The sequence below is a fragment of the Thalassospira lucentensis genome (genome assembly GCF_001613805.1).
Classification (GTDB): Bacteria; Pseudomonadota; Alphaproteobacteria; order Rhodospirillales; family Thalassospiraceae; genus Thalassospira; species Thalassospira lucentensis_A.
In genome coordinates, this window is record NZ_LPVY01000020.1 from 168,543 (window position 1) to 211,485 (window position 42,943).

The following is a 42,943-nucleotide window of genomic DNA, read 5'->3' on the forward strand; positions in this document are numbered from 1 at the left end:
TCCGACAAGGATGCGACCCTGAATGACCGATGATGATGCACACCTGATCTGGGTTCTGGCCGATGATCGCGCCGGAAACGTCAATCAGGCCGTCGGCGTGGCAGAAGCACTGGCACAGCCCTTCAAGCGGATCGATATCGGTTATACCAATCTGGCGCGCCTGCCCAATGTTATCCGCCGCGCCAGCCTTTTGGGGGTGGATATCGCGTCGCGTGCGCGCCTTGTCGCGCCCTGGCCCGATCTGGTGATTGCCGCAGGGCGGCGGACCGCACCGATTGCGCGCTGGATCAAAAAGCAAAGCAACGGCCATACACGGATTTGCCAGATCATGCGTCCGGACGGAGGCGAGGGGGCGTTTGACCTGATTGCCGTTCCTGCCCATGACCGGATGGCGGCACGTGACAATGTTCTGGAAATTCCCGGCGCCCCGCACCGCGTGACCGAAACGCGCCTTCTGATCGAAGCCGATACCTGGCGCCCGCATTTCAAGGGACTGCCAAAGCCACATATCGCCCTGATCATTGGCGGCAGCACCAAGGCCACGGTTTTCACAGCCAGCATGGCGCGTGAACTGGCCGGGCGGGCGATTGAGGCCACAAAGGCGATAGATGGCAGCCTGCTTGTCACGACGAGCCGCCGCACCGGGCAGGAAAACGAGGCAATCATTGCAGAAATGCTGAGCGCATCTGGCGTGCCCTATCACCTGCATGACTGGAACGCGAAGGCGGAAAATCCGTATTTCGGCTATCTGGCGTTGGCAGATATCCTGATTGTTACGGGTGACTCGGTTTCAATGTGTTGCGAGGCCGCCGCCGCACCGGGCGGGGTTTATATCTATGCCCCTGACGGTATCGCAAACCCGCGCCATCAGCTTTTGCATCAGGCATTGTATGACGGTGATTATGCCAGGCCGTTGTTGCCAAATACCGAAATCGTACCGTTCAAACATCCGTCCCTGCAACCGGCCCGCATGGTGGCACAGCGCTGCCTTGAATTGCTGAGCGCGCCGGTTTCTTAAGCCGCTTTAATTGTTACGGAATTCGGATGCCGTTTCCGTACGGGTCGATATGATTAACCAGAAAATCGATGAAGGCCCGGATGCGCGCGGCAAGATGTTCATGCCCGGCAAAGATCGCATGGATCAGCTGTTCTTCATTCGGGTTCCAGTCCGGCAGGATTTCAACCAGCGTTCCGGCCTTGAGGTCGCCCTGGACATGGAACCGGCCAAGCCGCGCCATGCCCAGCCCCGAAAGACAAAGGCGGCGCATGGCCGAGCCACTGTCGCACTGGAAATTTCCGGTGATCGTCCGGCCAATCCGTTCTCCGGTTTCGGGGTTGATGAATGGCCATTCACTCATCGGGATCGGAAAGTTAAATCGCAGGCAGTTATGATCCACGAGATCATCCGGGTGGCGGGGCAGGCCGCGTTTGGCAATATATTCCGGTGATGCCACGATGGTGCGGCTGCTTTCGACTAGTTTGCGGGCCTTTAGTGATGAGTCGGGCAATGATCCGGACCGGATGGCGATATCGGCCCGTTCTTCAAGCAAATCAATGATCCCGTCGGTCAGGGAAAAATCCAGTTCGACCTCGGGATAGCGTTCGAGAAAGGCCGGGATCAGCGGCTGAACATACATCACGCCAAACGCGATGGAGGCATTGACGCGCAACCGGCCACGCGGGGCGGCCTTGCCGCCGCTTGCGACCGCACGTTCGGCATCGTCAATTTCATCAAGGACACGCTGGGCGCGGACCAGATACATTTCGCCTTCGGGAGTTAACTGCAATCCGCGTGTGGATCGCACCAGAAGTCGGGTCGCCAGCCGGTCTTCGATCCGTGTCACCAGCTTGCTGACAGCCGATGGTGACAGATGCAGTTTTCGCCCGGCTTCGGAAAAGCTTCTGAGTTCCGCAACCCGGATGAAGACTTCCATTTCCCCTGCGCGATTATCCAACTGAGCCTCCGGCTTTGAATTCAATTCAAAAGCATTTGTCGCGCAATCCGGATTATCGTGCAAGCATTCCATCGGCATAGTGGGCGGCAATGAAGGGGGCTGGATGCCCCACCAACCATTTGTGCCCGCAGTCGCATGGCGCGCGGGACGGAGAATTGAAATGCCGCTTGCTTTATTTGCGTTGACGATCGCGGCCTATGCGATCGGCACGACGGAGTTTGTCGTCGTCGGCCTTTTGCCGACCGTGGCAAACGATCTTTCGGTGACCCTGCCGATGGCCGGGTTGATTGTCAGTGTTTATGCCCTTGGCGTCACATTCGGTGCGCCGGTTTTAACCGCCCTGACCGGGCGGATGCATCGCAAGACCCTGATGCTGGGTTTGATGGCTTTGTTTGTGGTTGGCAACAGTGCCGCCGCCCTTAGCCCCACCTATGAAATGCTTCTGGTTGCGCGGGTGATTTCGGCCTTTGCGCATGGTGTGTTTTTCTCGATCGGGGCGACGATTGCCGCCGATCTGGTGCCGGAAAACCGCCGGGCATCGGCGATTGCAATGATGTTCATGGGGCTGACGGTTGCGATTGTAACCGGCGTGCCGCTGGGAACTTTCATCGGTCAGATGCTGGGATGGCGTGCGACTTTTTGGGGTGTTTCGCTTCTTGGCGTGATTGCCTTTGCCGGGATTGCGGCTTTGCTGCCCTCGAACCTCAGCCGGGCGGAGCCCGCACGCCTGGTTGATCAGGTCCGCGTGCTCGGCAGTGGGCGGTTGTTGATCGTGTTTGGCATGACCGCGTTTGGTTATGGCGGCACGTTCGTCACCTTTACCTATCTGTCTGCCGTGCTGCAGGACATTACGGGTTTCAGTGAATCCAGTGTCAGTCTGATCCTTGTGTTCTATGGGCTTGCGATTGCGGTTGGCAACCTTGCCGGTGGGCGTGTTGCGGATCGGAACCCGGTCCGTGCACTGACCATCCTGTTTGCCTTGCAGGCCGTCACACTTGTGATCTTTACCTTTACCGCCGTGTCGCCGGTCCTTGCGGTTATCACGCTGGCGGCCCTTGGTTTCCTGCAGTTTGCCAATGTGCCGGGGCTTCAGCTTTATGTCGTGCAACTGGCAAAGCTGCACCGTCCGGGCGGGGTGGATGTCGCATCCGCGCTGAATATCGCGGCCTTTAACCTTGGTATTGCGATCGGGGCGTGGGTTGGCGGGATTGTTGTTTCCTCGTCGCTTGGTCTGTCGGCAACGCCGTGGGTTGCGGCCCTTCTGGTCGCGTTTGCGGTTGGTCTGACCATGATCAGCGGTGTGCTTGATCGCCGGTCCGATAACGTCCTTCAGACCGCATAACCGATATCGGGGTTGCCACGTCCCGTGCACCGGATGTGGCACCCTTTGCCGGAAAGGCTTGTTTTAATGGTCTTTCTGGCGTTTTCTGATTGTTCGCCCCACAAAACCGGTTTTGATATGTCCATTTCGACTGCGCTGCCTGCTGCCGTTCCTGAACATTTCCCCCGCCAGATTGCGGTTCTGATCCTTGTTGTTGTTGCCTGTTCCTTTGCCGGGAACCATGTAGCGGCAAGGCTGGCGTTTGAAAACGGTACTGGGTTGCTTCTGGCGATCCTGTGCCGGTCGGGTGTGGCATTGGCGATCCTGATTACACTTGTGATCTGGCAACGCCAGACGATCCGGCTGCCGGCCGGGACGCGCAAATGGCAATTGCTGCTGGGGCTTCTGGTCACGATCCAAAGCCTGTGCCTGTATTCGGCGGTGGCGCGCATTCCGGTCGCACTTGCGCTTCTGACGGCCAACAGTTTCCCGATCATTCTGGCGTTGCTGACCTGGGCATTGGGCGGCGAACGGCCGACCCTGAAATCGGCAGCCCTGATGCTGTTCATCCTGTCGGGGCTTGTTTTAGCACTTGATGTGCCAGGTGTTCTGGCGATGGATGGTGATGTTGGTGCGAACTGGTGGCAGGGGATTGGTTTTGCGCTGGGGGCGGCAACGTCCTTTGCTGTCGCCCTTTGGGTGACCGATCACAAATTATCGGCATTGCGCGGATCGGTGCGCAGCATGTTCACCATGGTGATCGTGTTTGCATCGATGATCATTGCCGGTTTTGCCGAACTGGTGCCGGGCGGAATGGCATTGCCATCCGCAACACCGGGCTGGTTCGGGCTTGGTGCATTGGTACTGCTGTATGGTGGTGCCTTTTCCGTCCTGTTCATTTCGGTGCCGCGGCTGAATATGGCGCGCAATGCGCCGGTGATGAATATGGAACCGATTGCCACCCTGCTGTTTGGCTGGGTGGTGCTGGAACAGATGATCAGCCCGGCCCAGATGCTGGGCGGGTTGGTCGTGATTACCGGGATTGTCATCCTGACGGTGCGCAAATCGGCCTGAGTGCCGGAATTATCGGAACCTTCGGGTTTGGCAGCCGTTGCGAAGACAGTCGCGACATTTCCAATGAGGAATTCAGATGTTTGATGTATCTGCAAATGGTGCGGTGATTCCCGCCCTTGGCTTTGGCACGTTTCGCATGCCCGAAGCCGAAGTTCTGCGTATCGTTCCGAAGGCCATCAAAACCGGCTTTCGCCATATCGATACCGCCCAGATTTACGACAACGAAGCCGCCGTCGGGCAGGCGATCCTTGATAGCGGCGTTCCGCGCAAGGACATCTTCCTGACCACCAAGGTCTGGGTCAGCAATTACGGGCATGATGCCTTTAGCAAGTCGGTCGATGAAAGCCTTGAAAAGCTTAAAACCGATTATGTCGATCTGCTGCTTTTGCATTGGCCAAACAAGGATGTGTCGCTTGCCGATCAGATCGGTGCGCTTAACGAGGTGCACAAGGCAGGCAAGGTGCGCCATATCGGGGTTAGCAATTTCAACATTGCCCTGATGGACGAGGCCGCCGCCCTGTCGGATGCGCCGCTTGTGACCAATCAGGTCGAATATCATCCGTTCATCGATCAGACCAAGGTCATGGATGGCGCGCGCAAGCATGGCATGGCGCTGACCGCCTATTATGCGATGGCCGATGGCAAGGTGCTGGAGAATGAGCAGCTTGGCGAGATCGCCAAGTCGCATGACAGGTCAGTTGCACAGGTGGTTCTGCGCTGGCTGTTGCAGCAGAATGACGTCATCGCCCTTTCGAAAACCGCAACCGAAAGCCGGGTCGCGGAAAACTTCGATATCTTTGATTTCGAACTCAGCGGCGAGGAAATGCAGGCCATTCATGGTCTGGCCGATAAAAACGGCCGGATCGTCAGCCCAGACGGGCTGGCTCCTGATTGGGACTGATCCTGCTGTGAGGGAACAACAAGACCGGCGAAGCTGATTTACTTGGTTAAGATATTGAGAAATATATCTTTTATATCGAGGTGAATTTTCGCTGGGAACTTTTTCCGGTTTTCTGGAAAATTGTTCTTGATTTGTTCTTTTTGTTGTGGCATAAAGATAAAGTCAACAGGACAAATGGGTCCGGAGACAAAACCCGCAAAGCGTGCTTCGCTTTTGCGGGTTTTTTGCGTTTCGGGTTGCAAAAACAGGAATGAGACGATGACGGGACAGCGATCTGACGGGATGAAATGGCGGGGACGGTATCGCCAAAGGGGCATCACTGGCGCATGGAAAAGCCATTACGGCGGTGGTGCGTCCGGGCCGTAAGGCTGCGGGAAATTTACGAAAAACTGTGGTTTATCATGACGGGAGAGTTGTGCCCTTGGGGCAAGGGCGTTTGTTCGGGGCAGCGGGAACCGGGGCGAGGCGAAGTTGGTTCGGTCCAGTTTAGTCCGGGGCCAGTCCGGTCGGTGAAGCGCGACAATGCCGAGGATCAGTAGGCCCGAATTGCGTCTGCACTGGATCGGCTGGCTGAACTGGCTGGCGTGGCCTGGCGATGGACCCGATGGCGCATTCGGACATGCCGAAAGGCCGGTCATCGATGGCGGGGTTTGTGCCTGCCATGCGACAACGCCGTTGCCTTTGGGGTGAGAAGCGTTTCCGGCATCACCGAAAGCGATGGGCGGGCGGGGCAACAGGGACATGGCCGAGGTCTACCCGATTGGTGGTGTTTGGCGATGCGGCGGGGTTGGCTTGGCGGCGAGGAAATGGGGCATTCATGGACTGGCGGATAAAACGGCCGGATCGTAGGCGCCGATAGGCTGGTAAATGAATGGGATTGACTGTTCGCAAGGAGTCTATCGATAGTAAATTTAGTTTGAACCAGACCTCTTGAAGAGCTAATCAGCGGCGTCCATTTCTGCGGATGTCGCTAGTTTTCTCTCAGCAAGCATGCCCGGGAGCGTGAACAGATACATAACTAAAAGCTCAGTGAATTTATGAAGTGCCATTGCTTCATCAATAGTAAAGGGGTCCTCATCATGTGCCGCATCATTGCCTTCAATACGAATATGGTGAGCCCACTCGGCCAACTCCTTTGTAATTAGTCCATCTTTTGCAACTTTATCTATTCGATTTACTAAATTTCCTTTTGTGTCCGGAGCAATTTGCTTGATCGCGACATCAAGCGTTTTACGAAACATTGTTCCAGAAGAATTTGGGGCAATCTTGATGTTCATAATTGCCTCTGAATAATATGTTTTTACCGTTTCTGGAAGATGCTCCGGGATGGGGGGCGTATCACCTGCTGGTGCAAAGCTTAAAAGTTGAAACGCATTGGGGTATACTCCAAAGTGCTGACTAATTTCAGCATGAGACCCTGACAAACCGCGTCCTTCTAAAACCAAGAATACAGCTACAGAAGCCCGGCCACAGTGGCCACATCTCAGAAATGAGTGGATTTCTCTACGGTATGCTGGGGGGCGATACTCAGCCACAACGTGATGGCCAACATGCTTTACTTGGCAGTGCGGGCAGTCATGTGCAACTACGGCCATCTATATTCCCCATGGTAAATTAGCTATTATAGATACTCCCATGTTTCCAAGCAAATTTGAAGCAATTCTCAAACCGCCTGTGAATGCCGTCCGTGGGCGTGATCAAGATAGGTGTCAAAGGCCGCACAAACCGCACGGACAAGCGGTCGGCCGCTTTCGGTAAGGGTGATGTGTGTGCCGTTAACTTCGACAATGCCATCCTGCGTCATGGCGCGGACGCGACCGATTTCCCATGTGAAACGGTCGACTGAGGTGCCGTGATCGGCACAGATGGCGGCAACATCAACCGTCAGGTTGCACATCAGTTCATTGATGATGTCGCGCCGGATGCGGTCCTCGTCACTGACCGCAATACCCTTTTCAATGCCGCATTCGCCCGCCTCGACCGCACGTTGCCAGCGGGCAAGAGCCGGGTCGTTCTGGGCATAGCCCTGCGGCAGGGATGAAATGGCCGAGGGGCCAAAGCCGATCAATGCTTCGGCGCGGTCGGTGGTGTAACCCTGAAAATTCCGGTGCAAAAGGCCGCTTTTCTGCGCGATGGCCATGGCGTCGTCATCGCGGGCAAAATGGTCAAGGCCGATGGCGCTGTAACCGTGTGAGGTCAGCCGGGTCTGGATGGCCTCGTACTGGGCCCAGCGGGCTGCGGTATCGGGCAGGGCTTCGGTCGGGATCAGGTTCTGGTGTTTTTTCATCCATGGCACATGGGCATAGCCGAATACCGACAGGCGGTCGGGGTTGAGCGTGACCGTCTGATCAACGGTTTCGATGATGCTGTCGACCGTCTGGAACGGCAGGCCATACATCAGATCGACATTGATGCCCGAAATCCTGTGCGCCCGCAGGCGGGCAATGACATCTTCGACCAGCTCAAACGATTGCACGCGGTTGACCGCACGCTGGACAAACGGGTTGAAATCCTGAATGCCGATGCTGGCGCGGGTAAAGCCGCAATCGGCCATGGCATCGATAAATTCCGGGGTTGCGGTGCGCGGATCCATTTCAAGGGCGACTTCGGCATCGTCAAGGATATCGATGCGATCGGTCAGATCGGCCATGATCGCGCGCAGGTCTTCGGGTTTCAGTGCCGTCGGGCTGCCGCCGCCAAAATGAATGTGCGACACCTTGAAGCGATGCGCGGGGTCAAGCTTTGACAGCAGGCTTGCGATTTCAGCCCGAAGGGCGACAACAAAATTGCCGACCGGGTCATATTGTTTGGTGATTTTGGTGTTGCAGCCGCAGAACCAGCACATTTCCCGGCACCACGGAATATGCAGATAAAGCGATAAGGGTTGTGCGGGATCAAGGTCACCCAGCCAGCTTTCGAAAGCCTTGCCATTCACCGACGCACTGAAATGCGGTGCGGTCGGATAGCTGGTATAGCGCGGCAGACGCAGGTCGTATTTTTCGTAAAGGGCGAGTTGCATGACGGACATCCCGAAAATTCGTTCTGTCCGTCTTTTGCATTATTCCAAATTCATCTTCCTTGATATGCGTCAAGGAGCGGCAAAGCGGGAAATTACAGATGCTTGAAAGCTGAAATCAGATCAGCCCGCAGGATCGCCAGCCGTTCATTGCCGGTTTCCTCGTCATAAGGTTCGGCCTTGCCGACGCCCCAGATCGGGCCGGGCCATGCAGCATCATTTTTGAACCGGGCGACGACATGACAATGGAGTTGCGGGACCATGTTGCCCAGCATCGCGATATTGGTTTTATGTGCGTCGAAGCGACGTTTCAGCGTTGCCGAAACAGCGGCGCATTCATCGCCCAGCAATTTGCGTTCATCCGCGCTCAGGTCGTCATAATCGACCAGATTGGCGCGTTTGGGGACCAAAATCAGCCAGGGATAGCGGGCGTCATTCATCAGCAGGATATGGGATAGCGGCCCGTCGGTGACGAGATCGGTATCGGCGGCAAGTTGCGGATGAAGGACAAATTCGTCGGTCATGGCGGGCCTCTTTTGGGGCTTGGTGAACTATGTGATCCTTATAATCGGAACGCATCAGCTTGTCGCGCGTTCCAGCAAAGGCGGACAGAATTGTCCATCCAATTGTTCTTTTTGAATAACTTGCAAATAACCCCGTTCCTGCCTAGCTAGAGCCGGGGTCGGACAAATGCATGACAGGAGCATGACCGGCATGACGGACAGAAAACGGGTGGTAATTGTTGGCGCGGGTTTCGGGGGCATGAGTGCTGCCAAGAAACTTGCGGGCAAGGATGATGTTGATGTCATCCTGATTGACAAGCGCAATCATCATCTGTTTCAGCCGCTGCTTTATCAGGTCGCGACCGCCGACCTGTCACCGGCCGAAATCGCCTGGCCGATCCGCAGTATTTTCAGCCGCTATCCCAATGTTTCCGTTTTCATGGGCGAGGTCACCGGGCTTGATTTGCCGGGGCGGCGGATCATCGCCGGGGATCGCGACCTTTCATACGATTATCTGGTGATCGCGACCGGGGCGGTGACATCCTATTTCGGGAATGATCACTGGGCGATGGTCGCACCGGGTCTTAAAAACATTACCGAGGCGACCGATATCCGCAAGAGCCTGCTTCTGGCGTTTGAGCGCGCGGAAAACAGCGAAGATGCGGAAGAACGGCGCCGGTTGCTGAACTTTGTCGTGGTTGGCGGCGGGCCGACCGGGGTTGAGATGGCCGGGGCGATTGCCGAGCTTGCCAAACAGGCATTATCCCATGATTTCCGCCGGATCGATCCGCGTGATGCACGCATCATCCTTGCGGAAGGTGGCCCCAGATTACTGGGCGCATTCCCGGAGGATCTATCGGAATATACCCGCAAATCCCTTGAAAAAATCGGGGTCGAGGTTCGGGTCAATCAGCAGGTTTCCGACATTACCGCGATGGGTGCGCAGATTGGCGATGAATTCATTCCGAGCGCCAATGTGATCTGGGGTGCGGGGGTTCGGGTTGATCATCTGGCCGACTGGACCGGGCGGGAATGTGATCGGGGTGGCCGGGTGATGGTCAATACCGATCTGTCGGTGCCGGGTTATGAGGATGTTTTTGTCATCGGTGATGCGGCGCATGTGCCGTGGCGCGATGGCATGACGGTGCCGGGGATTGCCCCGGCGGCCAAGCAGCAGGGCAAGTATGTTGGCGGGCGTATCCTTGATCATATGGCAAGCCGTGAAACGCCGCCATTTGCCTATCGCCATGCTGGAAATCTGGCGACGATTGGGCGTCATCGGGCGGTGATTGACCTGAACGGGTTGAAGCTGCGCGGCTGGTTGGCGTGGTGGTTCTGGGGGCTTGCGCATATCTATTTCCTGATCGGTCTGCGCGCGCCCGCCCTTGTGATGGTGCAGTGGGTCTGGAGTTATCTGTTCCGCAAAAAAGGCGCGCGTCTGATCACCGGACAGATGGCGGGCGAGGTATCGGATCAGGCAAGCCCCGCCCAAAGCGCAGCATCAAGCCCGGGGCAGAAAAACGACAAGAACACCACCGGGGGAATGAGGGGCCGATCCATTCCCCGGTGATGGTGCCATCAGGCTTTTCATGCCGTCATGGCGATATCGGACACCTGCGTGTGACGTGCCTGTAGTTGCATGACGATATCGGTAACCTTTGCCTCGGCATCAGCGATGGATTTCTGGGTGCGTTCATCGCCGAATTCGTCATATTCGATGGCGGTGCTGTGCTGATCGGTGATGCCGATATATTCCAGCGGGGCGAAGACGCCGCCTTCGACATGGTTAAGATGGGCAACACGTCCACCCGGATCATATCCGAAATCGCCGCGCGAGGATAAGACCACCACCGATTTGCCACCGGTCAGCATCGGCCAGTACGGTTCGCCATCACGCGACCGGTCAAAACCGAAGGTGACGCCGACACGGACGATGTTTTCGATCCATGCCTTCATCTGGGCGGGCATGCCGAAATTATACATCGGCACCCCGGCAACAATCACATCGGCACGCAGCAGTTCGGAGAGCAGTTCGTCGCTTTCGGCCAGAACCTGATGCATCCAGTCTTCGCGCTGGGCCGGTTTGGTGAAGGCCGCATGAACCCAGTCACCGGTTACCGGGTTGGGGGGATTGGCCCCGACATCGCGATAGATGATTTCGTCATCCGGGCGGGTGGCGCGCCATTGTTCGATGAATTTGGCGGTAAGGCGGCGGGAGTGGGAGCCATGGGCGCGGGTGTCGGATCGGCCGGGGCGGGCACTGCTGTCGATATGAAGAATGGTTGTCATGGGGCACCTTTGATCGTGAGTGATGATCTTTGTTCATCTGTTTCGATTTGCGTTACCCAATATTTGACTTGGATACAGGTTTTGATCAAAATCGAATATCTCAGCCAATAGATGAATTGAGTTCATCCATATGCCCTTGCCCCCACTTGCGACCCTGCGCGCCTTTGAAGCCGCCGCCCGGCACCTTAGTTTCAAGCGGGCGGCGTCCGAACTTGCCGTAACACCGACCGCGATCAGCCATCAGGTACGATTGCTTGAAGAAACCCTTGGTGTGCGATTGTTTGACCGCAAGCCAAGGCAGGTGACACTGACCGCCGCCGGGCAGGAACTTTATCCCACATTGCGCGATGGCTTTGCCGGTTTTGCCGTTGCCATTGATCGGGTCAAGGCGCGCAAGCAGCAGCGCAGCCTGACGGTGTCGGTGCTGGCGTCGTTTGCGGCCAAATGGCTGTTGCCGCGCCTTGGCGGTTTTCAGGCAGCACATCCCGATATCCATTTGCGGCTGCATACCTCCGCCGAGGTGGTTGACCTTAATTCCGGGATGGCCGATGCCGCGGTTCGATATGGACGGGGGCCTTTTGCGGGCATGGTGGTGCAAACCCTGTTTGCCGACCGCTTTGCGCCGGTGTGCAGCCCGATGTTAAACATCCAACAGCCCAACGACCTGCGCGGGCAGACCTTTTTGCATCTGGAATGGCTGCGCCCGGACGAGGCAACGCCGACCTGGGCGCGGTGGTGCAAGCTGGCCGGGTTGGATGATGTCGATTTATCAAGCGGGCTTAGTTTCAGTGACGATACCCACGCCATTCAGGCCGCCATCGCAGGGCAGGGCGTTGTTCTGGCCAGTTCGGCAATGGTGCGTTCGGAAATCGCCGCAGGGCTTCTGGTGCAGCCATTCGGCCCGGTGATGGAAGGGCATCATTATCATCTGATCCATACCGGCAAGAGTGCCAATATCAAGGAAATCGAGGCATTCGGTGCGTGGCTTGCGGACGAAATTGCCAAAGATGGTGCCGGGTGATGAAGGTGCCCGGGATGCCGTCCTGCTTTGGCATTGACGCGGCGGCGGTGATGCGAAACCATGACGGCCCGAACCCATGCTTCGATCAGGTGTCCAATGCCCCGTTTCAGCGCCAATCTTTCATTCCTGTTTGCCGATCTGCCATTTGAAAAACGTTTCGCGGCGGCGGCAGCGGCCGGGTTTGGCGGGGTCGAATATGTCGGCGCCTATGACATGCCGATGGCAAGCGTCAAATCGCTATTGAGCGATAATGGTCTTGAACAGGTTTTGTTCAATATGCCGACCGGCGATTGGGAAAAGGGCGAACGCGGGCTTGCCTGCCGACCGGGGCGCGAGGATGCGTTTCGCGATTCCGTGGTCAGGGCGCTTGATTACGCGGCTGCGACCGGATGCAGAATGGTGCATTGCATGGCGGGATTGATGGGCAAGGGCGAGGATGCGGGCGAGCTGGCGCGGCTTTATTGCGACAATCTGCTTTATGCCGCCGATCTGGCCGAACAGGCCGGGGTCAAAATCCTGATCGAGCCGATCAATCCGATTGATATGCCGGGATATTTGTTAAACTCGGTCGAGCAGGCCGCCGTGATCCTTGATCAGCTTGATCATCCCAATCTGGCGCTGCAATTCGATATTTACCACGCGCAGATTGTTGGCGGGAATATTGCGGCCCGTCTGGACAGGCATCTGGACAAAACCGCCCATATCCAGATTGCCGGTGTGCCGGGACGGCACGAACCCGATAGCGGCGAGCTTAATTACCCGTTCCTGTTTTATATGCTCGACCGGGTCGGGTATGACGGCTGGATCGGCTGCGAATACAAGCCGCATGGCAATACCGATGCCGGTCTTGACTGGATCCGCCCGTGGATGCCGAAATCCTGATCGGGGTTATTCGATCAGAATGGCGCGGAAGTCGTTTACGTTGGTCAGGGTCGGGCCGGTGATCAGGAGATCGTCGATTTTGGCGAATGCGCTATAGGCGTCGTTATTGGCCAGATATTCCCGAAGGTCGATACCGGCTGAAATCGCCTTTTGCCAGCTTGTCGGGTCGATGATGGCACCGGCGTTATCTTCGCTGCCGTCAATGCCGTCGGTATCAATGGCAAGCGCGCTGAACCCGGCGTGATCGCGGAACTGGATCAGGAGGGAGAGCAGAAATTCGCTGTTGCGGCCACCACGGCCCCCCTTTGCGCGGACCGTGACGGTTGTTTCACCGCCCGATAGCAGCACGCAGGGTCTGGCGGCGGGTTGGCCGTGATTGGCGACCTGATGGGCGATCCCGGCATGGACGATGGCGACCTCGCGGGCTTCGCCTTCGATGGCATCGCCCAGAATGACCGGATTGATGCCAAGGTCGCGGGCGACCTTTGCTGCGGCCTCCAGGCTATCCTGCGGGCGTGACAGCATGATCACTTCATGCCCGTTAAAGCACTTGTCGCCCGGTTTGACGGTTTCATGGATGTCGTTATTCAAAAGTTCGGTCGCGGCCAGCGGGATTTCGATCCGGTAACGGCGGATGATATCAAGCGCGTCCTGCCCGGTTGTCGGATCGGCAACGGTGGGACCGGATGCGATGATTGCCGGATCGTCGCCCGGTACATCGGATACCAGATAGGTCACCATGCGGGCGGGTGCACCGGCGGCGGCCAGCCTGCCGCCCTTGATCGCGGACAGGTGTTTGCGCACACAGTTCATTTCGGAAATGGTCGCACCGCTATGAAGCAGGGCCTTGCTGATTGCCTGTTTGTCTTCGAGTGTCAGGCCCGGACCGGGCAGGGCCAGCAGGGCCGATCCGCCGCCTGAAATCATGCAGACCACCAGATCATCGGGACCAGCGGATTTGACGATATCAAGAATACGCTGGGCGGCTTTTTGCCCGGCTTCATCTGGGACCGGGTGGGAGGCTTCGACAATTTCGATTTTCTCGCACGGGACCGCATGACCATAGCGGGTGACGACCAGACCGGAAATATCGCCATCCCATGCCTTTTCAAACGCCTGCGCCATATTGGCCGATGCCTTGCCCGCACCGATGACGATGGTTTTGCCCTTGGGCTTTGTCGGCAGGTTGCGCGGAATCTGGACCGCAGGATCGGCGGCCTTAAGGGCGGCATCCATCAACTGCAAAAGCGTGTCGCGCGATGTCGTCATGTCTGGTTTCCCTGAATGGTCGTATTTTTATCGTTCTTGTAATTGTATTTGCGGCTCAGTTCGGTTTGTTCACCGCGGCCAGTTTGAAATATTCGATGACCGCCTGCAAATGTTCGGACATGGCTTTTTCCGAGGCGTCCGGATCGCGGGCGGCGATGGCTTCGACAATCGCATAATGGTGTTCCTGCACCATCCGGTCAAAGGACGGGCCGGACAGATTGTTAAAGCGGATTTCGGTCAGGGCCGCCTGCAGGACATCGTGAAGCATTTTCATGACGTGGTAATAGATGATTGATCCGCTGGCGCGGCCGATCATCATATGCAGGCGATGGTCATCATCGGCACGGTATTTTGGCGCGCGACGCGGATCGTGGGCCTGCCGGTAGGCGATGCGCAGCAGTTCGATATCCTCGTCACTGGCGTTGATGGCAGCGCGCCGCGCGGCCCAAGTTTCGAGCGTGCAGCGGATTTCCTGCAGGTCGCGCAGATTGTTAAGCGAGTCCCGTACAAGATCGGTCATCGCGGTATCCATTTCGACCCCGGTCGAAGACAGGACTTCGGTGCCGCCGCCCTGAACCGCGCGAAGGTAACCACGGGTTTTAAGCTTTTGCAGGGCGGCCCGGACCGAAACGCGGCTGACTTTCATGTCCTCGGCAAGCTGTCGTTCGCCCGGCAGACGATCACCGGGCAGGAACATGCCCGCGGTGATCATGTCGAGAAGCTTGTCGGCAACCTGATCGGCAATCCTTTTGGGCCGGTTGGCATCAACCGTGTCCGAAGACGGTACAGGTTTGACAGGCGGCATGTTCTGAACACTCCAGCAGCGACTGTACTCCAGCCGACAAACGCGTTTGGTTTTATTGGTCATACCACTTTACGGGATGTTTGGCGTTGCTGCAAAGTGTCCGTTGAACTGTTGTAAAGAGGACGTGCGGGCGACCTTGTCAGTCCAGCAATAAATTGATAGTTCAACAGGGTTCGATGTGCCGGTTCGTGCCGGTTCCGGAGCCGAAAATTTCAAGCTGCCCCAATTTCAGGAGAATTCGCGTGAGCCACCATACCGGGTCGCTGCTGGGCCATGATGATCCCGCACCGTTTGAGGTTTTGAACGAGAACGGCAAGGGGCATTCGCTTTTTGTCTGTGACCATGCTTCGCGCGAAATCCCCAAAAGCCTTGGCACGCTGGGCCTGCCGGAAGAAGAACGCAAACGCCATATCGGTTGGGATATCGGGGCGCGCAAAGTGACCGAAATTCTGGTTGAACGGTTTGATTGCCCGGCGGTTCTGGGCGGGTTTTCTCGGCTGGTGATCGATTGCAACCGGCAGCTTTGGGACCCGACCGGGATGCCCGAAATCGCCGATCAGACGGTGGTTCCGGGAAACAAAAACGTTTCCCCGACGGAGCATATGAAGCGCATACGCGAGATTTTCCTGCCCTATCACGGGGCCATCGAAGAACGGATTGCCAATTTCCATGCCCACAAAATCGTCCCGGCCCTGATCGCCATTCACAGCTTTACCCCAGTGTTCCAAGGGTTTGAACGCCCGTGGGAGATCGGCGTGCTTTGGGATCAGGATGGCCGTATTCCGATGCCGTTGCTGGCGAAACTGCGCGAACAGAATCCCGATCTGACGATTGGTGATAACGAACCCTATTCCGGGCAGCATATGGCCGATTACACCATTGATCATCACGGCGAAGCCGGTGGGTTGCCCTGTGTGTCGATTGAAATCCGCCAGGATCTGATTGATACTGATGCGGGATGTGAGAAGTGGGCCAAAATCCTTGGCGATGCCTTTGTCGACATCCTGGCCGACCCGAACCTTTATAAAATCAGGAGAGACTGATTTGGCGGTGTCCCATTCGCGCGAACCGGGCTTTTCCATCGGGATCGAGGAAGAATTCTGGCTGGTGGACCGCGAAAGTCGCGATCTGGCGACGGACCCGGCAGCGGATTTTCTGAAAGACTGCAAGGATGAACTTGGCGATCAGGTATCAAGCGAGTTCATGCGATGTCAGGTCGAAACCGGCACCAAGGTTTGCAATAGTGCGGCCGAGGCGCGTGACCAGTTAACGCATATGCGCAGCACGGTTGCCGATATTGCCGGGCGCTATGACATGGCGTTGCTGGCGGCATCGACCCATCCGTTTGCGCAATGGGACAGCCAGAAACACACCGAGGGCGAACGTTACAGCACGATTGCGCGTGACCTTCGCACGGTTGTCGACCGGCTTCTGATTTGCGGGATGCATGTGCATGTCGGGATCGAGGATGATGACCTGCGGATCGAGCTGATGGCGCAGGCGAGCTATTTTCTGCCGCATCTTCTGGCACTAACCACCAGTTCGCCGTTCTGGCGGGGACGTGATACCGGGCTTCAGACCTTCCGGCTTTCGGTGTTTGATAACCTGCCGCGTACCGGCTTGCCCGAAGTGTTCGGATCATGGGCGGAATATCGCCGCCATGTCGATATGCTGATCCAGGCCGGGGTGATCGAGGATGGCACCAAGCTTTGGTGGGATTTGCGCCCCAGTGACCGTTGGCCGACGCTTGAAATGCGGATTGCCGATGTCTGTACCGATCTGGAAGATGCGGTCTGTGTGGCGTCGATCACGCGATGTCTGATGCGGATGCTGTATCGTTTGCGGCGTAATAACCAGCGGTGGCGGATTTATTCGAATATGCTGGTGCGTGAAAACCGCTGGCGGGCGTGCCGGTATGGCAGTGATGCCGGGGATAAAACCGGGCTGATCGATTTTGGCCGGGCGGAGATTGTGCCCTATGCCGATCTGCTTGAAGAAATCATCGAACTGATCCGCCCGGATGCAGAGCATTTCGGTTGTGTCGCGGAAATCGAGCATGCGCGCACCATTATCAAACGTGGCACAAGCGCACGCCGCCAGCGCGAGATTTATACCGATGCGGTAGAAAACGGGGCCAGCCCGCGCGACGCGTTGCTTGCGGTGGCCGATCACCTGATTGCGCATACGGTGCCCGGCGAAAAATCGGCAGTTTGAAAGCCGTCTGAAATTTGCCGGGCGAACGGGTCTTGTCATGGCAAAGCGCATTGAGTATCGTCGCGCCGCATTGAAATTCAGCGCACCGGTTTCCGCTGCGCAAACATGATCGGAGAATATCAGGAATGACCGAAGTCGGTGGAATCGCAGCCGATCAGCTTGCGAGCTATGTCGAACGCATCGAACGCCTTGAAGAAGAAAAAGCCAACCTGATGGCTGATATCAAGGAAGTTTACGGTGAAGCCAAGGCGCTTGGTTATGACGTGAAAATCCTGCGCCAGATCATCCGTCTGCGCAAAATGGAAGATCACGAACGCACCGAACAGGAAGAAATCCTTGAGGTTTACAAACGTGCGCTTGGCATGAGCTGATCTGCTGTGTCAGGAGTGTCGCGCCAAGATGCAAAGCCCGCTTTCGAGCGGGCTTTTGTTTTTGTATCCTGTGGCGATGAATGACCGCAATCGCCCCCAAATCACAAGCGAAGTCACAGAAGGCGTTTGCCGTCTTTTGTATCATCATCGCATGGCTTGTCTGACCGAGCTCAGGCTTGGCAACGGGCGGAGGCTTGATGTGCTGGCGCTGGGGGAAAAGGGCGATCTTTGGGCGGTCGAGGTCAAATCATCGGTCGAGGATTTTCGCGTTGATCAGAAGTGGGAAAGCTATCTTGATTATTGCGACCGGTTTTTCTTTGCCGTGCCGATGGAATTTCCGCGCGACCTGATCCCGGTTGATGTCGGATTGATCGTTGCTGACCGGTTTGAGGCGGCCATTGTCCGCCCCGCGCCGGAGCCGGATCAGAAACTGTCAGCAGCGCGCAGAAAGAAATTACTGATTTCATTCGGAAGGACGGCAGCAGGCCGGATGACTCCGGAAGCGGATGGTGAAATCTTCGTTCTGTAAAGCATGAAAAACTAAATTAGAGAATAGTATAAATCTGCGAATGTATAAGTCTTTGCGATGTAATACTTATACGATACCCCGATAGGAAACGGATACCTTAGGGTAGTATTTCTTGTCTCATTTTTGAACTAATATCCTAACAAACATGTCACTTGGTTGCGCTAGTGGTCGCTGACTACACTCTGCCGCGCGGTCAGGTGATAGAAGAAAATATCCCTGGAAACGATCAAGATCGGTTTATGCCGCGGAAACCTGTATGACGGGGTGCATTTTTGCGCGCCTGTCGGATCGTGGGGGTACGATGGCGGGGATGGGACGTGCTGCGAGAGCGGCTGCAAGCTTTGGGCTTGTATCGGGGGATGGCATCGGGGCGCGGGGGCGTTACATCCGGTATGCCGATCCGAACTTTATCCGGTGCGGGACTGCGCATCTGCTTGTGGCTATCCAAGCCCGGCATGTCATCAGATTTTCAATAAAAACAAACAATCGGCATTTGCCGCGCACGCATTTCGCATCTGGCGAAATGGGGTCGGCGAATGATCGTTGTGTCGCCAATGAGCTGGTTAAGGGACATCGCAAAAACAAGGGTGACGCCATAGTCACCATCTTCCGGGAAGCTGTTGGGGCAGTTGCCTGATATCCTTGTAGTTACAATTGGTTAGAACGTTACAGAATGAAAACTTTCGTCAATCTGAATATCGGTACCAAGTTGGCGGTCCTGCCGCTGATCGGGGTTATCGCCATTGCCATTGTGGGCGTCATCGGGGGACGCGCGATCGTATCACTTAGCAACGGTCTGGAATTTGCCGTTTCGGAGGCCTATCCGGAGGTCCGCGATATCGGCAATATCGACCGTAATGTCACCAAGGTTCATCAGACGGTTTATCGCCTGCTGTCATGGTCGGCGGCAGGCGTTGACGAAGACCGCATGAGCAGCGTGAATGCGGAATTGCAGTCGCAGATTACGGCGGCGCGCGATGCCTTTACCCAGATGCTGGGTGATCAGAACCTGCCGGGGCCGGAACGCGAGATCGCGGAAGGTGCGGCCAAGCTTTACGAAGATTACCTTGCCAAGATCGATCAGGTTCTGGGGATGCTTGATATCGAGTATACCGGGGCGCTGAGTTTTTCATGGTCGGCACAGTCGGATTACGAAAGCCTGATGGCGACATTGGCCGAGCTTCGTGAAACGGCGGAAAATCGCATGGATGTTGCCAGTTCGGATGCGATGGCAGCCGGCATGACAGCCCAGAACCAGACAATCATTGCATCGGTTGTTGCCGTCCTTGCGATGGTGTTGATCAGTTTTGCCATCACGCGCGTGATCGGCGTGCCGGTCAAACGGTTGACCGCGACCATGCGCGAACTGGCCGATGGAAGGGCGGATATCGATGTGCCCTTTACCGGGCGGACCGATGAAATGGGCAGCATGGCAGGTGCGGTTGAAGTGTTCCGCCAGAATGCAGAAAGTTTGCAGGAAGCCGAGCGCAAACGCATAGAGGACGAAGCCAAGGCGGCCGAGGAAAAACGCCGCACCATGCAGGAACTTGCCGCCGAGATCGAAACATCGGTCAAGGGAACGGCAACCGCGGTCAGTGCCGCGATCGAGCAGATCGGGGCATCGGCCAGTGCGATGCTGACCAATGCCGAACGCACCGATCAGCAAAGCGAGAATGCCTATGATGCGTCGGGTAAATCCAGCCGCAATATGGGCGAGATTTCAGAGGCGGCCAACAGCCTTGCCGCCGCGATTTCCCAGATCAGCAACGAAATCCAGGAAAGCAGCCGACGCGCACAGGCCGCAAGCGAGCAGGCATTGGATGCGGATGCCAAAATCCGCAAGCTTGAAGAAGCCAGTGTCCGGATCGAGGATGTTGCGGCACTGATTGGCAATATTGCCGAACAGACCAACCTTCTTGCCCTTAACGCGACGATTGAATCGGCCCGTGCCGGGGACGCCGGAAAGGGCTTTGCGGTTGTGGCAAACGAGGTCAAGAACCTTGCCAGCCAGACGGCACGGTCGACCGAGGAAATCGCATCGGAAATCGCCAATGTCCGTACCGAAACCGTTCTTGCGGTCGAGGCGATCCAGACGATTGTTGCCAGTGTCAATGACGTCAACGGTATCCTTAAAGCCATCGCCGATGCCGTGCTGGAGCAGGGGACGGCCACGGGCCAGATCAGCAACAGCATTTCGGAAGCCGCCGGGTATGCCGAAACCGTATCGGGCGGGATTGGCGATGTGCGTGAAATCGCCCGTGCCACACGCGAGTCCGCGGATTCCGTCGGGCAGGCAACCGGCGAACTTGGTCGTCAGATGACCGGTCTGAGTTCTTCCGTGGACGGGCTTGTCGCCCGTTTGCGGGCGGTCTGATCCATTTTCCATTTTTCTTCCAACAGGTTCATCAAAGGGGATTACCTGATGAAAACACTTATGCGTCTTTTTGTATCTGCCATGACCGCACTTTGCCTGACCACCGGCCTTGCACAGGCCCAGGACAAGGCGGCAACCGCACAGGGGCTGGTTGATAAGGCCATCGCACTTTATGACGAAGTTGGCCAGGATCAGTCCTTTGCCACCTTCAACGACAAGGACGGCGAATATGTTTTTGACGAGTATTATGTGATTGTCGCCGACGGCGAAAAGGGCACGTTCCTGACCCATGCGATCAATCCGAAGCTGATCAATAATCCGAAAATCTGGGATCTTCAGGATGTGAACAGCAATTTCATCATTCGTGACATGGTGGAAACCGGCAAGACGAACCCGGATGGCGGTTGGTCCAACTATACCTGGACCCACCCGGAAACCAAGAAACTTGCCGAAAAGAAGACCTGGGTAAAGCCGCATGACGGCAAAATCTTTATGGTCGGTTATTACGAGTAATCGGTACCGAATCGCAAGAGATGTCAAAGGTCACCCGTCGGGTGACCTTTTTCCATTTTGTAATGTTTTTCGTTCATGGAAGTATCTATTTTCCTGTGACGGTCGTCACACAAATAGTGAAATAAAAGTTACGAAGCATTTTACTGGTATAGATATTTGGGTTTTCACACTATTCGATGGTCTATATTTGTTCCAAACTTTCATAAGTTTGATGTCGAATGGTAAATTATCTTAAATATTGAATAGGTTATAATGCTTATAGGGTCAGGACCCATTAATTTGGTTGCAATGGTCAATCAGATTTGTGCGGATACGCGAAGCAAAACCGCAGGAAGATATGTATCTTTCAAGGTTTTGCGACAAAGTAGCCCGTGCAAATCTGATTGATCCGGAGGACAGGTGCTATATTTGCGAACTCCGACGTCAAACCCCTTGTCCGGGATGCCGACCCGCACTGCGGGCTTTTCCTTGGATTTTGCAAATATAACACCTGCCATTCCAATCAAATTAATGGGTCCTGACCCTAGCTTCAGAGGCCCGCGCAAGACGGGCTGATATCTCCTGGGTGGAAGCGCTGGCAACTGCGGCGTTATTCCAACGCAGCGTTCGGGTGTTCAGTCGTTTAACGACAAATGAGTGGGAGATAGCTGTGAGAAAAATCAAGCGGGCAATCTTTTTGTCCGGCGGTGGACCTGCCGTCGGATTAAGTATCGGGGTTCTGAAACGACTTCAGCAGGAACCCGATATCACGTTCGATATCTGGTCATCTGCCTGCATCGGTGCGTGGCTTTCGGTGGCCTGGCATCAGGCGGACGAGGGACAGGAACTTGATCAGACGATCGGGTTTTTCCGCAAGATATTCCGCCCGGCAAGCGTTTATGAACGCTTTCCGATTGCATCGGCCTTTGCGCCGGATTTCTTTTCCGATTTCGCCAACCGGCTTTCCTATTTCTTTAACCCGGGCAGCTATCAGGGGCTGATCGTCCCCGAAGCCATCGGTGAGGCCGCCGAGCATGTCCGCCATTTCATGGGCAATCCGAAATACTGGACACCCCATAACCTTAACGATGTGCTGTTGAATGGTATTCTGGCGGTCAATCCGCTGTCGCGCTTCATGATCGGTGCGATGTACCAGACCAAGACCAAGGGATTGGCGAAAATCTATTCGCCCGACAGCATGTTCCTGGATCGGCTTGATTTCGACCGGTTGTATCAGCCTGATAAACCGGCCCTTTTCCATAACGCCTATAACCTGACACAGCAGCGGCTTGAACTGTTCACCAACAAGCCCGACCATTACAATCTGCCGCAGATGAATGCGCAGACGCTGTGTGCCTGTTCGGCCCTGCCGTTTATCGAGGAACCGGTTGAAATAAACGGCGATACCTATTGCGAGGGGGCGACGGTTGATACGGTCAATTTCTTTGACTTCCTGCACCATCATCCCGATGTCGAGGAAGTCTGGGTCAGCCGTATTCTGGACCTTAAGCAGGTGCGTCAGCCGGAAAACCTTTATGACGCGCTGAACAACCTGATCATGCTGTTTGCCGCATCGGCAAGCGAGGATGCGGTCAAGGCGTTCAAGCGTGAAGTCGCCGAAAGCGGGCGGAAGATCGATATCATCGAAATCCCGGTTTCACCGCATATCAATTACGACTGGACGTGGGAGAACCTTGATCGCGGGATTGACGATGGCTATCAGGCGACCGATGACATGATCGCCAGTTACCGCAACCGTCAGCTTCGCGAACATCCGGTGCGTGATTTGCGCCGTCGTGCAGCACGGGTTTTGCCCGATCTGCATTTCCCGCTGGGCGGGCCGCGACCGCGATTGGCGTAACATCAACATAAAAAAGGGGCCGCTGATCATGCGGCCCCTTTGATTTCTGGCAGAATTTGCCAAGCGGATTATTCCGCGGCTTTCAGATGTTCCGGCGGGTTGCGGAACTGTTCAAGCAGTTCGGCCTCGCGGGTTTTGACCTTGTCGATATTGCCATCCTTGATATGGCCATAACCCCGGATCTGTTCGGGCAGGGCCAGAAGGGCGTTGGCAATCCGCGCATTGTCATGGTTAAGGCCAGTGATGACCTCGGTGACCAGTGCCTCGTAATCGGCGATCAATTGACGTTCCATTTTGCGTTCATGGGTCCGGCCGAACGGATCGAGTGCCGTGCCGCGCAGGAACTTGAATTTGGCGAGAATGCCAAAGGCGTTCATCATCCACGGACCGAAGGCCTGCTTTTTCAGGTGGCCGGTTTCCGGGTCCCTGTCGGCAAGGGCCGGTGGGGCCAGATGGAACCGGATTTTGTAATCGCCGGTGAAGTTCTTGGCGAGTTTGGCCCTGAAAGCCGGATCGGTATAAAGACGGGCGACTTCATACTCGTCCTTGTAGGCGAGCAGTTTGAAGTAATATTTCGCCACCGTCCGGGCGAGATCATCACCGCCATCAAGACGTTTTTCCGTCGCCGCAACCCTGTCGACCAGTGCGACAAACCGGTTGGCATAGGATGCGTTCTGATAATCGGTCAGGAAGGCCTTGCGTTTGGCAACCATGTCGGAAAGCGTGGTGGCAATCGGATGTGCCTCCGCCTCGTTCGGGCCGATGACATCAAGCACGCGTTTCGGATCATGGGCAAACAGGCGACCCCAATAGAAGGACTGCTTGTTCATATCAATCGCGACACCGTTCAGATCAATCGCCTGCATCAGGGCTTCTTCGGTGATCGGGATCAGGCCGCGCTGCCATGCAACACCCAGCATGAACAGGTTGGTGGCAATCGAATTGCCCATCAGGCGGGTGGCGATGTCGCTGCCTTCGACGAAGTTCACCGCATCAGCACCGCAGGCGTCCGAGATGACCTTCATATGTTCGTTCGATTTCAGCTGGAAATCGGGGTTGCGGGTAAAGGCACCGGTGACGGTTTCGTGGGTGTTGATCACGGCCTGGGTAAAGTTGCGGCGCATCTTGGCAAGGCCTTCGAAGCTTGCCGCGACCAGAAGATCACAGCCCAGCACCACATTGGCTTCGCCCGCCGGAATGCGTGCGGCATGGAGTTTTTCCTGCGTATCGGCAAAGCGGATGTGGCTTACGACCGCACCGCCTTTTTGGGCCAACCCCGCCATATCAAGGCCGACAATTCCCTTGCCCTCGATATGGGCGGCCATGCCAAGCAGGGCACCGATGGTCACGACACCCGTGCCGCCAACACCCGTGATCAGAACCGACCACGGATCGGTGATATCGGGCAGGGTCGGGCGCGGCAGGCTGGCGAAGATGGCATCGCCCGCATTACCGCTTTTGGCGGCGGCTTCGGGTTTGCGCAAGGAACCACCTTCGATGGTGACGAAGCTTGGGCAGAAGCCATTCAGGCAGGAGAAATCCTTGTTGCAGGCCGACTGGTCAATGGCGCGTTTGCGGCCAAATTCGGTTTCGACCGGCACGACGGCCAGGCAGTTGGATTTTTCACCGCAATCGCCGCAGCCTTCGCAGACCAGATCGTTGATGAAGACGCGTTTGGGCGGATCGACCATCAGTTTGCGTTTGCGACGGCGGCGTTTTTCAGCCGCACAGGTCTGATCAAAGATCAGGATGGTCACACCTTCGATTTCACGCAGTTCTTTCTGGGTGTTTTCCAGTTCGTCGCGATGACGGATATCAACACCATCGGCAAAGTGCGATGCGACCGGATATTTATCGGGTTCATCGGACAGAACGACGATGCGTTTCACCCCTTCATCGGCCATCTGGCGGGTGATCTGCGGCACGGTCAGCGGACCGTCAACCGGTTGGCCCCCGGTCATGGCGACCGCATCGTTAAACAGGATTTTATAGGTGATGTTGACACCGGCCGCGACGGCGGCGCGCACCGCAAGCGACCCGGAATGGTAATAGGTGCCATCGCCAAGGTTCTGGAAAACGTGCTTTTCATTGGTGAATGGTGCCTGCCCGATCCAGGTGACGCCTTCGCCGCCCATATGGGTAAAGGTTTCGGTCGAACGGTCCATCCAGTTGACCATGTAATGGCACCCGATTCCGGCCATGGCGCGGCTGCCTTCGGGCACCTTGGTGGAGCTGTTATGCGGGCAACCCGGGCAGAACCACGGAATGCGCGCGACATCCGGGCGCGGTTCGGCGATTTCGCGTTCTTTCTGTTCCAGCCAGTCGATGCGTTCGTGGATTTTCGGGCTGTCATAGAAACGATTGATGCGCTGTGCGAGGACAACCGCGATGCGCGCCGGGGTCAGTTCATCCATCGAGGGCAGAATCCATTCGCCCTTTTCATCGAATTTGCCGATCACGGTCGGGCGGACATCTTCGCGCCAGTTATAAAGCTGTTCCTTGACCTGATTTTCCATCACCGCGCGTTTTTCCTCGACGACGATGATTTCCTCAAGGCCCATGGCAAATTCGCGCACATCGTCACGGTTGAGCGGCCAGCTCATGCCGACCTTCAGCACGCGGATGCCGATTTTGGCAGCATCGGCCTCGGATATGCCAAGGTCATCGAATGCCTGCATGACATCAAGATAGGCCTTGCCGGTCGTGATGATGCCAAGCCGTGCATTCGGGCTGTCGATGACGGTTTTGTTCAGCTTGTTGGCGCGGGCATAGGCAAGGGCGGCATAGAGTTTGTATTTCATCAGGCGGTGTTCCTGATCCTTTGGCGTGTCGGGCCAACGGATATGGAGCCCGCCTTCGGGCATGTCGAAATTATCGGGGATGACCGGCGTGATGCGATCGGGCGCGACATCGACCGCCGCCGAACTTTCAACCGTTTCGGCGATGGTTTTCATCGCGACCCAGCAACCGGAATAGCGGCTCATGGCCCAGCCATGGATCCCGAAATCAAGGATATCCTGAACCCCGGACGGGTTCAGAACCGGGATTTGCGCATCGATAAAGGCATATTCGGTCTGATGGGGCAGGGTGGATGATTTGCAGGAATGGTCATCACCGGCCAGAACCAGAACGCCGCCATGTTTTGACGTACCGGCATAGTTGGCGTGTTTGAAAACATCGCCCGACCGGTCAACGCCCGGTCCCTTGCCATACCACATGCCAAAGACGCCATCATATTTGGCGTCCTTGTACATATTGACCTGCTGGCTGCCCCAGACGACGGTGGCGGCAAGGTCTTCGTTCACACCGGCCTGAAATTCGATCTGCTGTCGGGTCAGGAATTTTTTGGCGCGCCAAAGCTGCTGATCAAGGCCGCCGAGTGGTGATCCGCGATAACCGGAAATACATCCGGCGGTATTGAGGCCTGCGCGCGCGTCAAGCTGGCGCTGCATCAGGGGCAATCGAACCAACGCCTGGATACCGGTCAAATAGACCCGGCCTTCTTCAAGCGTATATTTGTCATCAAGGCTAATTGCCGCCAATTGTGCCATGACCAGTCTCCCTCGGGATCTCTCTCTGATTGCGGGGTCGTGTGGGCCAGTTGCGCTGCTTTTATTGATATAAGTTTGCGCGCAGCGTTTTGGTATGGCCCGTAAAATTCTCTTTGCGGTCATTGGCGTTCCGGCTTTGGCGTTTGGTCGGGACGGATCGCTGTCTGACAGGATAATGGTAATGAATGCTGACCTTTTTTCAAATCAACTCGCATTGCAATGTGCAAAACGCTTGATTGCATAGGTTGACGTTGGGTCAACTTAATATTTACTTATTCCGGTACCGATTTATGCGCAATTTTATTGCGAACATGCTGCGACGCGAAATTTCGGCTGTGGCCGAGTCCGGGCTCGGCAATGGGGAAACGGGGTGTTAGTCTCGTGTCGGGTTTGGGTGCTTTAGGGGTTTGACCCTGAAAGCAGGAGCATGAAATGGATCAACGTGTATCGCTGATTACGCTTGGCGTTGCGGACCTTGACCGGTCGCGGCGGTTTTACGAAGACGGACTTGGCTGGAAAGTTACCCAGATGGTCGAGGGGCAGGTGGTTTTCTATCAGTTGTCCAACGGGCTGGCGCTTGGCCTGTTTGGCCGGGAAGATTTGATCAAGGACGGGTTGTTTGATGATGATACCGGTGCCCGTTTTGCCGGTCTGACGATTGCCTATAACACGCGTGACGAGGCCGAGGTCGATGCGGTGATGGCAGAGGCAAAGAAAGCCGGTGCCGTCATTCAGAAACCGGCGGAAAAGGTGTTCTGGGGCGGGTATTCGGGATATTTCCGCGATCCGGACGGGCATGCCTGGGAAGTGGCGTATAACCCGTTCTGGGAACTGGATGCCAAGGGTAACCTGACGATCCCGCAGCCGGATTGATTTTTGACTGCGCCACTAAAAAAGGCCCTGCTGATAATCAGCAGGGCCTTTTGTTTTAGCTGGCTTTATCCTTGCGCAGATGGGTCAGGAAATGGATCAGCCCCCCGGCCAGCAATCCCCAGAACGCCCCGGCAACCCCGAAAAAGGATAGACCGGCGGCGGTGACAAGGAAGGTTACGGCGGCGGCTTCGCGGGCGTCATCATCCTTGAACGCGGCAACCACCGATCCGGAAAACGCCCCGATCAGGGCAAGGCCCGCGACCGCTTCGATCAGGATCGAGGGGGCCAGACTGACAAAGGCGGTGACAAGACCTGCCAGCAAGCCGAACAGGATGTAAAACACCCCGCCAAAGGCCGCGGCCCAATACCGTTTTTTCGGATCGGGATGGGCGTCTTCGCCCGCACACAGGGCGGCGATGATGGCGGCAAGGTTGACGGCATGCCCGCCAAAGGGGGCGGCAAGTAACGAGAAAAAGCCGGTGGTGGCAAAAAGCGGGCCGGGCGGGGTATCGTAATTATTGGCGCGCAAAACGGCCGTGCCGGGAATGTTTTGCGATGCCATGGTGACGATAAACAAGGGCAGGGCAATGCCGACCAGACCGGCCAGTGTGAATTCCGGCATGACGAATTCGACCGGCGGCACGATGGCGCCGCCAAGGCTGCCAAGCGTATTTTCGGGAAACTCGACGCCGACCACCATCACAATGATGAAGGCCAGCAAGGCCGCAGGCACGGCAAACAGGCGGTTGATCCGCCCGACCACCAGCCAGGCAATGACAATCGGCAGGCCAAGAAGCGGATTGAAGGCAACCGCCTTGATAGGTGCCAGACACAGACCCAGCAACACACCGGCCAGCATGGCATTGGCAAGCGGGGCGGGAATGGCGGCAACCGCACGGCCAAGCGGCTTCCAGATGCCGCAAATGATGATCAGGATCGCGCAAACAATAAATGCCCCGACCGCCACGGCAAAACCGCCGTCAATCGCGCCCGATGTTGCCAGCAATGCCGCACCGGGGGTGGACCATGCGATGCTGATCGGCATGCGGGTGCGCAATGACAGATAGATCGAGCACAGACCCATCGCGACCGATAGCGCCATCAGGCCCGATGCGGCCTGATCGGGCGTTGCACCAACGGCACCAAGCCCCTGAAGGACGACGGCAAAGGAACTGGCCGATCCGACAAAGGCGGCAAGAATACCCATGAACAGGTTTTGGGGCGAGATATCGCGCAGCATGGTGGCTCCGTCAAACAGGTAAAACGGATGGATGGGAAATGCGGTGGCAGCGCAGTGAATTTAGTGGCATGGCGCGATACAGACCAGAAAAAAAGAAAGCCCCACAGGCATTTGCCGGGGGCTTCTTTGGTAGAAGGTTATTCAGGGCAGGTGACAATAGCGGTAGGGATGGTGGTCAAAGCATATCGCGCTTGGTGTGCGGATTTGCCACCTCATGGGTGCCGATCAGTTTGGCCTGATGGCGGGCAAGGATGTCTTTGGCGCGGTTTTCCTTTGTCTCGTCGGGGGTCTGTACCCAAAGCAGCAAACCACCATGATCCAGTTCGTCCTGCAATTCACCGGAATATCGTTTGCCGATCATGGCCGCGACCACACCGCCCGCCGCAGCACCAACGCCGCCTGCCCCGACAATGGCCGCGATGGTCAGGGCAATCGGGCCGCCTGCGGCAATCATGACACCGGCCGCGCCAAAGGCGGCGGCATACATGGGGGCACCGACCAGAACGCCCTCGGCATTGCCAATCGGAGTGGGCGCGGTATAGGCGAGCGGGGGCATGTCGGGATCGTTTTCGATATCCTCGACCTTGCGATAGATATGGCCCAGTTTGTCCTCGATGGTGCGTTCGGTCGCAAGCAGGCTTAGGTCGGAATGTTTGAAACCGGCTTCCTCCAGATCCTCTGCAGTTTTTTGCAGGGCGGGAAGGTCATCAAAAACGCCAACGGTTTCGTTTCGGGTCCTGAGGATGGACATTTGTGGCCTCCTTTTTATTGAAAGGCTCCCTTAAGCCACCAACGTGCCGGTGTGGTTCTTGGTTCCGAATTTTTCCCGATCCAGTGAAATGCGGCAGAAAAGACAACGGCACCCATCAAGGGTGCCGTTGGTGATCTTTATGGTGCCGGTCTTACCGTTCGGTGATCTTGAATTCGATACGACGGTTTCGGCGATAGGCGATTTCGTCGTCGCGGTTATCAAGCGGCTGATATTCGCCAAAGCCCGCAGCAACCAGCCGGTTTGGCGGAACGCCGCGTTCGATCAGGAACTTGACCACCGAAATGGCACGTGCCGCCGACAGTTCCCAGTTCGATGCGAATTTCAGGTTACGGATCGGAACTTTATCCGTGTGACCATCAACGCGCATGACCCAATCAATATCGTCGGGGATTTCGGCCGAAATGGTTTTCAGTGTATCGCCAAGCTTTGCGAGCTGTTCCTGACCTTCTTCGCCAAGATCGGCGGAGCCGGATGTGAACAGGACTTCGGACTGGAAGACAAAGCGGTCGCCCACCACGCGGATATCCTGACGGTCGCCCAGAACTTCGCGCAGGCGGCCAAAGAATTCCGAACGATAGCGCTGCAATTCGGCAACCTTGGTGGCAAGGGCGGCATTGAGGCGCTGTCCAAGATTGACGATCTGGGCCTGTTTGTCTTCGTTTTCGCGTTCGGAGACTTCAAGGGCAGCCTGGATTTTCTGAAGCTGCTGGCGCAGGGCCAGCATTTGCTGATTGAGGGCCGCGACCTGTGCCTGTGCCTCGGTGCTGAGCTTTTTCTCGTCTTCAAGTTCGGCTGCGCGCGAGGCCAGCAGGGCGGAAAGTTCGGCAATGCGGCTTTCCTGATCGGCCATCTGTTCGTCGGCTTTTTCGCGTGCGGTGCTAAGCTCGGCCTCTTTTTCCTCGAGATTGGCGAGGGCGGCCAGAAGTTTCTTTTCCATCTCGTCAGCGGACAATTCGGCGGCTGAAAGCTGGCTTGCGAGGGCGGCGGCACGGTCACGCAATTCGTCGCGCTGGTCACTGGTGTTGGAAAGCTCGGTCGTGAGCTGTGTCAGTTCGAGTTCCATGCGCTGATTGTTGGTGCGTTCGAGCGACAGCAGGTTTGTCAGTTCGTTCACCTGTGCGGTGAGGTCGTTCAATGCCTGGTCACGCCCGGAAAGGGCAGCACCCAGATAGACCTGCGCAACGACGAAAATCATCAGCAGGAAAATGATCACCATCAACAGGGTGGCCAAGGCATCAACAAAGCCAGGCCAGGTGTTGACGTCGCGATTTCGGCGGCGTGACAACCCGGTCATGCGATCAACCCTCCTCGGCGATCGCGGCGATGGTACGGGCCAGAAGCTTGATCTCGCTTCTGATTTCCTGGGTCGATTGCTGACGGCCCATTGTCAGTTCCTCGCCAACGCGCGAAAGGGTGTTGTCGAGGGACCGGATATGGGCGCGTGTATTGTCATCAATGCCGAAGCTGCCGATTTTCATGGAATCGGAAAGCTGATCAAGGACCGGTTTCAGGTGCATCTGGTTTTCCGCCAGCTTGACCATAAGCTGTTGTTCGGCCTTCATCTGATCGGTCAGGGTCGAGAGTTTGTCGGCCAGATCGATCAGGGTGTTATGCGACTTGATCTGCGAGCTTTCGGACCGCTGTATCGAGTTTTGCAACCCTTCCATATTGTCCGCCATCTGTTCGATCAGGGCCGAAAGATAGGCCGGAACCGACTGTTCCCCATCCGAAACCGGACCGCCGGAAGACAGGCGGGTGAAGCCCGAAAGCCATTCTTCAAGTTCGTTAAAGAAGCGGTTCTGTGCCTGACCGGCCTGCATGTCGATCAGTCCAAGGGCGAGCGAACCTGCAAGACCGAAGAGCGAGGACGAAAACGCCGTTCCCATGCCGCCAAGCGGCTCGGCCAAGCCTTCCTTGAGTTCGTTGAACCACAGATCAATATTCTGGCCCGAGCCGACATTGACATCCCCGATCACATTGGCGACCGAGTTGACGGTCTGAAGCAAGCCCCAGAAGGTACCGAGCAGACCAAGGAATACCAGAAGACCAACGACATAGCGCGACAGTTCGCGGCTTTCATCCAGACGGGAACGGATCGAGTCCAGAATGGTGCGCGTCGCCATGGTCGAGAGTTGCGGGCGGTCGCGGCGCTGTTCGGCCATCATGCGTGCCATCGGCAACAGCAGTTTTGGCGGAACCTGCGATGTCAGGCCGGGACGGTTGCGGCGGAAATCCTCGATCCAGGTGACTTCGGCCGAGAGGCTTGCGACCATACGGAACGTATAGATCACGCCGACGACAAACACGCCAAGGATCAAACCGTTCAGAACCGCGTTGGCCATGAACGCATCGGACAAAGTCGGAAACAGCAATGCACCGACGGCAGCGATAACGGCGATGAAAATCCCCATCCGCGTCAGATAGCTTCCCGGTTTGGTAACAGCAGGAAGGGTTGCCATGCCGTTGGCCGAATTATTGCTCATGACGGATCAATCCTAGCGTTGAACGGTTTTGATATCGACACGATCCGCCGGGCCGGAAGGAACATTGGCACCCAGCGCACGGACATCGATGCGCGTGGACCGCACACCTTTGTCGATCAGATAGGAACGGACCTGCAGGGCGCGCGAAAGCGACAGGCGGCGTGCCTTGCTGGCATTGTTGGAATCGCCTTCGGCATAGGCCTGAAGCTGGATACGCATGTTTTCATCACTGCCCATGCTTTTGACGATGCTGTCAAGCTGGCTGCGTGCGGCGTTGTTCAGCTCGAAACTACCCGAACCGAATGCCAGGCTGTATTCGCCAGCACCGGATGGTGCAGATGCAACCGGGTCCTTGGCGGCTGGTGGTACTGCGGCGGCTTCGGCGGCCGGTTCTGGAGCCGGGGCAGGCGCGACAGGCGTCTCGTTGCTGGAACGCTGTTCAAGCATTTCCTGCGGCGATGTTGTGGTATCGGGCGCCGGGCTTGGTTCCTCTGGCACGTTTGACTTGTCCGGTATAACCGGTTCAGGTGCCGGAGGAGGCGGTGCCTGTCTGGTTTCCTCGGCCGGAAGCGGCGGGGCTTTTGGGGGGGCGATTTCAGCCGGTTTTGTTTCGACTTTCGGTGCTTCGGGAGCCGGTTCGGCCTTTGGTGCCGCAGGGGGTTCGGATGCCTGGGCCATTTCGGCGGCTGGAGCCGCGGCCTGTGCCTGTGCCGGTTGCGGTGTTGGTGTCGGTTTGCTTAGCGGAACCGGTGCGCTGCCACTGCCTGTTTTTGCGGCTGCCACCGGGGCAGCCGGTTTGGCGCGCGGGGCTGCAGCCGGTTCAGGCCGGTTAAGCGTGATCACCTGATTTGCGCCATCATCATAGGACGGGCTGGTTGTGACACCGGGGACGCCGTAAAATTGCGACCGGGTCGGGATATCGTTGCTGCCGGCACCATCAATGACGACGGTTTCAAATCCGTCACCATATGTCGTGCCGCTGACATCCTGCGCAAAGCGGTCTGCGGCAAGGAATTCCGAATGCGGGCGGGTTTCGGGATAGATCAGATCGCTGCCGGCGATCGAAATATGTTCGCGCGAAACCGAGGGTGAAAGATAATTCGGTACGGTCGGTTGTCCGCCGATGCCGTCGGCAACGTCCCAGTTTACCTGTACGCTGTCGTCAACGGATACGGGGGTGTATTGCTGTGCGGATGCACCGCCACTGACAACCGCATTACCGCCCAGTGCTGCCATGAATGCCAGCACCGAAATCTTGGAATACCCCTTCATCAAATCGCAGGCCCCTTGTTACCCTGTGTTTGAACACGTTGTTTTATAACGCACAGTTTTGTGTCGATCTTTTGGCACATTGTTCTTTGTTCATTGTGCCACCCCGATCCAGCCCCCCCGATATATGGTTGGCCAGACGGCAAGTACCATAGCTTAGAGCTTGATGATGAACAACCGCTTTGACCTTTGGCAAGGGGCGGGATGCAAAAAGGGCATCCGTGCCAAAGCAGGGATGCCCTTTCAAAAAACGGTAATAAAAGCTGATACTTACTCGGTAACGGCTTTTTTGAGCGTCTTGGCCAGCACGGGCTGGATATAGTCGTTGGCGGCAACGACGCTGCCGGTGCCAAGCATGTTGGTGCCACCTTTGGCATCGCGGACATAGCCGCCTGCTTCGGTGATCATCAGAAGGCCCGCAGCGATATCCCACGCATTAAGATGGGATTCCCAGTAACCGTCAAAGCGACCGGCGGCAACATAGGCCAGATCAAGCGATGCGGCACCCATGCGGCGCACGCCGGCACAACGATCCATGACCGAATGAAGCTGTTTTTCGAACGCGGCGTGATCGCCATGTCCGATATGCGGAACACCGCATGCCAGAACGCATTCATTCAGGCGACGACGACCCGAAACACGCAGGCGACGGTTATCAAGATAGGCGCCAACGCCTTTTTCGGCCCAGAAGAATTCATCCTTGGCGACATCGTAAATGATGCCGGCAATGATTTCGTCACCCTTTTGCAGGGCCACGGAAATCGCAAAATGCGGAATGCCGTGCAGGAAATTGGTGGTGCCATCAAGCGGATCGATGATCCAGCGGTGCTCCGGATCGGAGCCCTTGATTTCGCCGCCTTCTTCCAGAAGGAAACCATAGCCCGGACGCGCACGTTCGAGTTCTTCGCGCAGGCGTTTTTCGGCACGGTGATCGGCAGCAGATACGAAATCTGCCGGGCCTTTCATCGACACCTGAAGGTTTTCGACTTCACCGAAGTCGCGTTTAAGTCCATAGGCCGCCTTTTCGACGGCCTTGAACATGACATTGATATTTGCTGAACGACGGGCGGCGCCACGCACGGCTCATCTCCCGGTGTTTGAAAGTAAAAAAGGAAGGCCCAAGGACGAATGTCCTTAGTCTTTTGCACGCTCGAGATAGGTGCATTCGGTCGTGTTCACGACAACGCGCGTACCCGATTCAATATGCGGCGGCACCAGAATGCGAACGCCATTATCAAGAACAGCCGGCTTGAAGGAAGAAGACTGGGTCTGCCCTTTGACAACCGCGTCGGCTTCGACGATCTGGCAGACAACATGTTCGGGCAGGGTAACGGCAAGCGGTTCGCCTTCGAAGGATTCGATGGTGACGACCATGCCGTCCTGAAGGAATACAGCCGGTTCACCGACGAGTTCCGCATTGACTGTGATCTGTTCGAAAGTTTCGCTGTCCATGAAGGTGATCATGTCACCATCGGCAAACAGATAGGTATATTCATTCTGTTCCAGACGAATACGTTCGACGGTTTCCGAGGCACGGAAACGTTCGTTCAGCTTGGTGCCGGTACGAATGTCTTTGAGTTCAACCTGGTTAAACGCACCGCCTTTACCCGGCTTCACAGCCTGGCATTTTACCGCACGCCACAGGGCACCTTTATGTTCGATAAGGTTACCCGGACGGATTTCGTTGCCGTTGATTTTCATGGCACCAACCGTTCTTTCAGATCACAGATTCACGATGTAAGCGGGACACCCGTCCCATTAAAGTCGGGCTTAACTACCAGTTTGGCGAATTTGCTGCAAGCAGATTGATCAGGGTTTGCGTGCATGGCAAACCGTCATTCGCGCATGGCTGGCGCCAAATCCCTGCGGTTAAAAGGGGATAAACCGGGCTGGGTTTCAGTCCGAGGCAGCGGCAATCGCGGCCTTGATCGCCTTTGCCCCGGCTTCCGGCCCGTCCGGATGGCTCCAGACTCCGCCCGTGACAGCGATGAAATCGGCACCGGCTTCGACGATCGGGCCAAGGTTATCAGCCGTGATGCCGCCAATCGCGACGCAGGGGACGGTTGTAAAGGTCGTCCAGATTTCGATGATTTCCGGGGTGACGCTGGTTTTGGCTTCTTTGGTTTGGGTCGGATAGAACGCGCCAAACGCCACGTAATCCGCCCCTTTTTCACCAAGTTCCATGGCGCGATGGCGGCTGTCATAGCAGGACACGCCGACAATGTGTTCTTCGCCCATGATGGCGCGCGCCTCGGCGTAGCTGGCGTCTTCTTCGCCGACATGAACGCCATCAACACCCGATTTTTTGGCGATATCGGGGCGGTCATTGAGGATCAGGGGAATGTCGCGGTCTGAGCACAGCGGCAGGATTGCATCAATCGCCTTGCGGATTTCATCATCGGAAACGTCTTTGAGACGAAGCTGCAGACAATCAATCGCACCGGTATCAAGCACGGATTTCAAAAGGTCCGGAAACACGGCCAGATCGATTTTTGGCGGTGTCAGAAGATAAAGGCCGGTTTGGTCGTCTGCGTTCACAATGGTCATTCCTGATCAAAAACTGCGTATCATGTAACGTTTCATCACCCTTTTGGCAATCACCCAGCCAAAAACGCCGAAAGCCGCCGATCCAGTTCCGCATCGGGCAGGTAATCGTCACCGGTTTCGTAAATCCGGTCCGGCGCGGGCAGGGCGGTGATGACCCGGCATCCCGACTTTGAGCCGAGATTTTCAAGCCGGGCTTTCAGATCATCGGGCAGATCGTCATCAAGCAATACCGCATCCAGTCCGGTTTCCATCGCGGCCAGGGCCGATGCGCGACGCCCGCGACAATCAAGGATGCCGTGAATGAGAGCATCGGGAAATTCGGTTCGTAATCTGTTGATCAGGGTGGCAAACCACTGCGCGCCAAGCGACGCACCGGCATTTTCGGGCGACAGCAGATTGATCCGCGCATGCCCTGCCACAAGACCGGCGACACGGCAGGCTGATTGGCCGCCAGCCATGCCATGAATGCGAATGAAAAGGTTTGTGGTGTCTTTCATCGGGGCAAAATATCACCGGGTCGGGATTTGCCAAACAGAAAGGGCGACCCGAAGGCCGCCCTGATCCGGATCGATAGCTTCAAGTTCCGATTAAAGGAACTTCGCCATGGCAACGGCGGTATCGGACATACGGTTCGAGAAGCCCCACTCGTTGTCGTACCAAGACAGGATACGGACGAAGTTGCCGCCGATAACCTGGGTCTGGGTGACGTCGAAGGTCGAGCTGTTCGGATTGTGGTTGAAGTCAATCGAGACCAGCGGTGCATCGCAAACGCCAAGAACACCCTTGAGCGGGCCGTTTGCGGCTTCCTTGATCGCGGCATTGATTTCATCAGCCGTGGTGTCGCGACCGGCAACGAAGGTCAGGTCAACCATCGAAACGTTCGGGGTCGGGACACGGATGGCGGTGCCATCAAGCTTGCCTTTGAGTTCCGGAAGAACCAGACCAACGGCCTTGGCCGCACCGGTCGAGGTCGGGATCATCGAAAGCGAAGCGGCACGGGCGCGGCGCAGATCCTTGTGCAGGCTGTCGACCGTGTTCTGGTCGCCGGTAAAGGCGTGAACGGTGGTCATGAAGCCCTTGGTGATGCCAACGGTCTTGTTCAGAACGTCTGCAACCGGTGCCAGGCAGTTGGTGGTGCAGGATGCGTTCGAAACGATGATGTCGGATGCGGTCAGGGTATCGCTGTTAACACCGTAAACGACGGTTTTGATGTCGCCCTTTGCCGGGGCGGAAATCAGAACGCGTTTGGCACCCGCGGTCAGGTGTTTGCCGGCACCCGCTTCGTCAAGGAAGATGCCGGTGCATTCGAATGCGATATCGACATTCAGAGCGCCCCACGGCAGGTTCGCCGGATCGCGTTCCGAGCAGACCTTGATCGCCTTGCCGTCGATGACAAGGTCGTTGCCTTCGGCTTTGACGTCATTGGCAAGAACGCCATGAACGGAATCGTATTTCAGAAGATGTGCGTTGGTGGCGACGTCACCCAGGTCGTTGATGGCCACGACTTCAACATCGGTACGGCCGCTTTCAACGATGGCACGCAGAACCAGACGGCCAATACGACCAAAACCATTAATCGCTACGCGAATAGCCATTCATCCCTCCAAAATTATGATGATTGGTACCTGGGGAGTATCAATCACGGCTTAGGGTTCAACCCCATAGAAAAAAGGCCGGATCGGCATATTACCGATCCGGCCCCTTGAATTAAACGAGTTCTTTGGCTGCCTTGACCAGCGCCTCGGCAGTGATGCCGAAATGCTCGTAAAGGACTTCGGCCGGTGCCGAGGCACCAAAGCCGTGCATGCCAATGACTTTGCCGTTGTCGCCAACGTATTTTTCCCAGCCGAACACCGACAGGGCTTCGATGGCGATGCGCGGTTTGTCGCCAAGGACTTCCTTGCGATATTCCGGCGACTGCGCGTCGAACAGTTCCCAGCTTGGCAGGGAGACGACAGCGGCATTGATGCCGTCGGCTTTGAGTTTGGCCTGTGCGTTTACGGCAATTTCGACTTCGGAGCCGGTCGCGATCAGGGTGACCTGACGATCACCGTCGCAATCGGAAATCACGTAACCGCCGCGCGCGACAAGGTTGTCTTCGCGGTATTCGGTGCGCAGGGTCGGCAGGTTCTGACGGGTCAGCGCCATGACGGTCGGGCCGGTTTCGTTGGTGATCGCCATTGCCCATGCTTCGGCGGTTTCAACCGCATCGGCCGGGCGGATGACGGTAACGTTCGGCATTGCGCGCAGGGACGCGACATGTTCGACCGGCTGATGGGTCGGGCCGTCTTCGCCAAGACCGATGGAATCATGGGTCATGACATAGACAACACGCTGGTTCATCAGGGCCGACAGACGGATTGCCGGGCGGCAATAGTCGGTGAAGACCAGGAAGGTGCCACCATAAGGCAGAACGCCGCCATGAAGTGCCAGACCATTCATGGCCGCAGCCATACCGTGTTCACGGATACCGTAATAGATATAGCCGCCATGATAGCCGCCATCAGCGGTGATCGGGGCCTGAACGCCGGTTTTGGTGTTGTTCGAGCCGGTCAGGTCGGCAGAACCGCCGATCATTTCCGGGATTGCCTTGGTCAGGACTTCAAGAACGTTCTGCGACGATTTGCGGGTTGCGACTTTCGGTAGTTCAGCGGTGATCTGCTTTTTGTAGTCGTTGAACGCGTCAATCCAGTTTTCCGGCAGTTTGCCCTCGACGCGACGTTCGAATTCGTCCTTGAGGGAGGCTTCGAGATTTTCGAAACGCGAACCCCATGCATCGAAATCGGCCTTGCCGCGTGCACCGGCACTGCGCCATGCGTCGAGAATGTCGGCCGGAATATCGAACGGCTCGGCCGTCCAGCCGAGTTTTTCACGCGCACCGGCAAGTTCGGTCGCGCCAAGCGGGGATCCATGCGTTGCCGAGGTGCCACCCTTGGTCGGGGCGCCAAAACCGATTTCGGTCTTGCAGGCGATCATCGAGGGCGTGTTGGTGGTTTTTGCCTGGGCAATGGCGGCTTCGATGGCGACCGGATCGTGGCCGTCAATCTGCTGCACGTCCCAGCCAGCGGCTTCGAAACGTTTTTTGTGATCTTCGGACGTCGACAGAGAGGTCGGGCCGTCGATTGAAATGCCGTTATCGTCAAACAGGACGATCAGTTTCGACAGTTTCAGGTGACCGGCCATCGAAATGGCTTCCTGCGAGATGCCTTCCATCAGGCAGCCGTCGCCGGCAATCACGTAAGTGAAATGATCGACAACGTCATTGCCAAAGCGCGCATTCATGATGCGTTCGCCAAGCGCGAAACCGACCGAGGTTGCAATGCCCTGACCCAGCGGGCCGGTGGTGGTTTCGATACCGGCACCATGGCCATATTCCGGGTGACCCGCGGTGCGGAAGCCCATCTGACGGAAATTCTTGATCTGATCCAGATCGAAATCTTCGTAACCCGTAAGGTGCAGAAGCGAATAAAGCAGCATCGAACCGTGACCTGCGGACAGGATGAAACGGTCGCGGTCGGGCCAGTTCGGGTGCTTGGGATCAAATTTCAGGAATTTGGTATAAAGAACAGTCGCGACGTCTGCCATGCCCATCGGCATGCCGGGATGTCCGGAGTTGGCTTTTTCGACGGCGTCGGCCGAAAGAAAGCGAATGGCATTGGCCATGCGGTTGTGTTCTGATTGCGTCGTCATTGGATGCGGTTCCTGGGGGTTTCGCGGTCGGGCGATGAAAACACTTTTAATACATGTATTCCATGTTAACGGAATTCGCGCGGAACATGCCCGCACAGGGGGCATCCGTCAACCGCTTCTGTCGAAAAACTGCGCCTGTTGTCCTGATTGCGGTTAACGAAAATGACAAACATGTCATGTGGCGATGGTGCTTGTTGACGCGTCCCGATCTTGACCCCTATGTTGCCAGTCGGTCCTGTGTTCCTTGTATCCTGTTGGTTCAGTGGACGGACCACATATCGTGCAGCATGTCATGGCGGGCTTTTCCATACGATTTTCGGGCATTGATCCCCAAGGCTGATATTTGAAGCCACGGGTTTGTTCGGGAATAAATCAGCCTTTTTCATGACAAAGTCGGTTGGCAGGGTGGCCGATCTTGTGATCAGGAACAGGTTTTGCCTGTGCTGACCGGGTAGTTTAACAAAGCTGGATATTGAATATGTCGCGTTTGCTAGAAGCGAGTAACCGACTAAAAGCGGCCATCGACAGTCTTGATGCTGCCGCGGAGTCGCGTATGGCCAAAGACATCGGAAACCAGTCCGATGCTGCCGGTGAAGTCGAAACCCTGAAAAGCCAGCTTGCTGCCTTGCGTCAGGATTATGACAAGCTCGCAACAGCAACCCAGACCGTTTCGGCCCGCCTTGATGGTGCGGTCGGGCAGTTGCGTCTGGTCCTTGATGATGATCGCGAACAAAAGCAGGCATAAATTCCATGGCACAGGTTTCAGTACGAATTAACGGGCGCAGCTATGATGTTGCCTGCGACGATGGTCAGGAAGAACGCCTGATGAACCTAGCGCAATATGTCGATGAGCGGGTTCGCGAGATTGCCGGTGCGGTTGGCCAGATTGGCGAGCAGCGCCTTCTGGTGATGACCAGTCTTCTGATTGCCGACGAGCTTGGCGACGTGCATGAAAAATTGCGCAGTCGCCAGACAATGGCGGCACCGGAGCCCGGCAGTGTCAGTGCCGCCGAAGGTGACGCGATTGCGGAAAACATGGAAAGCATGGCTGTTCGCATCGAAGCTATTGCGCAAAAGCTTTCGCAGGACTAAGTTCCGGACGCTGACTGTTTTCGATGCGCCGTTCGCGGCGATCGGGTGCAGCAGCAATTCGGGGGCTGCCCTGTTCGTCAGGTTCGCTAATTCCCGGGGCCGATGCTCATTTCTCTAGGGAGCTGTCCCTGTCGAGGCCGTGGTCTCGTTATACGGCGCCCACCTGCACACGCAGGTCACGAGGAATTACCACATGGCCAACGGCAGCGGTGGCTCCCACTTAATTCATATCCCCATCTCATTTATGTTGTGCATCAAACGGTGCGTCTGACAGGGGCATCGGTTACAGTCATGTCCGAATTTCGGGCGTGCGACGAAACAGGAAATACAATGCGTTTACTCCATCTCGGCGACGTTCTTGGCCAATCCGGCCGTACTGCAGCACTTGAAGCGTTACCGATGCTGCGGGACCGTCTTTCGGTCGATATCGCAGTGGTGAATGTCGAAAACGCGGCCCACGGTTTTGGCGTTACCGCCAAAATCTGCAAGGAATTCTATGATGCCGGTGCCGATGTCCTGACGACGGGCAATCATGTCTGGGATCAGCGCGAAATCATTGCCTATATCGACGAGGATGAAAAACTTCTGCGTCCGTGGAACTTCCCCGACGGGACGCCGGGGAAGGGCGATTATGTTTTCAAAACCCGGTCGGGCAAAAAAGTGTGCGTTGTTAACATGATGGGGCGGCTGTTCATGGACCCGCTGTCCTGCCCGTTCCAGGGGGCGAACAAACTTTTTGCCAAACATAAGCTCGGCAAGAATGTTGATGCGATCATCATCGATTTCCATGCCGAAACCACGTCGGAAAAGATGGCGTTTGGCCATCATTGCGATGGGCGGGCATCGCTTGTTCTGGGAACCCACACCCATGTTCCGACCGCGGATGCCCAGATATTGCCGGGCGGAACGGCCTATCAGACCGATGTCGGCATGTGCGGCGATTTTGATTCCGTGATCGGGATGAAAAAGGAAAATTCGGTCCGCAAATTCATCACCAAAATGCCGACCGGCCGGTTCGAACCGGCAGACGGCCCGGCAACGGTGTGCGGCATTTATGTTGAAACCGACGATGCCACCGGCCTTGCCAAACGGATCGAACCGGTTCGCATTGGCGGACGGCTTAAGGGTAGCTGGCCCAGCGCGTAACAGCCGAACATTTTCAATGATTTAAAACCCTGCCGGTATCGGTGGGGTTTTGTTTTGGGAGGATAGTTAGTGAATTTACTAACTATTTCTTGTGTATGGCGTTCGGATTTGTTACTTAGGCATATGACTAACAATAATGAACAACTCGACCAGATGTTTCACGCCCTGTCGGATGCCACGCGTCGCGGCATGGTTGACAGGCTGTGCAAGGGGCCTGCGACGGTCAGCGAGCTTGCCGAACCGCTTGATATGGCGTTGCCGACCGTGATGGGGCATTTGCGGGTGCTGGAAAACTGCGGGCTTGTCCGCAGCATGAAACGGGGCAGGGTTCGCACCTGTGAACTTGAACCCGAACAGCTGACACAGGTTGAAATCTGGATCAATCAGCGACGATCCCTTTGGGCGCGCCGGTTTGACCGATTGGGAGAATTTCTGGCGAAATCCGAACCGCCAAACGAATAGCCCGTCATGCAAAAACCGCGAAAATGGACCGGGCCAGCATAACAGCAGGAGCAGTACAATGACGTCCGCCGCCAATAAAGCAGATGACAAGATCGCACGTTCTGTCACCCATGCCATGTTCACAATCGAACGGGTTTATGACGCAAGCCCGGCCCGCGTTTTCCGGGCGTTTTCCGACGCGGAAGCCCATCATCGCTGGTTTGTTGCCGAAGAGGGATGGGACGTCATCGAATATAATCACGATTTCCGGGTCGGCGGGCGCGAAGGCGGCCGTTTCAGCCAGGACGGCAAGGTGTTTTATCATAACGACACGCTTTATCAGGATATCGTGCCCGATAACCGGATTGTCTTTGCCTACACGATGGATCAGGACGACAAACGCATTTCCGCCTCGGTCGCGACGGTGGAACTGAAACCCGAAGGGGACGGCAATACGCGCCTGAAATTCACCGAGCAGGGGGCGTTTCTGGACGGTTTCGACAAGGCGGAATTTCGCAAAGAGGGCTGGCAGGGATTGCTGGAAAGACTGGCGGTGGAAATCACGGAACATGCCTGATTTCAGGTGTCAGAACGCGAAAGAGGCCCGAGATATCGGGCCTCTTTTTTGTCGGGATACAGGTTTTGGGGTCAGGCGGCGCGACTGCGGGCCTGCTCGCGAAGGTCTTCGAGAATACCGTTGATGCGCGCACGCAGGGCCTCGACCTTGTGCGAGGCATCCTGCGCGGTGGTCAGAACTTCGCCCGACAGTTGACCGGTTTTGCCGGTTTCACTTGCCACATCATTGATCGAGGCGGAAACAGTGCGGGTGCGATCGGCTGCACTGCGGACGTTTCGCGTGATCTCGTCGGTTGCCGCACCCTGTTCCTCGACCGCGGCCGAGATGGTGGTGGCAATCTCGTTGATGTTTTCGATGATGCGACCGATATCCTCGATGGCGGTGA

At 56.5% G+C, this 42,943-nt stretch carries 41 protein-coding genes, 1 other RNA gene and 1 pseudogene; 23 read left to right on the plus strand and 20 right to left on the minus strand.

Annotated elements, in window-relative coordinates; translation table 11 throughout:
• Window positions 1-22 precede the first annotated feature (22 nt).
• On the plus strand, window positions 23-1,018 hold the full coding sequence (locus tag AUP42_RS15395; protein WP_062952486.1) for a mitochondrial fission ELM1 family protein: 996 nt from the start codon (window positions 23-25) through the stop codon (window positions 1,016-1,018).
• 13 nt (window positions 1,019-1,031) lie between these two features.
• On the opposite strand, the gene AUP42_RS15400 is transcribed toward AUP42_RS15395, so the two are convergent.
• Window positions 1,032-1,955 carry a LysR family transcriptional regulator gene (locus AUP42_RS15400; protein ID WP_082824796.1) on the minus strand — a complete coding sequence of 308 codons (924 nt, stop codon included), beginning with the start codon at window positions 1,953-1,955 and terminating at the stop codon, window positions 1,032-1,034.
• A gap of 160 nt (window positions 1,956-2,115) precedes the next feature.
• Here AUP42_RS15400 and AUP42_RS15405 point away from each other — a divergent pair, with 160 nt between their 5' ends.
• The 4 genes from AUP42_RS15405 to AUP42_RS21425 all read left to right on the plus strand — a co-directional run bounded on the left by AUP42_RS15405 (window position 2,116) and on the right by AUP42_RS21425 (window position 5,941).
• Window positions 2,116-3,297, plus strand: a complete 1,182-nt coding sequence (locus tag AUP42_RS15405) for an MFS transporter (RefSeq protein ID WP_062952488.1) — start codon at window positions 2,116-2,118, stop codon at window positions 3,295-3,297.
• A gap of 117 nt (window positions 3,298-3,414) precedes the next feature.
• The gene (locus AUP42_RS15410) at window positions 3,415-4,350 is read left to right on the plus strand and encodes an EamA family transporter (protein WP_062952534.1); all 936 of its coding nucleotides are present in this window, start codon (window positions 3,415-3,417) and stop codon (window positions 4,348-4,350) included.
• A gap of 76 nt (window positions 4,351-4,426) precedes the next feature.
• On the plus strand, window positions 4,427-5,251 hold the full coding sequence (locus AUP42_RS15415) for an aldo/keto reductase (RefSeq protein ID WP_062952489.1): 825 nt from the start codon (window positions 4,427-4,429) through the stop codon (window positions 5,249-5,251).
• Between the two features lie 522 nt (window positions 5,252-5,773).
• Window positions 5,774-5,941 carry a hypothetical protein gene (locus tag AUP42_RS21425; RefSeq protein ID WP_156484637.1) on the plus strand — a complete coding sequence of 56 codons (168 nt, stop codon included), beginning with the start codon at window positions 5,774-5,776 and terminating at the stop codon, window positions 5,939-5,941.
• Window positions 5,942-6,189: 248 nt separating this feature from the next.
• Here AUP42_RS21425 and AUP42_RS21235 read toward each other — a convergent pair whose 3' ends face one another.
• From AUP42_RS21235 to AUP42_RS15430, 3 genes are all read right to left on the minus strand, one after another.
• Window positions 6,190-6,846 (minus strand): DUF4145 domain-containing protein, encoded by a 657-nt coding sequence (locus AUP42_RS21235; protein WP_082824798.1) that lies wholly within the window; start codon window positions 6,844-6,846, stop codon window positions 6,190-6,192.
• Window positions 6,847-6,914: 68 nt separating this feature from the next.
• Window positions 6,915-8,270 carry an oxygen-independent coproporphyrinogen III oxidase gene (gene hemN / locus AUP42_RS15425; protein ID WP_062952491.1) on the minus strand — a complete coding sequence of 452 codons (1,356 nt, stop codon included), beginning with the start codon at window positions 8,268-8,270 and terminating at the stop codon, window positions 6,915-6,917.
• Window positions 8,271-8,362: 92 nt separating this feature from the next.
• Window positions 8,363-8,791, minus strand: coding sequence for an HIT domain-containing protein (locus tag AUP42_RS15430; RefSeq protein ID WP_062952492.1), 429 nt, complete (start codon window positions 8,789-8,791; stop codon window positions 8,363-8,365).
• Window positions 8,792-8,981: 190 nt separating this feature from the next.
• Here AUP42_RS15430 and AUP42_RS15435 point away from each other — a divergent pair, with 190 nt between their 5' ends.
• Entirely contained in the window at window positions 8,982-10,340 is a 1,359-nt protein-coding gene (locus AUP42_RS15435; protein WP_062952535.1) for an NAD(P)/FAD-dependent oxidoreductase, read from the plus strand.
• A 17-nt stretch (window positions 10,341-10,357) separates the two neighbouring features.
• On the opposite strand, the gene AUP42_RS15440 is transcribed toward AUP42_RS15435, so the two are convergent.
• Window positions 10,358-11,059, minus strand: a complete 702-nt coding sequence (locus AUP42_RS15440) for an FMN-dependent NADH-azoreductase (RefSeq protein WP_062952493.1) — start codon at window positions 11,057-11,059, stop codon at window positions 10,358-10,360.
• A gap of 130 nt (window positions 11,060-11,189) precedes the next feature.
• Here AUP42_RS15440 and gcvA point away from each other — a divergent pair, with 130 nt between their 5' ends.
• Both gcvA and otnI read left to right on the plus strand, forming a co-directional pair.
• Window positions 11,190-12,080 carry a transcriptional regulator GcvA gene (gene gcvA, locus AUP42_RS15445; protein ID WP_062952494.1) on the plus strand — a complete coding sequence of 297 codons (891 nt, stop codon included), beginning with the start codon at window positions 11,190-11,192 and terminating at the stop codon, window positions 12,078-12,080.
• Window positions 12,081-12,176: 96 nt separating this feature from the next.
• The gene (gene otnI / locus AUP42_RS15450) at window positions 12,177-12,962 is read left to right on the plus strand and encodes a 2-oxo-tetronate isomerase (protein ID WP_062952495.1); all 786 of its coding nucleotides are present in this window, start codon (window positions 12,177-12,179) and stop codon (window positions 12,960-12,962) included.
• A 6-nt stretch (window positions 12,963-12,968) separates the two neighbouring features.
• Here otnI and AUP42_RS15455 read toward each other — a convergent pair whose 3' ends face one another.
• Both AUP42_RS15455 and AUP42_RS15460 read right to left on the minus strand, forming a co-directional pair.
• Window positions 12,969-14,231: a glycerate kinase type-2 family protein gene (locus tag AUP42_RS15455; protein ID WP_062952496.1), complete on the minus strand. Its 1,263-nt coding sequence runs from the start codon at window positions 14,229-14,231 to the stop codon at window positions 12,969-12,971.
• Window positions 14,232-14,286: 55 nt separating this feature from the next.
• On the minus strand, window positions 14,287-15,036 hold the full coding sequence (locus AUP42_RS15460; RefSeq protein WP_062952497.1) for a FadR/GntR family transcriptional regulator: 750 nt from the start codon (window positions 15,034-15,036) through the stop codon (window positions 14,287-14,289).
• A gap of 242 nt (window positions 15,037-15,278) precedes the next feature.
• On the opposite strand from AUP42_RS15460, the gene AUP42_RS15465 reads away from it, so the two are divergent.
• The 8 genes from AUP42_RS15465 to AUP42_RS15500 all read left to right on the plus strand — a co-directional run bounded on the left by AUP42_RS15465 (window position 15,279) and on the right by AUP42_RS15500 (window position 22,877).
• The gene (locus AUP42_RS15465; protein ID WP_062952498.1) at window positions 15,279-16,079 is read left to right on the plus strand and encodes an N-formylglutamate amidohydrolase; all 801 of its coding nucleotides are present in this window, start codon (window positions 15,279-15,281) and stop codon (window positions 16,077-16,079) included.
• 1 nt (window position 16,080) lies between these two features.
• Window positions 16,081-17,250, plus strand: a complete 1,170-nt coding sequence (locus AUP42_RS15470) for a carboxylate-amine ligase (RefSeq protein WP_062952499.1) — start codon at window positions 16,081-16,083, stop codon at window positions 17,248-17,250.
• A 125-nt stretch (window positions 17,251-17,375) separates the two neighbouring features.
• Window positions 17,376-17,621, plus strand: coding sequence for a DUF2312 domain-containing protein (locus tag AUP42_RS15475; protein ID WP_007090950.1), 246 nt, complete (start codon window positions 17,376-17,378; stop codon window positions 17,619-17,621).
• 28 nt (window positions 17,622-17,649) lie between these two features.
• Window positions 17,650-18,150 carry an MmcB family DNA repair protein gene (locus AUP42_RS15480; protein WP_231858310.1) on the plus strand — a complete coding sequence of 167 codons (501 nt, stop codon included), beginning with the start codon at window positions 17,650-17,652 and terminating at the stop codon, window positions 18,148-18,150.
• 256 nt (window positions 18,151-18,406) lie between these two features.
• Window positions 18,407-18,787, plus strand: a complete 381-nt coding sequence (locus AUP42_RS21795) for a hypothetical protein (RefSeq protein ID WP_062952500.1) — start codon at window positions 18,407-18,409, stop codon at window positions 18,785-18,787.
• Window positions 18,788-18,823: 36 nt separating this feature from the next.
• Window positions 18,824-20,524: a methyl-accepting chemotaxis protein gene (locus AUP42_RS15490; RefSeq protein WP_062952501.1), complete on the plus strand. Its 1,701-nt coding sequence runs from the start codon at window positions 18,824-18,826 to the stop codon at window positions 20,522-20,524.
• A 48-nt stretch (window positions 20,525-20,572) separates the two neighbouring features.
• Window positions 20,573-21,037 carry a cache domain-containing protein gene (locus AUP42_RS15495; RefSeq protein WP_062952502.1) on the plus strand — a complete coding sequence of 155 codons (465 nt, stop codon included), beginning with the start codon at window positions 20,573-20,575 and terminating at the stop codon, window positions 21,035-21,037.
• Between the two features lie 649 nt (window positions 21,038-21,686).
• A complete protein-coding gene (locus AUP42_RS15500; protein WP_062952503.1) occupies window positions 21,687-22,877 on the plus strand; it encodes a patatin-like phospholipase family protein in 1,191 nt (396 codons plus the stop codon).
• A 68-nt stretch (window positions 22,878-22,945) separates the two neighbouring features.
• Here AUP42_RS15500 and AUP42_RS15505 read toward each other — a convergent pair whose 3' ends face one another.
• Window positions 22,946-26,428, minus strand: coding sequence for an indolepyruvate ferredoxin oxidoreductase family protein (locus AUP42_RS15505; protein ID WP_062952504.1), 3,483 nt, complete (start codon window positions 26,426-26,428; stop codon window positions 22,946-22,948).
• Window positions 26,429-26,860: 432 nt separating this feature from the next.
• Here AUP42_RS15505 and AUP42_RS15510 point away from each other — a divergent pair, with 432 nt between their 5' ends.
• The gene (locus AUP42_RS15510) at window positions 26,861-27,301 is read left to right on the plus strand and encodes a VOC family protein (protein WP_062952505.1); all 441 of its coding nucleotides are present in this window, start codon (window positions 26,861-26,863) and stop codon (window positions 27,299-27,301) included.
• A 55-nt stretch (window positions 27,302-27,356) separates the two neighbouring features.
• Here AUP42_RS15510 and AUP42_RS15515 read toward each other — a convergent pair whose 3' ends face one another.
• From AUP42_RS15515 to tkt, 11 genes are all read right to left on the minus strand, one after another.
• The gene (locus AUP42_RS15515; protein WP_062952506.1) at window positions 27,357-28,541 is read right to left on the minus strand and encodes a benzoate/H(+) symporter BenE family transporter; all 1,185 of its coding nucleotides are present in this window, start codon (window positions 28,539-28,541) and stop codon (window positions 27,357-27,359) included.
• A 175-nt stretch (window positions 28,542-28,716) separates the two neighbouring features.
• Window positions 28,717-29,292 carry a hypothetical protein gene (locus AUP42_RS15520; protein WP_062952507.1) on the minus strand — a complete coding sequence of 192 codons (576 nt, stop codon included), beginning with the start codon at window positions 29,290-29,292 and terminating at the stop codon, window positions 28,717-28,719.
• Window positions 29,293-29,443: 151 nt separating this feature from the next.
• Entirely contained in the window at window positions 29,444-30,607 is a 1,164-nt protein-coding gene (locus AUP42_RS15525; protein ID WP_062952508.1) for a peptidoglycan -binding protein, read from the minus strand.
• 4 nt (window positions 30,608-30,611) lie between these two features.
• Window positions 30,612-31,796 (minus strand): hypothetical protein, encoded by a 1,185-nt coding sequence (locus AUP42_RS15530; protein WP_062952509.1) that lies wholly within the window; start codon window positions 31,794-31,796, stop codon window positions 30,612-30,614.
• 12 nt (window positions 31,797-31,808) lie between these two features.
• Complete coding sequence (locus tag AUP42_RS15535; RefSeq protein ID WP_062952510.1) at window positions 31,809-33,068, minus strand: OmpA family protein; 1,260 nt, start codon at window positions 33,066-33,068, stop codon at window positions 31,809-31,811.
• 267 nt (window positions 33,069-33,335) lie between these two features.
• The gene (locus AUP42_RS15540) at window positions 33,336-34,145 is read right to left on the minus strand and encodes an inositol monophosphatase family protein (protein ID WP_197467397.1); all 810 of its coding nucleotides are present in this window, start codon (window positions 34,143-34,145) and stop codon (window positions 33,336-33,338) included.
• A gap of 54 nt (window positions 34,146-34,199) precedes the next feature.
• A complete protein-coding gene (gene efp / locus AUP42_RS15545) occupies window positions 34,200-34,766 on the minus strand; it encodes an elongation factor P (protein ID WP_062952511.1) in 567 nt (188 codons plus the stop codon).
• Between the two features lie 195 nt (window positions 34,767-34,961).
• Window positions 34,962-35,612: a thiamine phosphate synthase gene (gene thiE, locus AUP42_RS15550; RefSeq protein ID WP_062952512.1), complete on the minus strand. Its 651-nt coding sequence runs from the start codon at window positions 35,610-35,612 to the stop codon at window positions 34,962-34,964.
• A 50-nt stretch (window positions 35,613-35,662) separates the two neighbouring features.
• Window positions 35,663-36,109 carry a hypothetical protein gene (locus AUP42_RS15555; RefSeq protein ID WP_062952513.1) on the minus strand — a complete coding sequence of 149 codons (447 nt, stop codon included), beginning with the start codon at window positions 36,107-36,109 and terminating at the stop codon, window positions 35,663-35,665.
• A 90-nt stretch (window positions 36,110-36,199) separates the two neighbouring features.
• On the minus strand, window positions 36,200-37,207 hold the full coding sequence (gene gap / locus AUP42_RS15560) for a type I glyceraldehyde-3-phosphate dehydrogenase (protein WP_062952514.1): 1,008 nt from the start codon (window positions 37,205-37,207) through the stop codon (window positions 36,200-36,202).
• A gap of 112 nt (window positions 37,208-37,319) precedes the next feature.
• Window positions 37,320-39,302 carry a transketolase gene (gene tkt / locus AUP42_RS15565; protein ID WP_062952515.1) on the minus strand — a complete coding sequence of 661 codons (1,983 nt, stop codon included), beginning with the start codon at window positions 39,300-39,302 and terminating at the stop codon, window positions 37,320-37,322.
• 478 nt (window positions 39,303-39,780) lie between these two features.
• Between tkt and AUP42_RS15570 the strand changes: the two genes are divergently transcribed.
• The 6 genes from AUP42_RS15570 (at window position 39,781) to AUP42_RS15595 (ending at window position 42,558) form a co-directional block, all read left to right on the plus strand.
• Window positions 39,781-40,047 (plus strand): DUF4164 family protein, encoded by a 267-nt coding sequence (locus AUP42_RS15570; protein WP_062952516.1) that lies wholly within the window; start codon window positions 39,781-39,783, stop codon window positions 40,045-40,047.
• A 5-nt stretch (window positions 40,048-40,052) separates the two neighbouring features.
• Window positions 40,053-40,394 (plus strand): cell division protein ZapA, encoded by a 342-nt coding sequence (locus tag AUP42_RS15575; RefSeq protein WP_062952517.1) that lies wholly within the window; start codon window positions 40,053-40,055, stop codon window positions 40,392-40,394.
• A 59-nt stretch (window positions 40,395-40,453) separates the two neighbouring features.
• Window positions 40,454-40,614, plus strand: a non-coding RNA gene (ssrS, locus tag AUP42_RS15580) — 6S RNA.
• A 110-nt stretch (window positions 40,615-40,724) separates the two neighbouring features.
• Window positions 40,725-41,540, plus strand: coding sequence for a TIGR00282 family metallophosphoesterase (locus AUP42_RS15585; RefSeq protein ID WP_062952518.1), 816 nt, complete (start codon window positions 40,725-40,727; stop codon window positions 41,538-41,540).
• Window positions 41,541-41,663: 123 nt separating this feature from the next.
• Window positions 41,664-42,002 (plus strand): ArsR/SmtB family transcription factor, encoded by a 339-nt coding sequence (locus tag AUP42_RS15590; protein ID WP_062952519.1) that lies wholly within the window; start codon window positions 41,664-41,666, stop codon window positions 42,000-42,002.
• A gap of 58 nt (window positions 42,003-42,060) precedes the next feature.
• On the plus strand, window positions 42,061-42,558 hold the full coding sequence (locus AUP42_RS15595; protein ID WP_062952520.1) for an SRPBCC family protein: 498 nt from the start codon (window positions 42,061-42,063) through the stop codon (window positions 42,556-42,558).
• Between the two features lie 71 nt (window positions 42,559-42,629).
• Here AUP42_RS15595 and AUP42_RS21800 read toward each other — a convergent pair.
• Window positions 42,630-42,943 (minus strand): annotated as a pseudogene (locus tag AUP42_RS21800) (methyl-accepting chemotaxis protein); the annotation flags it as partial.

Coding starts and splice junctions, on each gene's coding strand:
- AUP42_RS15395 (WP_062952486.1), top strand. CDS start 23: ATGACCGATGATGATGCACACCTGATCTGGGTTCTGGCCGATGATCGC.
- AUP42_RS15405 (WP_062952488.1), top strand. CDS start 2,116: ATGCCGCTTGCTTTATTTGCGTTGACGATCGCGGCCTATGCGATCGGC.
- AUP42_RS15410 (WP_062952534.1), top strand. CDS start 3,415: ATGTCCATTTCGACTGCGCTGCCTGCTGCCGTTCCTGAACATTTCCCC.
- AUP42_RS15415 (WP_062952489.1), top strand. CDS start 4,427: ATGTTTGATGTATCTGCAAATGGTGCGGTGATTCCCGCCCTTGGCTTT.
- AUP42_RS21425 (WP_156484637.1), top strand. CDS start 5,774: ATGCCGAGGATCAGTAGGCCCGAATTGCGTCTGCACTGGATCGGCTGG.
- AUP42_RS21235 (WP_082824798.1), bottom strand. CDS start 6,846: ATGGCCGTAGTTGCACATGACTGCCCGCACTGCCAAGTAAAGCATGTT.
- hemN (WP_062952491.1), bottom strand. CDS start 8,270: ATGCAACTCGCCCTTTACGAAAAATACGACCTGCGTCTGCCGCGCTAT.
- AUP42_RS15430 (WP_062952492.1), bottom strand. CDS start 8,791: ATGACCGACGAATTTGTCCTTCATCCGCAACTTGCCGCCGATACCGAT.
- AUP42_RS15435 (WP_062952535.1), top strand. CDS start 8,982: ATGACGGACAGAAAACGGGTGGTAATTGTTGGCGCGGGTTTCGGGGGC.
- AUP42_RS15440 (WP_062952493.1), bottom strand. CDS start 11,059: ATGACAACCATTCTTCATATCGACAGCAGTGCCCGCCCCGGCCGATCC.
- gcvA (WP_062952494.1), top strand. CDS start 11,190: ATGCCCTTGCCCCCACTTGCGACCCTGCGCGCCTTTGAAGCCGCCGCC.
- otnI (WP_062952495.1), top strand. CDS start 12,177: ATGCCCCGTTTCAGCGCCAATCTTTCATTCCTGTTTGCCGATCTGCCA.
- AUP42_RS15455 (WP_062952496.1), bottom strand. CDS start 14,231: ATGACGACATCGCGCGACACGCTTTTGCAGTTGATGGATGCCGCCCTT.
- AUP42_RS15460 (WP_062952497.1), bottom strand. CDS start 15,036: ATGCCGCCTGTCAAACCTGTACCGTCTTCGGACACGGTTGATGCCAAC.
- AUP42_RS15475 (WP_007090950.1), top strand. CDS start 17,376: ATGACCGAAGTCGGTGGAATCGCAGCCGATCAGCTTGCGAGCTATGTC.
- AUP42_RS15480 (WP_231858310.1), top strand. CDS start 17,650: ATGCAAAGCCCGCTTTCGAGCGGGCTTTTGTTTTTGTATCCTGTGGCG.
- AUP42_RS21795 (WP_062952500.1), top strand. CDS start 18,407: ATGACGGGGTGCATTTTTGCGCGCCTGTCGGATCGTGGGGGTACGATG.
- AUP42_RS15490 (WP_062952501.1), top strand. CDS start 18,824: ATGAAAACTTTCGTCAATCTGAATATCGGTACCAAGTTGGCGGTCCTG.
- AUP42_RS15495 (WP_062952502.1), top strand. CDS start 20,573: ATGAAAACACTTATGCGTCTTTTTGTATCTGCCATGACCGCACTTTGC.
- AUP42_RS15505 (WP_062952504.1), bottom strand. CDS start 26,428: ATGGCACAATTGGCGGCAATTAGCCTTGATGACAAATATACGCTTGAA.
- AUP42_RS15510 (WP_062952505.1), top strand. CDS start 26,861: ATGGATCAACGTGTATCGCTGATTACGCTTGGCGTTGCGGACCTTGAC.
- AUP42_RS15515 (WP_062952506.1), bottom strand. CDS start 28,541: ATGCTGCGCGATATCTCGCCCCAAAACCTGTTCATGGGTATTCTTGCC.
- AUP42_RS15520 (WP_062952507.1), bottom strand. CDS start 29,292: ATGTCCATCCTCAGGACCCGAAACGAAACCGTTGGCGTTTTTGATGAC.
- AUP42_RS15525 (WP_062952508.1), bottom strand. CDS start 30,607: ATGACCGGGTTGTCACGCCGCCGAAATCGCGACGTCAACACCTGGCCT.
- AUP42_RS15530 (WP_062952509.1), bottom strand. CDS start 31,796: ATGAGCAATAATTCGGCCAACGGCATGGCAACCCTTCCTGCTGTTACC.
- AUP42_RS15535 (WP_062952510.1), bottom strand. CDS start 33,068: ATGAAGGGGTATTCCAAGATTTCGGTGCTGGCATTCATGGCAGCACTG.
- efp (WP_062952511.1), bottom strand. CDS start 34,766: ATGAAAATCAACGGCAACGAAATCCGTCCGGGTAACCTTATCGAACAT.
- thiE (WP_062952512.1), bottom strand. CDS start 35,612: ATGACCATTGTGAACGCAGACGACCAAACCGGCCTTTATCTTCTGACA.
- AUP42_RS15555 (WP_062952513.1), bottom strand. CDS start 36,109: ATGAAAGACACCACAAACCTTTTCATTCGCATTCATGGCATGGCTGGC.
- gap (WP_062952514.1), bottom strand. CDS start 37,207: ATGGCTATTCGCGTAGCGATTAATGGTTTTGGTCGTATTGGCCGTCTG.
- tkt (WP_062952515.1), bottom strand. CDS start 39,302: ATGACGACGCAATCAGAACACAACCGCATGGCCAATGCCATTCGCTTT.
- AUP42_RS15570 (WP_062952516.1), top strand. CDS start 39,781: ATGTCGCGTTTGCTAGAAGCGAGTAACCGACTAAAAGCGGCCATCGAC.
- AUP42_RS15575 (WP_062952517.1), top strand. CDS start 40,053: ATGGCACAGGTTTCAGTACGAATTAACGGGCGCAGCTATGATGTTGCC.
- AUP42_RS15585 (WP_062952518.1), top strand. CDS start 40,725: ATGCGTTTACTCCATCTCGGCGACGTTCTTGGCCAATCCGGCCGTACT.
- AUP42_RS15590 (WP_062952519.1), top strand. CDS start 41,664: ATGACTAACAATAATGAACAACTCGACCAGATGTTTCACGCCCTGTCG.
- AUP42_RS15595 (WP_062952520.1), top strand. CDS start 42,061: ATGACGTCCGCCGCCAATAAAGCAGATGACAAGATCGCACGTTCTGTC.